General features: G+C 71.4%; 28 protein-coding genes and 1 pseudogene. 16 read left to right on the plus strand and 13 right to left on the minus strand.

All coding sequences use genetic code 11. The annotated features are described in order from the left end of the window. Positions 1-388: 388 nt before the first annotated feature. The 4 genes and pseudogenes from QSK30_RS32060 to QSK30_RS32075 all read left to right on the plus strand — a co-directional run. Positions 389-1,147: pseudogene (locus QSK30_RS32060) on the plus strand (dolichyl-phosphate beta-glucosyltransferase); the annotation flags it as partial. A gap of 63 nt (positions 1,148-1,210) precedes the next feature. After that, positions 1,211-3,274 (plus strand): glycosyltransferase family 39 protein, encoded by a 2,064-nt coding sequence (locus QSK30_RS32065; RefSeq protein WP_285508686.1) that lies wholly within the window; start codon positions 1,211-1,213, stop codon positions 3,272-3,274. Positions 3,275-3,559: 285 nt separating this feature from the next. Further along, positions 3,560-4,264, plus strand: a complete 705-nt coding sequence (locus tag QSK30_RS32070) for a Crp/Fnr family transcriptional regulator (RefSeq protein WP_285508688.1) — start codon at positions 3,560-3,562, stop codon at positions 4,262-4,264. A 593-nt stretch (positions 4,265-4,857) separates the two neighbouring features. Beyond that, positions 4,858-5,838, plus strand: a complete 981-nt coding sequence (locus tag QSK30_RS32075; RefSeq protein WP_285508689.1) for a hypothetical protein — start codon at positions 4,858-4,860, stop codon at positions 5,836-5,838. Between the two features lie 237 nt (positions 5,839-6,075). Here the strand turns inward: QSK30_RS32075 and QSK30_RS32080 are convergent, their stop codons facing one another. From QSK30_RS32080 to QSK30_RS32100, 5 genes are all read right to left on the minus strand, one after another. Further along, a complete protein-coding gene (locus tag QSK30_RS32080; RefSeq protein ID WP_285508690.1) occupies positions 6,076-7,194 on the minus strand; it encodes a glycosyltransferase in 1,119 nt (372 codons plus the stop codon). 187 nt (positions 7,195-7,381) lie between these two features. Then, positions 7,382-8,536, minus strand: coding sequence for a glycosyltransferase (locus tag QSK30_RS32085; RefSeq protein WP_285508692.1), 1,155 nt, complete (start codon positions 8,534-8,536; stop codon positions 7,382-7,384). An 82-nt stretch (positions 8,537-8,618) separates the two neighbouring features. Next, on the minus strand, positions 8,619-9,200 hold the full coding sequence (idi, locus tag QSK30_RS32090) for an isopentenyl-diphosphate Delta-isomerase (RefSeq protein WP_285508694.1): 582 nt from the start codon (positions 9,198-9,200) through the stop codon (positions 8,619-8,621). A gap of 58 nt (positions 9,201-9,258) precedes the next feature. Further along, entirely contained in the window at positions 9,259-10,995 is a 1,737-nt protein-coding gene (argS, locus tag QSK30_RS32095; protein WP_285508696.1) for an arginine--tRNA ligase, read from the minus strand. A gap of 57 nt (positions 10,996-11,052) precedes the next feature. After that, complete coding sequence (locus tag QSK30_RS32100; protein WP_285508698.1) at positions 11,053-12,270, minus strand: lipase family protein; 1,218 nt, start codon at positions 12,268-12,270, stop codon at positions 11,053-11,055. Positions 12,271-13,158: 888 nt separating this feature from the next. Between QSK30_RS32100 and QSK30_RS32105 the strand changes: the two genes are divergently transcribed. The 9 genes from QSK30_RS32105 to QSK30_RS32145 all read left to right on the plus strand — a co-directional run bounded on the left by QSK30_RS32105 (position 13,159) and on the right by QSK30_RS32145 (position 37,949). Continuing rightward, on the plus strand, positions 13,159-14,529 hold the full coding sequence (locus tag QSK30_RS32105; RefSeq protein WP_285508699.1) for a glutamine synthetase family protein: 1,371 nt from the start codon (positions 13,159-13,161) through the stop codon (positions 14,527-14,529). After that, positions 14,510-15,241, plus strand: a complete 732-nt coding sequence (locus tag QSK30_RS32110) for a gamma-glutamyl-gamma-aminobutyrate hydrolase family protein (RefSeq protein WP_285508701.1) — start codon at positions 14,510-14,512, stop codon at positions 15,239-15,241. Before QSK30_RS32105 ends, QSK30_RS32110 begins: the two co-directional genes overlap by 20 nt. Next, positions 15,238-16,599: an aldehyde dehydrogenase family protein gene (locus QSK30_RS32115; RefSeq protein WP_285508702.1), complete on the plus strand. Its 1,362-nt coding sequence runs from the start codon at positions 15,238-15,240 to the stop codon at positions 16,597-16,599. The genes QSK30_RS32110 and QSK30_RS32115 overlap by 4 nt, the downstream gene beginning before the upstream one ends. A 2-nt stretch (positions 16,600-16,601) precedes the next feature. After that, complete coding sequence (locus tag QSK30_RS32120; RefSeq protein ID WP_285508704.1) at positions 16,602-17,369, plus strand: 3-oxoacyl-ACP reductase; 768 nt, start codon at positions 16,602-16,604, stop codon at positions 17,367-17,369. Then, complete coding sequence (locus tag QSK30_RS32125; RefSeq protein ID WP_285508706.1) at positions 17,353-18,078, plus strand: FadR/GntR family transcriptional regulator; 726 nt, start codon at positions 17,353-17,355, stop codon at positions 18,076-18,078. The genes QSK30_RS32120 and QSK30_RS32125 overlap by 17 nt, the downstream gene beginning before the upstream one ends. Before the next feature lie 122 nt (positions 18,079-18,200). Next, a complete protein-coding gene (locus QSK30_RS32130) occupies positions 18,201-19,607 on the plus strand; it encodes a class E sortase (RefSeq protein ID WP_285508708.1) in 1,407 nt (468 codons plus the stop codon). Between the two features lie 150 nt (positions 19,608-19,757). Beyond that, positions 19,758-34,934 (plus strand): SdrD B-like domain-containing protein, encoded by a 15,177-nt coding sequence (locus QSK30_RS32135; RefSeq protein WP_285508709.1) that lies wholly within the window; start codon positions 19,758-19,760, stop codon positions 34,932-34,934. Between the two features lie 259 nt (positions 34,935-35,193). Continuing rightward, positions 35,194-35,907, plus strand: a complete 714-nt coding sequence (locus QSK30_RS32140; RefSeq protein ID WP_285508711.1) for a class I SAM-dependent methyltransferase — start codon at positions 35,194-35,196, stop codon at positions 35,905-35,907. A gap of 1,391 nt (positions 35,908-37,298) precedes the next feature. Next, positions 37,299-37,949, plus strand: coding sequence for a 4'-phosphopantetheinyl transferase family protein (locus QSK30_RS32145; RefSeq protein WP_285508712.1), 651 nt, complete (start codon positions 37,299-37,301; stop codon positions 37,947-37,949). Positions 37,950-38,475: 526 nt separating this feature from the next. Here QSK30_RS32145 and QSK30_RS32150 read toward each other — a convergent pair. From QSK30_RS32150 to QSK30_RS32165, 4 genes are all read right to left on the minus strand, one after another. Beyond that, on the minus strand, positions 38,476-39,015 hold the full coding sequence (locus tag QSK30_RS32150) for a methylated-DNA--[protein]-cysteine S-methyltransferase (RefSeq protein WP_285508713.1): 540 nt from the start codon (positions 39,013-39,015) through the stop codon (positions 38,476-38,478). 345 nt (positions 39,016-39,360) lie between these two features. Continuing rightward, positions 39,361-40,041 (minus strand): hypothetical protein, encoded by a 681-nt coding sequence (locus tag QSK30_RS32155; RefSeq protein WP_285508716.1) that lies wholly within the window; start codon positions 40,039-40,041, stop codon positions 39,361-39,363. A 44-nt stretch (positions 40,042-40,085) separates the two neighbouring features. After that, positions 40,086-40,727: a hypothetical protein gene (locus tag QSK30_RS32160; protein ID WP_285508717.1), complete on the minus strand. Its 642-nt coding sequence runs from the start codon at positions 40,725-40,727 to the stop codon at positions 40,086-40,088. Between the two features lie 147 nt (positions 40,728-40,874). Further along, positions 40,875-41,336 (minus strand): rhodanese-like domain-containing protein, encoded by a 462-nt coding sequence (locus QSK30_RS32165; RefSeq protein WP_285508718.1) that lies wholly within the window; start codon positions 41,334-41,336, stop codon positions 40,875-40,877. A gap of 70 nt (positions 41,337-41,406) precedes the next feature. Here QSK30_RS32165 and QSK30_RS32170 point away from each other — a divergent pair, with 70 nt between their 5' ends. After that, entirely contained in the window at positions 41,407-42,363 is a 957-nt protein-coding gene (locus QSK30_RS32170; RefSeq protein ID WP_502871920.1) for a helix-turn-helix domain-containing protein, read from the plus strand. Here the strand turns inward: QSK30_RS32170 and QSK30_RS32175 are convergent. The 4 genes from QSK30_RS32175 to QSK30_RS32190 all read right to left on the minus strand — a co-directional run bounded on the left by QSK30_RS32175 (position 42,353) and on the right by QSK30_RS32190 (position 46,990). Next, on the minus strand, positions 42,353-42,904 hold the full coding sequence (locus tag QSK30_RS32175; RefSeq protein ID WP_285508723.1) for a winged helix-turn-helix domain-containing protein: 552 nt from the start codon (positions 42,902-42,904) through the stop codon (positions 42,353-42,355). The genes QSK30_RS32170 and QSK30_RS32175 overlap by 11 nt on opposite strands. An 85-nt stretch (positions 42,905-42,989) precedes the next feature. Next, entirely contained in the window at positions 42,990-44,033 is a 1,044-nt protein-coding gene (locus tag QSK30_RS32180) for a hypothetical protein (protein WP_285508724.1), read from the minus strand. Positions 44,034-44,060: 27 nt separating this feature from the next. Continuing rightward, positions 44,061-45,680 carry an alkaline phosphatase D family protein gene (locus tag QSK30_RS32185; protein ID WP_285508725.1) on the minus strand — a complete coding sequence of 540 codons (1,620 nt, stop codon included), beginning with the start codon at positions 45,678-45,680 and terminating at the stop codon, positions 44,061-44,063. Between the two features lie 41 nt (positions 45,681-45,721). Next, positions 45,722-46,990, minus strand: coding sequence for a DUF2252 domain-containing protein (locus QSK30_RS32190; protein ID WP_285508731.1), 1,269 nt, complete (start codon positions 46,988-46,990; stop codon positions 45,722-45,724). A gap of 595 nt (positions 46,991-47,585) precedes the next feature. On the opposite strand from QSK30_RS32190, the gene QSK30_RS32195 reads away from it, so the two are divergent. Further along, complete coding sequence (locus tag QSK30_RS32195) at positions 47,586-48,347, plus strand: bestrophin-like domain (RefSeq protein WP_285508727.1); 762 nt, start codon at positions 47,586-47,588, stop codon at positions 48,345-48,347. Next, positions 48,344-49,618 carry a DUF6923 family protein gene (locus tag QSK30_RS32200; protein WP_285508729.1) on the plus strand — a complete coding sequence of 425 codons (1,275 nt, stop codon included), beginning with the start codon at positions 48,344-48,346 and terminating at the stop codon, positions 49,616-49,618. Before QSK30_RS32195 ends, QSK30_RS32200 begins: the two co-directional genes overlap by 4 nt. The last annotated feature ends 297 nt before the right edge of the window (positions 49,619-49,915 follow it).

Raw genomic sequence — 49,915 nt, forward strand, 5'->3', positions numbered from 1 at the left:
GCTTCGTGTGGGGCCCCTAGAGCACCGCGGTGGAGAGAAAAGGGCAGGTAAGGGCATCCCCACCCACGGCAAGTTTAGCGGCACTCTCCCCCCACACGAAGCGAGTCCACCAGATCGAGCATCCGTAATGGGACTTGCGTACCAGCGAGGTCGGCCTATCCGCTGCGGCTGGTGGTGGCGGGAGGAAGAGAAGGGAAGAGGGAAAGGGAGGGGTGTGAAAGGGAGGGAGGGAAGGGCGGAGGGAGGGGGCAGGGGAGGAGGGCGAGTTCTGGTTCTTGCCTCATGTCGTTCTGCGTGTCCCGTAGGTCACATCACGGGTCGCTGACGCACAGCCGCTGCAAAGGGAAGGCACAACGGGCGCTCAGCGCCGAGGCCGACTGTTGTGCCCATGACAGCGACACTGCTCACGACGGACCGGCCCGTGGCCGGTGCGGTCGATCTCGGGTCGGGCGAGGTGCTGCTCGACGTGGTTGTTCCCGTGTACAACGAGGAAGACGATCTGGAGACCTGCGTTCGGACGCTGCGCGCGTACCTCGCGGTCTCGGTTCCCTACCGGTTCCGGATCACCGTGGCTGACAACGCCTCCACCGACGCCACCCCGCAGATCGCTCGGCGGTTGGCCGCCGAGTTGCCCGAGGTCGAGGTGGTGCGGTTGGCCGAGAAAGGCCGTGGTCGGGCCCTCAAGACCGTGTGGTTGGCCTCGGATGCCGCCGTGTTGGCCTACATGGATGTCGACTTGTCCACCGATCTCTCCGCGCTGGACGTGCTCGTTGCGCCGCTGTTGTCCGGGCACTCGGACCTGGCCATCGGTTCGCGGCTGGCTCGGGGGGCGCGGGTTGTGCGTGGGGCCAAGCGCGGGTTCATCTCCCGCTGCTACAACCTGATCCTCCGCACTGTCCTCAAAGCGCGGTTCTCGGACGCGCAGTGCGGGTTCAAGGCGATTCGGGCTGATGCGGCGCAGGCGTTGTTGCCGCTGGTCGAGGACACGGCCTGGTTCTTCGACACCGAACTGCTCGTGCTGGCCCAGCGGTGCGGGCTGCGCACCTACGAGGTCCCGGTCGACTGGATCGATGACCCTGATTCCTCTGTGGACATCGTGGCCACGGCGATCGCCGATCTGCGTGGTGTCGCTCGGATGCGTCGCTCCGCCTCCCGCAAGGCGGCCGTTCGGCCGCGTTCCCTGCCCGTTGCCGCCTGAGGAGAGACCGCTATGACCACCCTGCTTTCCGCTCCGCCCAAGCATTCCGCCGACCAGCCGATGGCGACGCCGCCCGTTGGCCGTGTTCGCAGGCTGGTGCGTGGTCCGCTTGACCAGCCCGCGTTCGTCCGGCCTGCCGCGATGGCGTTGCTCGTCGCGACTGCGGTGCTCTACCTGTGGGATCTCACCGCTTCCGGCTTCGGCAACGGTTTCTACGCCGCCGCCGTGCAGGCCGGGACGCAGAGTTGGAAGGCGTGGCTCTTCGGTTCGCTCGACGCGGGTAACGCGATAACGGTGGACAAACCACCAGGCGCGCTGTGGGTGGCGACGGCGTTCGCGCGGGTGTTCGGGTTCTCCAGTTTCACCGTGTTGGCACCGCAGGCGTTGATGGGGGTGGCCTCGGTCGGACTCCTGTACGCGACCGTCAAGCGCACCAACGGGCCGGTGGCCGGGTTGATCGCCGGGGCGGCGCTCGCACTGACACCGGTGGCGGTGCTCATGTTCCGCTTCAACAACCCGGACGCCTTGCTGGTGTTGCTCTTGGTCGCCGCCGCGTACTGCGTGGTGCGAGCACTGGACAAGCCGAAGTGGCTGATGCTGGCCGGTGCGCTGATCGGGTTCGCGTTCCTGACCAAGATGATGCAGGCGTTCCTGGTGCTGCCCGCGTTCGCGCTGGTCTACCTGGTCGCCGGTCCGACCGGCGTGGGCAAGCGCGTGCTGCACCTGCTCGGCGCGCTGGCGACGATGGTCGTCTCCGCCGGGTGGTACGTGGCGCTGGTCGAGCTGTGGCCCGCCGACAGCAGGCCGTACATCGGCGGCTCGACGAACAACAGCCTGCTGGAGCTGGCCCTGGGCTACAACGGCCTGGGCCGCGTCCTCGGCGGTGACGGCAACGGCGGCGGCGGGGACGGGTCCACCGGTTTCGGTGGCTCGACCGGGATCACCCGCATGTTCAACTCCGCGTTCGGCGGTGAGATCTCCTGGTTGTTGCCCGCCGCGTTGATCGCCCTGGTCGCCGGGCTGTGGTTCACCCGTCGGGCGCCGCGCACTGACCGGACCCGTGCGTCGCTGCTGCTCTGGGGCGGCTGGCTGCTGGTGACCGGCCTGGTCTTCAGCTACATGGGCGGTACGACCCACCCGTACTACGCGGTGGCCATGGCGCCCGCGCTCGCCGCGCTGGTGGCCATCGGCGGGCGGGAGCTGTGGCGGGGCCGCGCGCTGTTCGCGCCCCGGGCGGCCCTGGCGACGATGGTGGCGGCGACCGCGACCTGGGACTACGTCCTGCTCGCCCGCTCCGCGGACTTCCTGCCCTGGCTGAAGTTCGTCATCGGTGCCCTCGGCATCGGCGTGACGACGGTGCTGCTGGTCGGCGCGCCGCAGGCCCGCAAGGCCTTGGCGGTCCTGGTGGCGGCGGCCGTGTTGGCCCTGGGCCTTGGCGGCACGGCGTGGGCGGTGAGCACGGCGGGCCAGGCCCACACCGGCTCGATCCCCACCTCCGGCCCCACGTCCAGCGCCATGGGCGGCGGCGGCCAACGCGGCGGCACCCCGCCGGCCGGCACCGGTGGTCCCGGCGGCACCCAGCCCGGCACCGGCACCGGCAGCGGAACTGACACCGGCACCGGCGCGACCGGCACCGATCCGACCAGCACCGGCGCCCCGGGCTCGGCGGACACCGGCTCGACCGGCACCGGCTCCACGGACACCGGCACCACCACCCGATCGGGTGGCATGGACGGTGGTTCGGCCAACAGCGAGTTGACCGCGCTGCTCTCCGGCAGCACCACCAAGTGGGCCGCCGCTGTCTCCGGCGCCCAGACCGCGGCGAGCCTGGAGTTGGCCACCGGCAAGGCCGTCATCGCCATCGGCGGCTGGAGCGGCACCGACGACGCGCCCACCCTGGCCCAGTTCCAGGCGGCCGTGGCCAACGGCGAGATCAGCTACTTCATCAGCGGCGGCGGCCAGGGCGGCGGCCCCGGTGGCGGGGGTTCCTCGACCACCGAGATCGCCACCTGGGTGCAGGCCAACTACACCGCCACCACCGTCGGCGGCTCCACGGTCTACGACCTGACCGGCTGAGCCACCCCCAGATCCCGCCCGGCGGCCCGCGCCTCCCCAGCGCGCCGCCGGGCGGTTTCGCGCGTGTGGACAGAAGGTGGTCAACCCGCCCGTGGGCACGGCACCGCGCGCGCGGACGGCTTACCGTCGGTGACGGCCGACCGCCGGTCGTCACCGAGGAAAAGGAGTTCCACCATGGAAACCGAACTACCCGGGCCGCCCGGGCGGCCGTGACCACCTGCCCCGGTGGCGTGCCGCCGTCGACCGGGCGATGATCATGCTCAGTCGACGGCGAGAGGGGTGGCCATGCGACTTCCGAGTGAGCTGGTGGCCGAGTCCCTGATGGCCTACCTGACCGAGGAAGACCGCGCGCACGTGGTCGGTCTGGGACCGCTGCGCACGTTCGCGCCCGGTGAGGTGCTGCTGCGCCAGGGGGACCCGACCGACCACGTGCTGCTCCTGCTGCACGGCTGGGTCCGGGTGTCGGCGACCGGCGCCGACGGGCAGGTCGTGCTGCTGGCCTTCCGGGGCCCCGGCGACGTCCTGGGCGACCTGGCCGCGCTGCACGACGGCTGGGTGCGGATGGCCAACGTGGACTCCCTCGACGAGGTGTCCGCGGTGTGGCTGCGCGCCGAGCAGTTCGGCAGGCTGATCGCGCAGCGCCCGGGGGTGGCGCTGGCGATGATCAAGCAGTTGGCCGCGCGGCTGCAGGAGGCCCAGCACGCCCGCGCCGACGTGGCCATGATGGACGTGACCAAGCGGGTGGCGGCCTACCTGCTCTGGCTCTCCAGCACCTACGGCTCCCGCACCGAGGCCGGTGTCGTGCTGAGCATGCCGTTCACCCAGCAGGACGTGGCGAACCGGGTCGGTGCCTCGCTGCGCGCGGTCGCCCGCGCCTTCGCCGTGCTGCGCGACCGCGGGATCGTGGTGAACACCCGCCGCCAGACCGTCATCGCCCGGCCCGCGGTGCTCCGCGCGTTCGTCGGCGACATGCCAAATGGCATGGTCTGAGCACGCCACACGTCATCGCCCCGGCCCGCTGGCCGGGGCATTCTTGTCTCGCGGGTCGGTGAATCTCCTGGAGGGGGGATCGAGATGAGAATGCTGATGACAGTGAGCTCGGTGGCGCGAATGGGATTCTGGCTCTTCGTCGCGGGCTTCGGTTCGGGCCTCGTGGTCGCCGGGCTGTAGCGAGCGGAATCCATTCTCGCTTGGCCGGTACCGCCACACGAAGGAAAAACCATCAGGCGCGGGGCTCGACCCTGCGCCGGAACAGGGAGGAGGTGGTCGCCGTGGAGAGTCACTCGATCATGGCCTGGGTGCTGAGCACCCTCGCGCTGCTGCTGGTCTGAGGGGTGGCGGACCCGGTGGGCGCCGGGTCCAGCCGATTACCTTCGCGGTCACCACATTACCCCGGTGGCCAACTGGAGAAAAATGTGGGGGTGTGACCGGTGGCCCGCGGGAGAATCCGCGGGCCACCCGTCGCCGCGCGCATTCACGGATCGGGTTGTCCACGATCTGTCCATTGATGCGCGGTCCGAACCGGCCTGTCCCTGGTAACGGGTGGGGCCGTTCTGCGATGCTGGGAATCGGAGGAGGAATCCATGACGAAGGTGGTGGGTGTGCAGATCGCCGACGTGGTCAGCGAGCTCAAGGAGATCCGGCGCGGTCGCGGGGTGCGCTCCGACGACCTGCACACCCGGGTCGGCGGCGCGCTGCGGATGGCCTGCGGGATCACCGGCATGGACGACCCGGCCCTGGTGCGGCGCAAGCTGGTGCTGCAGCTGACGCACCTGAGCGCCCGGCTGCCCACCGACCTGCAGACCGCCGCGCTGGCCGCGCTCGGGCTGCACAAGGAGGCCGACGGCGGCTTCCTCGACCAGCGCATCGACTGGCTGGCCACCCGCTTCGACCGCGACCCGCGCACCGCCCGCAGGCGGGTGGACAGCGCCTTCCAGCTGCTCGCCGAGCTGCTCTACGACGTGGGCATGCGCGACCGCAAGGCGGGCTCGTACTCCCCGGACGGCTGGTACGTCGAGTCGCTGCACGCCGCGCTGCGGCTGGACCTGGACACCCCGACGCTGACCGAGCAGCGCCAGATCGTGGCCGCGGTCGACGAGCTCGACGAGCTGGTGCTGTCCCTGAGCGCCCCGCGCGACCAGGCGATGCCCGAGGGCCAGGTGATCCGCGCGGAGATCGCCTACGGCGGCGAGATCGTCGAGGAGCAGCGGGTCTCCTCCAGCCACACCCGGTTCATCGTGCGGCTGCCCAGCCCGCTGAGCCTGGGGCAGCGGCACGACTACAGCATCAAGTTCACCTCGTACCCGCGGTCGTGGATGCGGCCGTACTACGTGTTCACCCCGCTGCGCCGGTGCGAGGACTTCTCGGTGCGGGTGCGCTTCGACCCGGCGAACCCGCCGACCCAGGTGTGGCGGATCAGCGGGCTGCCCGCCAAGGCGTTCGAGGACTTCGTCCCGGGCGAGGAGCAGCTGAAGATCGACCGGGTGGGTGACATCGCCCTGGAGTTCCACGACCTGCAGCAGGGCCTGAGCTACGGGTTGCAGTGGCGGGAACCGAACGGGTGATCCCGTCCGGGCCGGGCAGTCCCGCGTAGACGTCCACTGTGGACGATGAGTCGCCGCAGGACCGCCACCCAGGGCCGCGCGGTGTCGGCGGCGGGCGAGTCGGCACCGACCGGTGTCGCGCTGCCGGTGGACGTGCCGATCGCCGTGGCCGAGACCCAGGCCTCCGGTGACTTCGCGATCAAGGCCAGTGGCCAGTCCCCGGCCCCCACCGGCGACCGGTGGGGGCCGAACGGCGGTTCAGGCGAACTCGGGCAGCCGGGCGGCGACCGCCGCCGGGGCGGGCATCGCGGCGATCTCCTCGGCCAGGCCCCGCGCGGCGAGGGCGGTCGCCCGGTCGTCGAGCAGCGTGGCCGCCGCCCCGGTGATCGAACCGGCGGAGACCTCCTCGCGGGTCAGAGCCCGGCCCGCGCCGATCCCCACCACGGCGTCGGAGTTGGTGAACTGGTCGGCCCCCTGCGGCAGGAACAGCTGCGGCACACCGGCTGCCGCGGCGCCGAGCGTGGTGCCCGCGCCGCCGTGGTGGACCACCAGGTCGACCCGGGGGAGCAGGTCGGCCTGCGGCACCCACGACTGGACCGTGACCCGGTCCGGCAGCGGGCCCAGGCCCGCCGCGTCGACGGTCGGCCCGGTCGCGACCAGCACGTGCACGCCGGTGGCGGCCAGACCGTCGATGGCCGCGCGGAGCACGCCGGGGCTGCCGAAGGCCGTGCCCAGGGTCAGGTAGACCAGCGGTCTGCCGGTCAGCGGCAGCTCGCCCGGCTCGGAGAAGGCCACCGGGCGCAGCGGCAGCCGGTCGGCTGAACCGTCCAGGAAAGCCTTGTCCTGCAAGGAAGGCGGGAAGATGTCGAGGTAGACCTGCCCGGCGACGAGGCCGGGGGAGAACTCGTAGGGCGCGACGCCGTGCCGGGCCGCCACCTCGCTCAGGTCCGCGGGCCACCCCGCGCGGCCGAACCCGTGGCAGATCGACGGGATCCCGGCCGCCCGGGCGGCGATGTCGGCCCCGGCGTTGGCCGCGCCCCAGACGACCAGGTCCGGCCGGTGCCGGGCGAGCACCGGCGCCAGGTCGGTCGCGATGCCGTCGGGCAACCGGTCGCCGAACACGGCCGCGGCCAGCCGCCCGGCCTCCGCGCCGGTGAGCTCGGCGGGGTTGGGCCGGTGCCCGGCGGCCTCCACGAACGCCGTCCAGACCGGTGTCCCGGCCGACTCCGGCTCGAAGCCCAGGGTGGCTAGGGTGCGGTGGAAGCTCTCGTGCGTGGCGAAGACGACCTGGTGCCCGTGCGCCTTTGCCGCGATGGCGAGGGGGAGCATGGGGTAGGTGTGACCGTGCGCGGCGAGGGAGCTGAAGAGGATCTTCACAAGATCCACCCTACGGTCGCGCGGGGCGTTCGACCGGCCGTGCTCAGATGGTGGTGGCGACTACCCGGCGGTCACGTCGCCGGGCGCGGGGTCCCCGGGTGACACGGCCACGATCTCCCTGCGGGACAGGCAGAAGGACCCCGGGTGGCAGGCGGGTGGATCCGCCAACCGCCCGGGGCCGATCGGTCTAGGCGAACTCCGGCAGCCGCTTGGCGACGTCCTCCGGCGTGGGCATGGTGGCGATGTCCGCGGCCAGCGCCGCCACCGCCTCCGCGACGTCGGTGTCGGTGAGCAGTGCCGTGGCGTTCTCGGTGATCCGCTCCGCCGTGGTGTCCGCGGGCAGCAGCTGCCTGCCCGCGTTGAACCCGGTCACCGCCTCGGCGTTGGTGAACTGGTCGGCCCCCTGCGGCAGGAACAGCTGCGGGACGCCCGCGCCCGCCGCCCCCAGCGTGGTGCCCGCGCCGCCGTGGTGGACGACCAGGTCCACGTGCGGGAGCAGGTCGGCCTGCGGCACCCAGGACTCGATGGTCACGTTCGCGGGCGGCTCGCCCAGCGCGGCGACGTCGACCGTGGGCCCCGCGGCCACCAGCACCCGGGCGCCGGTCGCGGCGAGCGCGTGGATGGCGGTGCGCAGCACCTCGACGCTGCCGAAGGAGGTGCCCAGGGTCAGGTAGACGATCGGCTCGCCCGGCTCGGTGACCCAGCCGGGCAGCTCACCCGGGTCGGCGAAGGCGACCGGGCGCAGCGGCACCCGCCGCGGCGCCGCGGTGGCCGCCGGGTCCTGGATCGAGAGTGGGTAGATGTCCAGGAGCGCGTCACCGCGGCCGCGGCCGTGCTCGACGTCGTAGTCGACCCCGGCGGCCTCGGCCAGCGGGACGATGTCGGCCAGCAGGGCGCTGAGCTGCCCGGCGGGCACGCCGCGGCCGATGCCGTGGCAGACCGCCGGGATCCCGGCGGCCTTGGCCGCGATCCCGGCGCCCGGGCAGGCCGACTCGTAGACGACCAGGTCCGGCGCCCGTTCGGCGAGCACCGGGCGCAGGTCGGCGATGAAGCTGCTGGGCAGGACCACGCCGAACACCCGGGAGATGATGCGCCGCATCTCCTCGGGCGAGCGGCTCTGCATCTCGGCCGGGCTGACCGGGCCGCCCGCGACCTCGACGAACGCGCCGCCGATGTCGCGCCCGGCGGCGACGGTGTCGAACCCCAGCCGGGCCAGCGTGGGGTGGAAGTTCTCGCCCGTGGCGTAGGTGATGCTGTGCCCCTGGGCCTTCGCGGCGACCGCCAGGGGGAGCAGGGGGTAGGTGTGACCGTGTGCGGGGATGCTGCTGAACAAGATCTTCACGAAACCCACCGTAGAGAGAAACGGTGCGCCGCCGCGCCGGAAATCGCCCAGTTCGGTGGTTGGTCCGAAAATGATCTCCGGGTCAGCGCGCGTCCGGCGGCAGGTCGGCCGGGTCGCCCAGCGGCCAGACGAGCGGGTCCGGGCCCAGCGCGGTCAGCTCGCGCAGCTGCAGCACGCACCACGGCGACACGGTGCGCGCCCCGGAGAGCGCGGCCGCGGTGAACTCCGCCCACGGCAGCCACTCCACCGCGTCCACCTCGTCCGGGTTGGGCACCGGCTCGTCGTCGACCACGACCCGGTAGACCGGGCACATCTCGTTCTCCACCACGCCGTCCAACTCGGCCCGGTAGCGGAACCGCGGCAGGACCAGCTCCACCTTGTACGGTCCGGTCAGCCCCAGCTCGTCGGCGAGCCTGCGGGCCACGGCGTCCATCGGCGGCTCGCCGGGCGCGGGGTGCCCGCAGCACGAGTTCGTCCACACGCCGGGCCAGGTCTTCTTGTGCGCCGCGCGCCGGGTGAGCAGGAAGCGCCCGTCGCGGTCGAACACGTAGCTGGAGAACGCCAAGTGCAGCGGGGTGTCGGCGTGGTGGACGGTCGCCTTGTCGGCCAACCCGATGCCGTGGCCCGCCTCGTCCAGCAACCGCACCCGCTCGGAGATCGTCACCGGACCACTGTGCCGCCCGGCCCGCCCCGGGGCAAACCGGGGCGGGCCGGGCGGGCGGCTACAGCTCGTGCGGGGCGTCGATCCCGAGCAGGCCCAGCCCGAGGGTGAGCACGTCCGAGGTCACCCTGGTCAGCACCAGCCGCGAGGCGCGCACGGCCGGGTCGACGTCCGGCTTGAGGATCGGGCAGGTGTCGTAGAACGTGGTGAACACCGCGGCCAGCTCGTAGAGGTAGCCGCACAGCTTGTGCGGGGCGTAGGACTCGGTGGTCGCGGTCAGCGCCCCGGGCAGCTGCAGCAGCTTCAGCGCCAGCACGCGCTCGGCGGGCTCGGTGAACAGCACCTCGCCCGCGGGCTCCTGCTCGGCCTTGCGCAGCACCGAGTGCGCGCGCGCGTTGGCGTACTGCAGGTAGACCGACGTGTTGCCCTCGGTGGCCAGCATCCGCGCCCAGGTGAAGGTGTAGTCCTTCTCCCGGTCGTTGGACAGGTCGGCGTACTTCACCGCGCCGATGCCCACCGCCCGGGCCACCTCGGCCTGCTGCGCACTGTCCAAAGAGGACCGTTCGGCCACCGTCGCGGAGGCCTGCTCGACCGCCTCGGACAGCAGGTCGACCAGCTTCACCGAGGCGCCCGCCCGGGTGCGGATGGTCTTGCCGTCCTCGCCCAGGATGGTGCCGAACCCGATGTGCACGGCCGTCTGGTCCTCGGTCAGGTAGCCCGCCTGCCGGGACGCGGCGAAGACCATGTCGAAGTGCTGCGCCTGCGGGGTGCCGACCACGTAGAGCAGGTCGGTCATGCCGCGCTCGTCCACCCAGTAGCGGACGGTGGCCAGGTCGGTGCTCGCGTAGCCGTAGCCGCCGTCGGACTTGCGCACGATCAGCGGCAGCGGCTCGCCCTCGCGGTTGGTGAACCCGGGCGGGAACACGCACACCGCGCCGTCGCTGACCTGGGTGAGCCCCTTGCCCTCCAGGTCGGCGATGACCTCGTCGAGGTAGGGGTTGTAGAAGCTCTCGCCGTAGGTGTCCGCGGGGGTCAGCTCGACGCCGAGCAGCCCGTAGACCTTCTGGAAGTGCCGGGTGGACTCCTCGACCAGCACCCGCCACAGCGCCAGCGTCGGCTCGTCGCCGCCCTGCAGCGCCACCACCCGGGCCCTGGCCCGGTCGGCGAAGTCCGGGTCGGCGTCGAACTTCTTGCGGGCCTCCTGGTAGAAGCCGTTGAGGTCGTGGATCGAGTGCTCGCCCTCGGGGGTCCAGCCGTTGTCCAGCAGGTGCTCGATGAGCATGCCGAACGGGGTGCCCCAGTCGCCGAGGTGGTTGTGCGGGGTCACCTCGTGCCCGGCGAAGCGCAGCAGCCGCAGGATCGCGTCGCCGATGATCGACGAGCGCAGGTGCCCGATGTGCATCTCCTTGGCCACGTTCGGGCTGGAGTAGTCCAGCGCGAACCGGCGCGGGGCGCTCACCGCGGGCACGCCGAGCCGGTCGTCGCCGAGCAGCTCGGCCGCGCGCCCGCGCAGCCAGTCGTCGCGCAGCCGCAGGTTGATGAAGCCGGGCCCGGCGATCTCCGGGGTCTCCAGCATGTCCGCGGCGTCGAGGTTGGCCACAATGGCCTCGGCCACCTCGCGCGGCTTGCGCCCGAGCTTCTTGGCCAGGCTCATCGCCGCGTTGCACTGGTAGTCGGCACCCTCGCGGGTGGACGGTCGGATGACGGCCTCCGCCGGGGTGACCACCAGGTCCAGCCCGCGGCGCAGCGCCTCGGCCACCCGCGTGCCCAGTTCGAGTCCGACATCTCCGTGCGCCACCCTGGCACCTCCTCGTGTTGACGAGTCGAGTATTCCAGGGGGCGCACGGAGCGTGACTCAGCAGGTGGAGCGCTGGGCCCTCCCGGCGAACCGCGCCTCGAGGAAGGCGAACTCCTCGGGGAACGCCGCGACCGCGCCGCCGACGTGCGTCGGGGCCAGGTTCGTGGAGAACTTCACGTTCGCCCCCTTGGCGCACCAGCGCTGCACCAGCCCCTTGCCCACGCCGTAGGGGATCACGTCGTCGAGCAGCGAGTGGGTCACCAGGACCGGCGCGGTGGGCTTGGCGTTCCCGATGAGCTGTTCGGTCACGATCGTCCGGAACGGCTCCTGGCCGAGCAGCTGGTCGATCGGGCGACCGTCCGCGGTGAACGACCTCGTCTGGGCGAAGGCGAACCTGGGGATCGAGTCGAACAGGCACTGTCCCTTGACCTCGGCCAGGAACTGCTTGCCCTTGGCGTTGAGGTACGGGCCGACGTCGATGCCGTACGCGGCCTCCAGCCCGGCCACCGCGTACCCGACGAACGCCGCGTACAGACCACCGTCGAGGGACTTGCCCACCGCGGCCAGGTCGGCGGGCACCGCGCCCGCGGCCACCCCCGCCAGCTTCAGCTCGGGGGCGTAGGTCGGGGCCAGCTCGGCCGCCGCCGCGGCCGCCCCGCCGCCCTGGGAGTAGCCGGCCACCGCGACCGGGCCGTGGTCGGGCAGGTTCGCCGCGGGCAGCCGCTGGGCGGCCCGGATGCCGTCGAGCACGGCGGTGCCCTGCACGACCCGCGACATGTACGTGTGCACGCCCGGGGTGCCCAGGCCCTGGTAGTCGGTGAGCACGACGGCCCAGCCCCGGGTCAGCAGGCCCGCGACGAACAGGCCCTCGTACTCGGTGCCCGCCGCCAGCTGCCGCGAGGGCGCGCACTGGTCGCCCAGGCCCTGGGTGCCCACCGCGTAGCCGATCACCGGGCGCTCGCCCGACCCGGTCCACGCCTTGCGCGGGGTGATCACCGTGCCGGTCACCGCGATGGCGGCGCCGGTGCGGTCGGTGGAGCGGTACATGATCCGGTTGACCGTCCCGTCGGCCCGGACGAGCTTGGTCGGGTCGATGAAGAAGTCGGCGGGTTGGGACCGGACGACGTCGCCGTTGGCGGCGGGCAGGGTCGCGGGCGGGGTGTAGAAGTCGCCCTCCTGGGCGCCCGCGCTGGGCACCGCGACGACGGCCGCGGTCAGCGCCGCCGCGACACCCGCGACCACCGCTGCCGAGCGCCGCCTTCGGTTGACTGGCATGTGTTCTCCTCCGACCTGGTGCACCTGTGAACCGGCGTGGAGGGGTGAAGTTACCGATAAGTAGATTCACGGTGCCGGCGGTTACAACCAGGTTTGTCCGCGATGACAGTCCCGGTCGCCGCGCGGGTGGCTCGGGTCTCTTGGCCCGGACGAGCCGCGGAGGCCGTCACCGGGTGACGGCCTCCGCGGAATGGGAGCCACCTGCAGGGGTCGGGGCTCCGTCGGTCGAGTCCTGGGCGAGCGGGTCCTGGGCGAGCGGGATAGGCGCGGTGGTGGCGTCGCCGCCACCACCGTCGCCACGTCCCCGGCCCGCGGGCCGCGCGGGGGTCGGCCACACCGTGCAGGGTGCCCGGGCTCCAGCCCTCGTCGAAGTTGGCCGGACGGTCGGGTGGCGTTCCCCTCGCGTGGAACGATGTCAGTATTTGTTAACCACCGTGAACTTCACAAGACATCGGGGTGGTGGTGTTTTTCCCGTTCCCAGTTGCCCACCGCGGGCTCCCGATGCCGCGAACGCGGCGAAGTCCCTGGGGCGCTTGACCATTGGGCCGCCGAGCGGCTCGGGTGCCGAGACAATCCAGTGTATCCCGGCGTGGCGGGCCGCCGTCAAGCCGAACACCGGTGTGATGGTCCTGAGTGGACAGTCGGATCAGAGCGTCGGAACCGGGTATCCGCTCGTCAGCTCAATGGGACCACCCTGGTCCATTGGATTCACGTTTTGCCCGGTCCGGTCCGGCTCGTCGGACCGGTTCAATTCGCCGTATTCCGCGAGCGACCGTTACAGGCTGTTCCCCCGACAGCGGTTGCGCTGGTCGGGCCGCGCTGCCAGCATGCGAGGGCCACCGGTTCAATGGGGCAGACCTGGTCCTTTGCGGAGGGGAGCCGGAGTTCATGTCGGACACCGCGGCGCGGCCGCCGCTGTCGCTGGCCCGGCTCCGCGAGCTGGTCGGGGCCGGTCAGGTCGACACCGTCCTGGTCGCGATGACCGACATGCAGGGCAGGCTGCAGGGCAAGCGCTGCTCCGCCCGCTTCTTCCTCGACGAGGTCGTCGACCACGCCACCGAGGCCTGCGACTACCTGCTCGCGGTGGACGTGGAGATGAACACCGTCGCCGGGTACGCCTCCTCGTCCTGGGAGCGCGGCTACGGCGACTTCGTGCTGCGCCCCGACCTGGCCACCCTGCGGCTGCTGCCCTGGCACGAGGGCACCGCGCTGGTCCTGGCCGACGTCGAGCTCGTCGCGGGCGGGCCGGTCACCGTCTCCCCGCGCCAGGTCCTGCGCCGCCAGCTCGACCGCCTCGCCGAGCGCGGGCTCACCGCGCACGTCGGCACCGAGCTGGAGTTCCTGCTCTTCGACGACACCTACGAGCAGGCCTGGCGCGCCGGCTACCACGGGCTCACCCCGGCCAACCAGTACAACGTCGACTACTCGCTGCTGGGCACCGGCCGGGTCGAGCCGGTGCTGCGCGCGATCCGGCTGGGCATGGCGGGCGCGGGCCTCTACGTCGAGTCGGCCAAGGGCGAGTGCAACCCCGGTCAGCACGAGATCGCCTTCCGCTTCACCGAGGCCCTGGCCACCTGCGACAACCACGGGATCTACAAGACCGGGGCCAAGGAGATCGCCGCCGCGCACGGGCGCAGCCTCACCTTCATGGCCAAGTACGACCAGCGCGAGGGCAACTCCTGCCACATCCACCTCAGCCTGCGCGGTACCGGCGGCGAGCTGGTCATGGCGGGCGACGGCGAGCACGGGTTCTCCCCGCTGACCCGGCACTTCATCGCCGGACAGCAGGCCTGCCTGCGCGAGCTGACCTACTGGTTCGCGCCGAACGTCAACTCCTACAAGCGCTTCGCCGACGGCTCGTTCGCCCCGACCGCCATCGCGTGGGGCGTGGACAACCGCACCTGCGCGCTGCGCGTAGTCGGCCACGGGCCCTCGCTGCGGGTGGAGAACCGGGTCCCCGGCGGCGACGTCAACCCGTACCTGGCGGTCGCCGCGATGATCGCCGCGGGCCTGCACGGCATCGACAACGAGCTGCCGCTGGAGCCCGCGCACACCGGCAACGCCTACACCTCAGACAAACCGCGCGTCCCCAGCACCCTGCGGGAAGCGGCCGACCTGCTGGCCGGGAGCGCCGTCGCCCACGAGGCGTTCGGCACCGAGGTGGTCGAGCACTACCGCAACGCCGCGACCGTGGAGCAGCGCGCCTTCGACGCGGCCGTCACCGACTGGGAGCGCGTGCGTGGCTTCGAACGGCTCTGACCGCCCCCCGGTCATCGGGATCACCACCTACCTCGAACCGGCCACCTTCGGCATCTGGGAGACCGACGCCGCCGTGCTGCACCGGGTCTACCTGGACTGCGTGCGCGCCGCGGGCGGCAACCCGGTGCTGCTCGCCCCGATCGGCGACTGGCGGGCCGGGACCATCGACTGGCTCGACGGCCTGGTGCTCTCCGGCGGCCCCGACATCGACCCCCGGCACTACGGTGCCGCGCCGCACCCCACGACCGGGACCCCGCAGCCCGCCCGCGACGCCGCCGAGTTCGCCCTGCTGGACGCGGCCATCGCGATCGGGCTGCCGGTCCTGGCGGTCTGCCGGGGCATGCAGCTGCTCAACGTCGCCCTCGGCGGCACCCTGCACCAGCACACCCCCGAGGTGGTGGGTAGCACCGACCACCAGCCGCAGGTCGCCACCTTCGGCAAGACCCACCTCACCGTCGACCCGCGCTCGGCGCTGGGCGCCGTGCTCGGCGCGTCGGTGCCCGCGCTGTGCCACCACCACCAGTCCCTGGACAAGGTCGCCGACGGCCTGCGGGTCGTGGCCACCGCGGCCGACGGCACCGTCGAGGCGGTCGAGCTGGCCGGGGCCCGGTTCGTGCTGGGCGTGCAGTCGCACCCCGAGCAGAACGCCGACGACGTCCGCCTGTTCGCCGCGCTGGTGCGCGCCGCCTGCCAGAGGAGAGGAACCCGGTGACCGCCTTCGCCGTCGTCAACCCGGCCACCGAGGAGGTCGTCGAGCACGTCGAGCTCCTCGGCGTGGACCAGGCCGACGCCGCCATCGCCCGCGCGCACGCCGCGCTGCCCGCCTGGCGCGCGGTGGCCCCGGCCGACCGCGCCCGGCTGCTGCGCCGCTTCGCCGACGCCGTCGACGCCGACCTTGAGCACCTGGCCCGGCTGGAGGTGGCCAACGCCGGGCACACCATCGGCAACGCCCGCTGGGAGGCGGGCAACGTCCGCGACGTGCTGCACTACTACGCGGCCACCCCGGAGCGCCTGTTCGGCAGGCAGATCCCGGTGGCGGGCGGGGTGGACATCACCTTCGCCGAGCCGCTGGGCGTGGTCGGGGTGATCGTGCCGTGGAACTTCCCGATGCCGATCGCGGCCTGGGGCTTCGCGCCCGCGCTGGCCACCGGCAACACCGTGGTGCTCAAGCCCGCTGAGCTGACCCCGCTCACCGCGTTGCGGCTGGCCGAGCTGGCCCGTCAGGCGGGCGTCCCCGAGGACGTGTTCCAGGTCCTGCCGGGCGCCGGGGCGGTGGTGGGGGAGCGGTTCGTGACCCACCCGCTGGTGCGCAAGGTCGTGTTCACCGGGTCCACCGAGGTCGGCAAGCAGGTCATGGCGGGCTGCGCCGACCAGGTGAAGCGGGTGACCCTGGAGCTCGGCGGCAAGAACGCCAACATCGTCTTCGCCGACGCCGACCTGGCCAAGGCCGCGGCCACCGCGCCCTACGCGGTGTTCGACAACGCGGGCCAGGACTGCTGCGCCCGCTCCCGGATCCTGGTGCAGCGCACCGCCTACGACGAGTTCATGGCGCTGTTCGAGCAGGCCGTCAAGGGGGTGGTCGTCGGCGACCCCGGCGACGAGGCCACCGAGATGGGCCCGCTGGTCTCGGCCGCCCACCGCGACCGGGTCGCGTCCTATGTGGACGGAGCGCCGGTGGCCTGCCGCGGCCACGCCCCCGACGGCCCCGGCTTCTGGTTCCCGCCGACCGTGCTCGGGCCGGTCCCGGCCGACCACCGCGCGGTCACCGACGAGGTCTTCGGCCCGGTCGTGGCGGTGCTGCCGTTCGACGACGAGGCCGAGGCGGTGCGGATGGCCAACGACACCGAGTACGGCCTGGCAGGCTCCATCTGGACCCGCGACATCGGCCGCGCGCTGCGGGTGGCGCGCGGGGTGGAGGCGGGCAACCTCTCGGTCAACTCGCACTCCTCGGTCCGCCACTCGACCCCGTTCGGCGGTTTCAAGCAGTCCGGCCTCGGCCGCGAGCTGGGCCCGGACGCGGTCGCGGCGTTCACCGAGACCAAGAACGTCTTCATCGACACCCAGGAGTGAGCATGGTCCAGCGTCTGGACGGCCGGGTCGCGGTCGTCACCGGTGGTGCGAGCGGCATCGGGCTGGCCTCGGTGCGCAGGCTCGCCGCCGAGGGCGCCCGCGTGGTGGTGGCCGACCTCGACACCGCGGGCGGCACGGCGGCGGCGCAGGAGGTCGACGGCCTGTTCGTGCGCACCGACGTCACCGACGAACCCCAGGTCGAGGCCCTGTTCCAGACCGCGGTCGACACCTACGGCTCGCTGGACGTGGCGTTCAACAACGCGGGCATCTCCCCGCCCGAGGACGACTCGATCCTCACCACCGGACTCGACGCCTGGCAGCGCGTGCAGCAGGTCAACCTCACCTCGGTGTACCTGTGCAGCAAGCACGCCATCGGGCACATGCGCCGCCAGGGCAAGGGCTCGGTGATCAACACGGCCTCGTTCGTCGCGGTCATGGGCGCGGCCACCTCGCAGATCTCCTACACCGCCTCCAAGGGCGGCGTGCTGGCGATGAGCCGCGAGCTGGGCGTGCAGTTCGCCCGCGAGGGCGTGCGGGTCAACGCGCTGTGCCCCGGCCCGGTCAACACCCCGCTGCTGCGCGAGCTGTTCGCCAAGGACCCGGAGCGGGCCGCGCGCAGGCTGGTGCACATCCCGATCGGCCGCTTCGCCGAGCCCGAGGAGATCGCCGCCGCGGTCGCCTTCCTGGCCAGCGACGACTCCTCGTTCATGACCGCGTCCTCGTTCCTGGTCGACGGCGGCATCTCCGGCGCCTATGTCACTCCCGTCTGAGCCCGACTCGGTCCTGGCCGAGGCGCTGTTCCGCCCCGTCCGGGCGGGCAACGCCTTCGAGGAGACGATGGAGCGGATGCTGCAGGCCATCCGCTTGGGCGTCGTGCCGCCCGGCGGGCGGCTCCCGCCGGAACGGGAGCTCTCCGCGCGCCTGCGGGTCAGCCGGGTCACCCTGCGCGAGGCGCTGCGGGCGCTGCAGGAGTCCGGCCACGTGGAGTCCCGGCGCGGCCGCTACGGCGGCACCTTCGTCCGCCCACCGGCCGCCTACCGCCCCGCCGCCGCGGCCGAGCCCGTGCCCGGCGCGCTGGAGGACACCCTGACCCTGCGCTTTGCCCTGGAGACCGGGGCCGCCGAGGCCGCCGCCGCCCGGGCGCTGAGCCCGCAGGCGCGCAGGCACCTGCGGGCCCGGCTGGCCGACTGCGCGGACGCGCCCACCGCCGACTACCGCCGCACCGACTCCCGGCTGCACCTGGCGATCGCCGAGGCCACCGCCGCGCCGTCGCTGACCGGCGCGGTCGCCGACGTGCGCACCCGGCTCAACGCGCTGCTCGCGGCGATCCCGCTGATCCCGGCCAACGTCGAGCACTCCGACCAGCAGCACCGCGAGGTCGTCGACGCCATCCTCGACGGCGACCCGCCCGCCGCCCGCGCCGCGATGGCCGAGCACCTGGCGGGTACCGCGGCCCTGCTGCGCGGGTTCCTGGCCTGAGGTCCGGTTCGTCCGGTCGGGGGTTGTCGATTGGGCAGGTGTGTGGTCCACCCCCATTCACACCCCCCGAACACCCGGGTGACATATCGTCTTGGCAACGGAGCGACGCAGGGGGTGGACAGGTGGACGATCGCCGTCGGCCGCCGCCGTCCGACGAGCTGCCCTACCGCCAGCCGGTCCGGCCCCGGCCGCACCAGGTGCCCGCCACCGGCAGGCACGCGGAACCGGTCAAGCAGCCCACGGGCAACGGCCTCCCGCGGCACACCGGCCGCGGCCGGCCCCCGGCCAACGGCAACCAGCCCCCGAGCAACGGCGACCAGCCCCCGAGCAACGGCGACCAGCCGCAGGCCAATGGCCACCAGCCGCCGGGGCCGAGCGGTGGTCGCCGCCGCCGGGCCGAGCCGCACCCCGCCGCGGCCCAGCCGACCCGGCGGCGCCCGCACCCCGCCGAGGCGCACACCGAGGTGATCCAGCCGGTCCGCCCGGCGGGCGACGAGCCCACCGAGTGGATCCAGGTCCACCGCGGCGACCTGCGCGGCGCCTTCTACCAGGAGCCCGAGACCCAGGAGGTCATCGAGCCGGTCACCGAGACCAACGCCGAGCCGGTCGACGAGGCCGACCTGTTCGACGACGGTGATCCCGCGGACCCCCCGGACCCCGCCGACCCCGGGGCCCCCGACGGCACCGCCGACGCGCCCGCCCCCCGCCGCAAGGCCGGACTGGGCGCCACCGTGGTCAAGGCCGTCGGCGAGCTGATGGTCACCGCGGGCGTCCTGGTGCTGCTGTTCGTGGTCTACGAGGTGTGGATCACCGACCTGATGTCGGCCGAGAAGCAGCGCGACGTCACCTCCGCCCTCGACCAGCAGTGGCAGCACCCGCCCGCGACCGCCGACCCGGAGCGCAGCCAGCGCTTCGAGTTCGCCGACGGCGAGGGCATGGCCAAGCTCTACATCCCCGCTCTCGGCGAGGACTACCGGTTCACCGTCGTCGAGGGGACCACCGAGGCCGACCTCGAGGTCGGCCCCGGCCACTACAAGAACTCCGCCCTGCCCGGTCAGCCGGGCAACTTCAGCGTCGCGGGGCACCGGGTCGGCAAGGGCGCCCCGTTCAACGACCTGGACCTGCTCCAGTCCTGCGACGCGATCGTCGTGGAGACCGAGACGGGCTGGTTCGTCTACCGGCTGCTGCCCACCGTCGAGGACGCCAAGGACTGGGCCGCCAGGGGCGCCGACCCGCTGTGCGCCGCGCCCGGGTCGACCAGGGTCGAGCCGCTCACCGGCGCCTACGCCGCGGCCGTCGGCCGCCAGATCGTCACGCCCAAGCAGAGCGAGGTCGTCGCCCCGGTCCCGGGCAACGCCGCGGCCAAGGTCCCGGATGCCCAGCGGCGCAAGCTGATCACGCTCACCACCTGCCACCCCAAGTTCTCCAACCGGCAGCGGATGATCTTGCACGGCGAACTGGTGCGCGAGCAGCCGAAGAACCCGGCCGAGCCGACCGCGGTACCGGTGGAGCTGCGCGAGACCCGCTGACCACCAAGGTCCACTTCAGTCTGTCCACATCGAACTCGTTACACACATTTACACGACCCGGTGAACTGTCCGACCCCGGCAGGCGCAGATCTTTGCCAAAAGGCACATTCCGATCGTTGGGTGCTGCTTCGTGGGCAGGGGAGTCGTCACATGTTCAGAGGGACAGCGGTACGCCGTGCGCTGGCCGCGCTGCTGGCGGTGGTCACCGCCGCCGCGGGTGTGGTCGTGCTGGCGACGGCCCCGGCCGACGCGTCGATCGTGCGGCCGTTCACGCTGAACTACGACCAGGAGATCTACGGTGATTTCCTGCAGGCGGGCAACGGAAACTCGCGTTGCCCGACGCTGTCCGACCCGCAAGACCCGTTCGGCGAGATCCCCGCGGACTGCGTCGCCTCGCAGGCGCGCACCTACACCGCGCAGAGCGGGTTCAACGACTCGTTCTACATGCGCTGGGCCGATGTGGACGGTCTCTCGGCCACCTACAACTCCTCCACGGCCGCGATCACCATCCCCTCCGGCGCCACCGTCGACTTCGCCCGGCTGAACTGGTCGGGTGACACCGGCAACTTCCGCGACGACGACGGCTTCATCTCCTCGGAGTACGGCTGCAACTCCCGCCAGCTGCTCGCCGGGGCCGGGTTCGCCAACGCCCCCGCGGGCACCCCGGAGAGCCAGTCCGTCCGGCTCACCGTCGGCGGCGCCACCCCGGTGAACGTCGCCCCCGCGGTGATCACCCGGGACGCGATGTCCAGCGTCCCGGCCACCCAGGCGCAGTTCTACTCCGCCTACGCCAACGTCACCGCCCAGCTGGCCGCCGCGACGACCGGCGTCTCGCAGACCATCACCGTGGGCAACATCTGGACCCCCGAGGGCTTCGGCTGCTACGCGGGCTGGTCGCTGGTCGTGGTCTACAAGTACGCCTCCCCCAACACCAACGCCCCCGCCAAGCGCGAGGTCTTCGTCTACGACGGCCACGTCCGCCAGTCCTCGACCGACGCCACCACGACCACCACGATCAACGGCTTCCGGGTCGGCGCGGCGGGCACCCGGGTCGGCCTGACCGCCTTCGAGGGTGACTTCAGCATCACCGGCGACCAGTTCCTGATCAACGGCACCGCCGTGGTCGAGCCGTTGTCCGGGTCGAACACGACGAACTTCTTCGTCTCCAACGCGCAAAGAGACGTGAACCCGGCGCCGTTGAACAACATGAGCGTGGACTCGAAGGAGTTCACCACCTCGCTCATCCCGGTCGGCGCCACCTCGGCCAACCTGGCGTTCAGCACATCAGGCGATACGTACCTGGCCGCGAACCTGGTGCTGTCCGTCCCCGTCCCCTCGCTCAACATCACCAAGACTCTGGTCGGCACCGGTCCGTTCCGACCAGGTCAAACGGTGACCTACCAGATCACGGTGGTCTCGCCGGGTGGCTCCAACGCGGTGAACGTCGCCATCGGCGACCCGGCGGTGACCAACTGCAACCGCACGATCGGCAACCTCGCCGCGGACGTCCCGTTCACCTACACCTGCTCCGGACCAGCGCCAGCCGACGACTTCACCCAAACAGCGACAGCGACCGGGCAGAACGCGTTCGGTGACACGATGACCGACTCCGACAGCGTCAACGTCGTGGTCATCAGCCCGTCGATCGACATCACCAAGACCGCCAACGCCGCCAGCTACACCACCGGCCAGACGATCACCTTCACCATCACCGTGGCCAACACCGGCGACACCGCGCTGACCGGCGTGGTGGTCTCCGACGTGGTGTCCCCGAGCTGTGCCCGTGCGATCGGCACGCTCGCCATCGGCGGCACCACCACCTACACGTGCACGGCCACCGCGCCGGTCCTGGGCGACGCGAACACAGCGGTCGTGACGGCCACCGACCCGCTGCTGGCCACCGTCACCGACAGCGCGACCGTTCAGGTCCCGACCGTGGGCACGGTGTCCGGCCGGGTCTTCGCCGACCGCAACAACAACGGCGCCTTCGAGACCGGCAACGGCGACACCGGCATCCAGAACGTCACCGTCACCCTGGTGGGCACCACGGCGGCGGGCGCGGCGGTGAACCTCACCACGACCAGCGCGGCCAACGGCACCTACTCCTTCGCCGGGATCGCGGCGGGCGTCTACACGATCACCGAGACCCAACCCACCGCGTTCGACGACGGCATCGATACCCCAGGCACCAACGCGATCATCCTGGTCAACGACCGCTTCACCGTCACGCTGCCCTCGGGTGCCTCGAGCGTCAACAACAACTTCGCCGAGCAGAACACCTCCAGCCTGTCCGGCTCGGTCTACATCGACGCCAACAACAACGGCGTCCGCAACGTCGGCGAGCTGGGCATCGCCCTGGCCACCGTCGCGCTGACCGGCACCGACACCGCGGGCAACGCGGTCAGCCTGACCACCACGACCGCGCTCGACGGTTCCTACACCTTCGGCGCCCTGCGCCCCGGCACCTACGCGGTGGCCGAGACGCAGCCCGCGGGCTTCTCCGACGGCGCCGACGCGGTCGGCTCGGCGGGCGGCACACTGACCCCGCCGGACTCGATCACCGCGATCGCCCTGCCGGTGCGCACCAACGCCACCGGCTACACCTTCGGCGAGTTCGTCGGCGCTTCCCTCGCGGGCACGGTGGTCGACGACGCGGGCAACCCGATCCCCGGCGTGGTCATCACCCTGACCCGCCCGGTCGGCGGCACCTCGACCACCACCACCTCGGCCACCGGCGACTACTCGTTCACCGGCCTGCCACCAGGCACCTACTCCCTGTCCGAGGCCCAGCCAGCCGGCTATGGCGACGGCCCGGAGACCGCGGGCACCGCGGGCGGCAGCACCGCGGTCAACGACGTGATCAGCGGCATCACCCTGGCCTCGGGCGCCGCCGCCACCGGCTACGTCTTCGCTGAGGACCGCGGTTCGCTCTCCGGCCGTGTTTACGAGGACCTGAACAACAACGGCGTGTTCAACGTCGGTGAGCCCGGCATCGCGGGCGCGGCCGTCTCGCTCGCCGGCACCGACGCCGGGGGCAACGCGGTCAACCTGTCGTTGGTCTCCGCCGCCGACGGCACCTACACCTTCACCGGGCTGCGCGGCGGCACCTACGCGGTCAGCGAGGTCACCCCGGCCGGGTACAACGACGCGGCCGAGACCGTGGGCTCCTCGGGCGGCACGCTCACCCCGCCCAACTCGATCACCGCGATCACCCTCGGCGGCGGTGTCGACGCCACCGGCTACAACTTCGGCGAGCTGCGCGCGGCCTCGATCTCGGGCACCGTCCGCGACGACACCGGCGCGGGCATCGGCGGGGTCACCATCACCCTGACCGGCCCCAGCGGCCCGCAGGTGGCGACCACCGCCGCCAACGGCACCTACACCTTCACCAACCTGCTCCCGGGCAGCTACACGCTGACCGAGACCCAGCCCGTCGGGTTCGCCGACGGGCCGGAGACGGTCGGTTCGGCGGGCGGCAGCGCGGTCGTCAACGACACCATCAGCGGCATCCCCATCACCTCGGGCACCACGGCCACCGGCTACATCTTCGCCGAGGACCGCGGGTCGCTCAGCGGCACGGTCTACCAGGACACCAACAACAACGGCGTCCAGAACCCCGGTGAGCCGGGCCTCGGCGGGGTCACCGTCACCCTCACCGGCACCGACGCCGCCAACGTCGCGGTCAACCGCACGACGACCACCGCCGCGGACGGCACCTACACCTTCGCCGGGCTGCGCGGCGGCACCTACACCGTCACGGAGTCCCAGCCCGCCGGGTACACCGACGGCACCGACACGATCGGCTCCGCGGGCGGCACGCTGACCCCGCCGGACTCGGTCACCGCGATCACCCTCGGCGCCGGTGTCGACGCCACCGGGTACAACTTCGGCGAGTTCCAGTCGACCTCCATCGCGGGCCGGGTGGTCAACGACCTCGGCGGCGGCATCGGCGGCGTGACCATCACGCTGAACGGCCCCGGCGGCACCCGCACCACGACCACCGCGGCGAACGGCAACTACTCGTTCCCGAACCTCGCGCCCGGCACCTACTCGCTGGCCGAGACCCAGCCCGTCGGGTACGCCGACGGCCCGGACACCGCGGGCACCGCCGGTGGCACCGTGGCCAACGACGTGATCAGCGGTATCACCCTGGCCTCGGGCACCGCCGCCACCGGCTACGTCTTCGCCGAGGACCGCGGCTCGCTCGCGGGCGAGGTCTACGAGGACTCCAACGACAACGGCGCCCGCGACCCGGGCGAGGCGCCGATCCCGGGCACGCTGATCACGTTGACCGGGACCGACGCCACCGGCGCCGCGGTGTCGCGCACGACCACCGCGGCCGCGGACGGCTCCTACATCTTCACCGGCGTGCTCAGCGGCACCTACGCCCTCGCCGAGACCCAGCCGACCGGCTACAGCGACGGCAAGGACACCGTCGGCTCGGCGGGCGGCACGCTCACCCCGCCGGACTCGATCACCGCGATCGCCCTCGACCCGGGTCAGGACGGCACCGGCTACCTCTTCGGCGACTTCATCGTCAACTCCATCACCGGCCAGGTCGTCAACGACGCCGCCGAGGGCATCCCCGGCGTCACCATCACGCTGACCCGCCCGGGAGGCGGCACCAGCACGACCACCACCGGCGCCGACGGCCGCTACGTCTTCGCGAACCTGACCCCCGGCAGCTACAACATCGCCGAGACCCAGCCGATCGGCTACGCCGACGGCCCGGACACCGTCGGCGACGCGGGCGGCACGATCACCGCGAACGACGTGATCAGCGGGATCATCCTGGTCTCCGGTGAGTCGGCCAGCGGGTACGACTTCGCCGAGGACCGCGGCTCGCTGTCCGGCGTGGTCTACCGCGACCTCAACAACAACGGCCTGCAGGACCCGGGTGAGACGGGCATCGGCGGCGTGGCCGTCGCGCTCACCGGCACCGACGACGCCAACGGCGCCGTCAACCGCACGACCACCACCGCCGCGGACGGCACCTACACCTTCGCGGGGCTGCTCGGCGGCATCTACACCGTCACCGAGACCCAGCCCGCGGGCTTCCTCGACGGCAAGGACACCGCGGGTACCTCGGGTGGCACGCTCACCCCGCCGGACTCGATCAGCGCGATCGACGTCAACCCCGGCGTGGACGCCACCAACTACCGCTTCGGCGAGGTCACCGGCGCCTCGCTCGCCGGTCGGGTGGTCGACGACGCAGCCAACGGCATCCCGGGCGCGACCATCACCCTGACCGGCACCGACGACAACAACGCGCCGGTCTCGCTCACCACGACCACCGGCCCGACCGGCACCTACTCGTTCACGGGCCTGCGCCCGGGCACCTACACGGTGACCGAGACCCAGCCCGCCGGGTACGGCGACGGCCCGGACACCGCCGGGTCGGCGGGTGGCACGGTCGGCAACGACGTGATCAGCGGCATCGTGCTCGGTTCCGGCACCACCGCGACCGGCTACCAGTTCGCCGAGGACCGGGGCTCGCTCTCTGGCGTGGTCTACGTCGACACGAACAACAACGGCCTGCAGGACCCGGGTGAGGTGGGCATCTCGGGTGCCACGGTCACGCTGACCGGCACCGACGCGCTCAACAACCCGGTCTCGGTGGTCACCACCTCGGCCGCGAACGGCACCTACTCGTTCACCAACCTGGTCGGTGGCACCTACTCGGTCACCGAGACCCAGCCCGCCGGGTACACCGACGGTGCCGACCGCGCCGGTACCTCCGGTGGCACCCCCACCCCGCCGGACACGATCGCCTCCATCTCCCTGGCGGGCGGGGTCGACGCCACCGGCTACCTGTTCGGCGAGTTCGTGGCAGGCTCGATCGCGGGCCGCGTCGTCGACGACGGCGGCACCGGGATCGCGGGGGTGTCGGTCACCCTCACCGGCCCCGGCGGCCCGATCACCGCCATCAGCGCGGCGGACGGCTCCTACTCCTTCCCGAGCCTGGTGCCCGGCACCTACACGCTCACCGAGACCCAGCCCAACGGCTACGGCGACGGCCCCGAGACCGCGGGCACCGCGGGCGGCAACACCGCCGTCAACGACGTGATCAGCGGGATCGTCGTGGGCTCCGGCGTGGCGGCCACCGGGTACGTCTTCGCCGAGGACCGCGGCTCGCTCGCAGGCGTGGTCTTCGAGGACCGCAACAACAACGGCACCCAGGACCCGGCCGAGCCCGGCATCGGCGGCGTGGCCGTCGCCCTGACCGGCCAGGACGTCACCGGCGCCGCGGTCACCCGCAACGTGACCACCGCCGCGAACGGCACCTACACCTTCACCAACCTCATCGGCGGCACCTACGCGATCACCGAGACCCAGCCGGCCGGCTACACCGACGGTGCCGACCGCGCCGGTACCTCCGGTGGCACGCTCACCCCGCCCGACTCGATCACCGCGGTCACCCTCGCGGGCGGTGTCGACGCCACCGGCTACACCTTCGGCGAGTTCCGCGGCTCGAGCCTGGCGGGTCGGGTCGTCGACGACGGCGGCAACGGGATCGCGGGCGTGACCGTGGTCCTGACCGGTCCCGGCGGGCCGATCAACGCCCTGAGCGCGCCGGACGGGACGTACTCCTTCCCGAACCTGACCCCGGGCACCTACACGGTCACCGAGACCCAGCCCGCCGGCTACGGCGACGGTCCGGACACCGCGGGCACCGCGGGCGGCACCGTGGCCAACGACGTGATCAGCGGCATCGTGATCGCCTCGGGCACCACCGCCACCGGGTACGTCTTCGCCGAGGACCGCGGCTCCATCGCGGGCGTGGTGTTCGACGACTTCAACAACAACGGCCTGCAGGACCCGGGCGAGCTCGGCATCGGCGGCGTCGCGGTGTCGCTCTCGGGCACCGACGCGCAGAACAACCCGGTCAACACCGTGGTCGTCACCGCGGGCAACGGGTCGTACTCCTTCGTCGGCCTGGTCGGCGGCACCTACACCGTCACCGAGTCCCAGCCCGCGACCTACAGCGACGGCACCGACACCCCCGGTACCTCCGGCGGCACGCTCGTCCCACCGGACACGATCACCGCGATCGCGCTCGGCGGCGGCGTGGACGCCACCGGCTACACCTTCGCCGAGTACCGCGGCGCGACGATCTCCGGCCGCGTCGTCAACGACGACAACCTGGGCATCCCGGGCGTCACGGTGACCCTCACCGACGACAACGGCAACCAGATCGGCAGCCCGGCGATCACCGACAACTCCGGTGCCTTCGCCTTCGCCGGTCTGGCACCGGGCACCTACACGATCACCGAGACCCAGCCCGCCGGCTACGGCGACGGCCCCGACACCGCGGGCACCGCGGGCGGCGTCGTCACCAACGACCAGATCAGCGGCATCGCGGTGCTCTCCGGCACCCAGGCCACCGGGTACACCTTCAGCGAGGAGCACGGTTCGCTGGCTGGCGTGGTCTTCGAGGACCTGAACAACAACGGCGTGCGCGACCCGAGCGACCCCGGCATCCCGGGCGTGCTGGTCTCGCTCGCGGGTACCGACGCGCAGGGCGTGCCGGTCAACCGCGAGGCCATCACCGCGGCCAACGGCGGGTACGTCTTCGACCACCTGCTCGGCGGCACCTACGAGGTCACCGAGTCCCAGCCGGTCGGCTACGCCGACGGCGCCGAGACCATCGGCACCTCCGGCGGTGTGCTGGTGCCGCCGAACTCGGTCACCGCGATCGAGGTCGAGGGCGGCTTCGACGCCACCGGCTACAACTTCGGCGAGTTCCGCTCCTCCAGCCTCAGCGGCCGGGTCGTCGACGACGCGGGCAACGGCATCCCGAACGTCACGGTCACGCTGACCGGGCCCGGCGGCCCGGTCCCGGTGACCACGGCGGCGGACGGGTCGTACTCGTTCCCCGACCTGCCGCCGGGCACGTACACGATCACCGAGGCGCAGCCCGCCGGCTACGCCGACGGCCCGGACACCGTGGGCTCCGCGGGCGGCAACGGGTCCGTCAACGACGTGTTCAGCAACATCGTCATCGGCTCCGGCGCCAACGGCACCGGGTACGTCTTCGCCGAGGACCGCGGCTCGCTCGCCGGGGTCGTCTTCGAGGACACCAACGGCAACGGCACCCAGGACCCGGGCGAGCAGGGCATCGCGGGTGTGACCGTGATGCTGTCCGGCACGGACGACCAGGGCAACCCGGTCTCCACCACGGTGCTCACCGGCGCCAACGGCGGCTACCTGTTCGACGGCCTGGTCGGTGGTGACTACTCCGTCATCGAGACCCAGCCCGCGGGCTACGTCGACGGGATCGACACCGCCGGCAGTTCGGGTGGCACGCTCACCCCGCCGGACACGGTCGCCGCGATCATCCTCGACCCGGGGGTCAACGCGACCAGCTACACCTTCGCCGAGTTCCGGGCTTCCGGTCTCAGCGGTCGGGTGGTCGACGACGGTGGCAACGGGATCCCGGGTGTGACGATCACGCTCACCGGCCCCGGCGTGCCGATCACGGTGACTACCGGTCCTGATGGCAGCTACTCGTTCCCGAACCTGCCGCCGGGCACGTACTCGATCACCGAGACGCAGCCCGCGGGTTACGGCGATGGTCCGGACACCGCGGGTACCGCGGGCGGCACTGTCGGCCCGGACACCTTCACCGGCATCGTCGTCGGCTCGGGTACCACCGGCACGGGGTACCAGTTCGCCGAGGACCGGGGCTCGCTCGCGGGCGTGGTCTTCGACGACACGAACAACAACGGGGTGCAGGACTCGGGTGAGCCGGGTATCGGCGGGGTCAGCGTGACCCTGTCGGGCACCGACGCCCAGACCAACCCGGTCAACACCGTGGTGACCACGGCACCGAACGGCGCGTACTCCTTCGCCAACCTGGTCGGCGGGACGTACACGATCACCGAGACCCAGCCCGCGGGCTACGTCGACGGCATCGACACCGTCGGCACCGCGGGTGGCACGTTGGTGCCGCCGGACGCGATCGCCGTCGTGCTCGGTGGCGGTGTGGACGGCACCGGCTACACCTTCGGCGAGTTCCGGGCTTCCGGTCTCAGCGGTCGGGTGGTCGACGACGGTGGCAACGGGATCCCGGGTGTGACGATCACGCTCACCGGTCCTGGTGCCCCGATCACGGTGATCACCGGTCCGGACGGTTCGTACTCGTTCCCGAACTTGCCGCCGGGTACCTACACGATCACCGAGACCCAGCCCGCCGGTTACGGCGACGGTCCGGACACCCCGGGTGGTGCTGGTGGTGACGCGTCGGTCAACGACGTGATCAGCGGCATCGTCGTGGGCTCGGGTACCGATGGCACCGGCTATGAGTTCGCCGAGGACCGGGGCTCGCTCGTGGGCGTGGTCTTCGACGACACGAACAACAACGGCACGCAGGACCCGGGTGAGCCGGGTATCGGCGGGGTGAGCGTCACGCTGACGGGCACCGACGCACAGGGCACCCCGGTCAACACGACCGTGACCAGTGGTCCCAACGGCGCCTATACCTTCCCGAACCTGGTGGGTGGCACCTACACGGTCACCGAGGCGCAGCCCGCGGGTTACGCCGACGGCGTCGACACCCCGGGCACGTCGGGCGGCACCGCCACCCCGCCGGACTCGATCACCGCGATCGCCCTCGGCGGCGGTGTGGACGCGACCGGCTACACCTTCGCCGAATACCGGACCTCCGGTCTCAGCGGCCAGGTCGTGGACGACGGTGGCAACGGGATCCCGGGCGTGACGATCACGCTCACCGGCCCCGGCGCCCCGATCACGGTGACCACCGGTCCTGACGGCAGCTACTTGTTCCCGAACTTGCCGCCGGGTACCTACACGATCGCTGAGACGCAGCCCGCGGGCTACGGCGATGGTCCGGACACCGCGGGTACCGCGGGCGGCACTGTCGGCCCGGATGTCTTCACCGGCATCGTGATCGGCTCCGGTACCACCGGCACCGGGTACGAGTTCGCTGAGAACCGCGGGTCGCTGGCCGGTGTGGTCTTCGACGACACCAACGGCAACGGGTCCCAGGACCCGGGCGAGGCAGGCATCGGCGGCGTGAGCGTGACCCTGTTGGGCACCGACGCCCAGGGCAACGCGGTCAACACCACCGTGCTCAGCGGTCCGACCGGCGACTACACCTTCTCCGACCTGGTCGGCGGCACGTACGCGGTCACCGAGACCCAGCCCAACGGCTACGTCGACGGGATCGACACCCCGGGCAGCTCGGGTGGCACGCTCACCCCGCCCGACTCGATCACCGCGATCACCCTCGACGGTGGCGCGGACGCCACGGGCTACACCTTCGGCGAGTACCGCGCGGGTGGCCTGAGCGGCCGCGTGGTGGACGACGGCGGCAACGGGATCCCGGGCGTCACCATCGTCCTGACCGGCCCCGGCGCGCCGATCACCATCACCACGGGCCCCGATGGCAGCTACTCGTTCCCGAACCTGCCGCCGGGTACCTACACGATCACCGAGACCCAGCCGGCCGGTTATGGCGACGGTCCGGACACCGCTGGTACCGCCGGTGGTGACGTCGCGAACGACGTGTTCAGCAACATCGTGGTCGTCTCCGGCACCGACGGGACCGGCTACCAGTTCGCCGAGGACCGCGGGTCGTTGGCCGGTGTGGTCTTCGAGGACACCAACGGCAACGGGACGCAGGACCCGGGTGAGCCGGGTATCGGCGGGGTCAGCGTGACCCTGTCGGGCACCGACGCCCAGGGCGCCCCGGTCAACACCGTGGTGACCTCGGCGCCGAACGGGTCCTACTCGTTCGCCGGTCTCGTCGGCGGCACGTACTCGGTGACCGAGGCGCAGCCCGCGGGCTACGCGGACGGCATCGACACCGCAGGCAACTCGGGTGGCACGCTCACCCCGCCGGACTCGATCACCGCGATCACCCTCGGCGCGGGTGTGGACGCGACCGGGTACACCTTCGGCGAGTACCGGGCCTCCGGTCTCAGCGGTCGGGTCGTCGACGACGGCGGGAACGGGATCGCGAACGTGCTGGTGGTGCTGACCGGTCCTGGTGGTCCGATCTCGGCGCTGACCGGTCCGGATGGGACGTACTCGTTCCCGAACCTGCTGCCGGGCACCTACACGATCACCGAGACCCAGCCCGCCGGCTACGGGGATGGTCCGGACACCGCTGGCAGTGCTGGTGGTACCGCGGGCAATGACGTGTTCAGCAACATCGTCGTCAACTCGGGTACCGACGGAACTGGGTATCAGTTCGCTGAGGACCGCGGGTCGTTGGCGGGTGTGGTCTTCGATGACACCAACAACAACGGGACGCAGGATCCGGGTGAGCCGGGCATCGGCGGCGTGAGCGTCACGCTCTCGGGCACCGACGCCCAGGGCAACGCCGTGAACACGACGGTGACCTCGGCGCCCAATGGCGCCTACACCTTCCCGAACCTGGTCGGTGGGGTCTACACGGTCACCGAAACCCAGCCCGCCGGCTATGTCGACGGCACCGACACCGCTGGCAGCGCCGGTGGCACCGTCACTCCGCCGGACTCGATCACCGCGATCGACCTCGACGGCGGCGTCGACGCCACGGGCTACACCTTCGCCGAGTACCGGGCTTCCGGTCTCAGTGGACGCGTGGTCGACGATGGCGGCAACGGGATCCCGGGTGTGACGATCACGCTCACCGGCCCCGGTGCTCCGATCACCGTGACCACCGGCCCGGACGGGACGTACTCCTTCCCGAACCTGCCGCCGGGTACCTACACGATCACCGAGACCCAGCCCGCCGGGTACGGCGACGGGCCGGACACCCCCGGCAGTGCCGGTGGTACCCCGGGCAATGACGTGTTCAGCAACATCGTGGTCGGCTCCGGCACGGACGGCACGGGCTACCAGTTCGCCGAGGACCGCGGGTCGCTCGCGGGCGTGGTCTTCGACGACACCAACAACAACGGCACGCAGGACGTGGGTGAGCCGGGCATCGGCGGGGTCAGCGTGACCCTGTCGGGTGCCGACGTCACCGGCGCCCCGGTGAACGTCACGGTCACCTCCGCGCCCAACGGGTCGTACTCGTTCCCGAACCTGGTCGGGGGCACGTACTCGATCACCGAGACCCAGCCCGCGGGCTACGTCGACGGGATCGACACGGCTGGTTCCGTTGGTGGCACGCCGGTTCCGCCGGACTCCATCACCGCGATCACGCTCGGCGGTGGTGCGGACGGCACCGGCTACACCTTCGGCGAGTACCGGGCGTCCGTCCTGAGTGGACGCGTCGTCGACGACGGCGGCAACGGCATCCCGGGTGTGACCCTGGTCCTGACCGGCCCCGGTGGGCCGATCACCATCACCACCGGCCCGGACGGGTCCTACTCCTTCCCGAACCTGCCGCCGGGCACCTACACGATCACCGAGACCCAGCCCGCCGGTTACGGCGACGGTCCGGACACCCCGGGTGGTGCTGGTGGTGACGCGTCGGTCAACGACGTGATCAGCGGCATCGTCATCGGCTCCGGCACCACCGGCACCGGCTACGAGTTCGCCGAGGACCGCGGCTCGCTGACCGGGGCGGTGTTCCAGGACCTCGACAACGACGGCACCCGCGACGCCGGCGAACCCGGCATCCCCGGCGCCACGGTCACCTTGACCGGCACCGACGCCACCGGCGCACCGGTCACCCGCGTGGTCACCACCGCCGCCGACGGCGGCTACGCCTTCACCGACCTGATCGGTGGGGTCTACACGATCACCGAGACCCAACCGGCCGGGTTCCTCGACGGCACCGACGCCGCGGGCACCGCGGGCGGCACCGTCACCCCGCCCGACTCGGTCACCGCCATCACCCTCGACGGCGGCGTCGACGGTGCCGGCTACACCTTCGGCGAACTCCCCGGCTCCTCGCTCTCGGGTCGGGTGGTCGACGACGGCGGCAACCCCATCGGCGGAGTGACCCTGGTGTTGACCGGCACCGACGACAACGGCAACCCCGTGTCGGTCACGGTCACCACCAACCCGGACGGGACCTACACGTTCCCGGGTCTGCGACCGGGCACCTACACGATCACCGAGACCCAGCCCGCCGGCTACGGCGACGGACCCGACACCCCGGGCAGCGCGGGCGGCAACGCCACGGTCAACGACGTGATCAGCGGCATCGTGATCACCCCCGGCACCACGGGGACCGACTACGGCTTCGCGGAAACCCGCGGCTCACTCGCCGGTGTGGTCTTCGACGACACCAACAACAACGGCACCCAAGACCCGGGCGAGCCCGGGATCGGCGGGGTCACCGTCACGCTCTCCGGCACCGACGCCCAGGGCAACACGGTCAACACCGTGGTCACCTCGGCGGCCAACGGCACCTACACGTTCAGCAACCTGGTCGGCGGCACCTACACGATCACCGAGACGCAGCCTGCGGGCTACGTCGACGGGATCGACGCCGCCGGTACCGCGGGCGGCACGCTCACCCCGCCGGACTCGGTCACCGCGATCGCCCTCGGCGGTGGCGTGGCCGCGACCGGCTACACCTTCGGTGAGTTCCGCGGCGGCACGGTCAGCGGTCGGGTGGTCGACGACGGTGGCAACGGGATCCCGGGTGTGACGGTCACGCTCACCGGTCCCGGTGGGCCGGTCACGGTGACCACGGGTCCGGACGGGTCCTACTCGTTCCCGAACCTGACCCCGGGCACCTACACGGTCACCGAGACCCAGCCCGCGGGCTACGGCGACGGACCCGACGAGGCCGGTGACCCGCCGGGTATCGCGGGCAACGACGTGATCAGCGAGATCCCGGTCACCTCGGGCAGCTCGGGCGGCGGCTACAACTTCACCGAGACCCGCGGTTCGCTGGCAGGCGTGGTGTTCCAGGACCTCGACGGTGACGGCACCCAGGACATCGGGGAGCCGGGCATCGCGGGGGTGACGGTGAACCTCGCCGGCACCGACGCGCTCGGCAGGCCGGTCACCGCCACGGTGACCAGCGCGGCCAACGGCTCGTACACGTTCGCCGACCTGGTCGGCGGCACGTACACCGTCACCGAGGTCCAGCCGGCCGGCTACGCCGACGGCGCCGACACCGCGGGTAGCGCGGGCGGCACGGTGACCCCGCCGGACTCGATCACCGCGATCGCCCTCGGCGCGGGCGCTGAGGCGACCGGCTACACCTTCGCCGAGCTGACCGGGGCGATCACCGGCACCGTCTTCATCGACCTGGACGGTGACGGGGTCATCGACCCGGTCGAGCCGGGCAGGCTCGCGGGCGTCACGGTGATCCTCCGCGACGGCGCGGGCAACCAGCTGGCCACCACTGTGACCGACGCGAACGGTGCCTACGTCTTCATCGGCAGGCCCGCGGGCAACTACATCGTGGAAGAGCTGCAGCCGGACGGCTACGGCTCCACCACGCCGAACTCGGTGCCGGTCACCCTCAACTCGAGTGAGGGCGCCAACGTCAACTTCGGCGAGCAGCTCGGCTCGATCGGCGACCTGGTCTTCGAGGACGCGAACTTCAACGGTGTTCAGGACCCGGGTGAGCTCGGGGTCGGCGGGGTCGTGGTGATCCTCTACGACGCCGACGGTGTGGAGATCACCCGCACCACCACCGACACCAACGGCGGCTACCGGTTCACCGGCCTGGCGGCGGGCACCTACGTGATCGGCCTGGAGGTCCCCGACGGTGCGGCGTTGACCAAGCCCGGCCAAGGCACCGACCGGGCGGTGGACTCCGACGTGGACTGGCTCACCGGCCTCAGCGGCCCCGTCGTGATCACCCTGACCGGCGGGCGGATCAGCCAACGCACCGATGTGGACGCCGGTCTCGTCGACCGGGTGGTCGACCTGGGGATCACCCTCACCGTCGACAAACCACAGGCCACCATCGGCGACACCGTGGTGTTCACCGAGACCGTCACCAACACCGGCACCGTCCCGGTCAAGGGCGCCACCACCACCATCACCGTCCCGACCGGACTCGCCATCGGCACGGCCACCGGCGAGGGCTGGGAGTGCACCACGGCGGGGCAGGTCCTCACCTGCACCACCGACACCCTGACCCTGCCGGGCGAGTCGCTGCCGCCGATCACGGTGACCACCCACGCCACCCAGCAGGTCCCGACCACCGAGGTCGTGGCCACCGTGTCCCCAGTGGACGGCACACCGGACGACAACCCCGACAACGACCGCGCGGTCGTCACGGTCACCGTCACCCCGATCCCGGCGCCCCCGCGGCCGGTACCGCCCGCACCCCGACCCCCGCTGGCCTGGACCGGCTCCAACCTGCAACCCCTGCTCCTGGGCGGACTCCTCCTGCTGATGCTCGGCGGCGGATTCCTCCTCATCGGGCGCAAGCGCCGCAGGAGTGGTAACACCGACTGATCGAGACCGATTGGTCCCACGAGGACGGCGGACCCACCAGGCGACTGGCGGGTCCGCCGTCCTCGTCTATGTCCACTTGGGACAGAGAGGGCAACCGTCGGTGATCATCTGTCACCCATCGTCGCGAACAAGGGGCATTAGAGGGGCTGTTTCGTTATCTGATTTCACCTGAACAGCCCAAAAGTCGATCAAGGTCTTGTCGCCGCTCCCGACTGGTCGTAAACCATCACCCTAAAGAGTGATATCGGGTGGAGGAGAAATGGACCAATCGGTGAACGGCAACTGGCAGAGTTTCTGGACCGACCTGCCCAAGGAGCGGGGTCAGGCGGTCTGGGACAGCGAGCCGAGCGTCACCGCGACCGCACACCTGCCGCTGTTCGAGCAGCACTTCGCCGTCGACCTGCCGGTGCTCGACATCGGCTGCGGCAACGGCACCCAGTCGGCCGCCCTGGCCACGCTCTACCAGCGGGTGCTGGGCCTAGACTTCGCCCCGGCCGCCATCGAGCACGCGGCCGCACTGCAGGCCGAGTCCGGGGTCGAGTTCCGCACCTTCGACCTGACCGACACCGCCGCCGCCCGAGCCCTGCACGAGGAACTCGGCGACACGAACATCTACATGCGCGGCGTCCTGCACCAGATGCCAGACGAGCGAAGGGCCGACGCCGCAGCCTCACTGGCCGTCCTGCTGGGCACCACGGGCCACCTCTTCGCCGCCGAACTGTCCCCCACCGCGGGCGACACGATCAAGGACGCCATCAGCCAGAGCGCCGACGCCGTCCCGAAGATGCGGCAGGTCTTCAAGCACAACCTGACCCCGGCAGCCTGGCAGGAGGGCAAACTGGAGGCAGTACTCACCGCCGCGGACATCACCATCGTGCAGAGCGGCTCCCTGATCCTCCAGGGCACCGACACCCTCCCCAACGGCGACCGCCTGGACCTCCCGATGACCTGGGTGGTGGCGAACGCGAACTGAGCAGCGGGCCGCACTGGGGGCGGCCCCCGCTCACCGCTGATGGGAAAGTGGCGAACGACCAGGCACTGATGGTCACCAGCCAGCCAGCCGGCGGCGGCAGTCAGGCAGGCGGACCCAAGCCAGCGCCCGCCACCGACGGCCGGACCGACCGACCGACGGCTGGACGGACGGACCGACGGCTGGACGGACCAACTGACCGGACGGACGGACCAGCCGACTAGCCGACGGAACGACGACCGATAACCGAGGACTGGACCGACGGGCCGACTGACGGGTGGACAGAGGGACGGACGGCCGACGGACGGACCGGCACATGGATGGATGGACGGACCGACGGACCGGCTGGCGACGGACCGGCAGACGGATGGACCGACCAACCAACGGACCGACTGGCGGACGGACTGACCGGCGGAAGGACGGACCGGCCGACTGGCCGACAAACCGACGGATCCGCGAATCGACGGATCGGCTGCTGGCCGGCCGACGGACCGGCGGAAGGACGGACCGGCCGACTAACCGACGGACTCGCGAATCGACGGGCCGGCTGACTGGTCGGCCGACGGACCGACCGGACGGGCCAGCCGACTAACCTGCGGACCGACCGGCCGACGGACCGGCGGCTGGACCGGCGGACCGACCGGCCGCTGGACCGACGGACCAACGGACCAACGGACCAACGGACCAACGGATCGACCAACCAACGGACCCCCCGGTGGACGGACTGACCAGCCGACTAGCCGACAAACCGACGGACCCGCGAATCGCCGGACCGGCGGACTGGCCGGCCGACGGACCGACCAACCGACCGGCTAACCGACGGACCACCCACCTACGGACCGGCTAGTCGGCCAACTGGCGGACCGGCGGACTGCCAACGGACCAGCCGACCAACTAACGAACCGACCGTTCTGCTAGCCGGCATCTGGTGGTGGTGTTGCGGCAGGTTCTTGACCACGACCGGGCAGTCCAGAGTTCGCGCAGCGGAACCTCGCAGAACCACCCACCAAACCGCAGCGGTGAGGCCGACTTCGCTGGAACGCAACGCCCGCTACGGATGCTCGATCTAGTGGACTCGCTTCGTGTGGGGGAGGAGTGCCGCTAACCTGGCCCGTTGGTGGGGATGCCCTTCTCCCCACGCTTTTTCCCCACCGCGGTGCTCTAGGGGCCCCGCACGAAGTGAGTTCACTAGATCGAGCCCTGCTTGTAAGCCGGGCAACGCAGGGCTGCAACCCCACCAGACCGAGCCCACGCATGCGACCCCGGCCAACGAAGACGGCAACAAAGACGGCAGCGAACAGGCGTCAGCGAACAGGCGGCAGCGAGCGCGGCATGATCCAGGCCACGCCCACGTCCACCCCCAAAGCGGCTAGGGTCGAGACCGTGGTGGACCGGTGATCGAGAAAATCCTGCCCGCCGCCGTAGTGGCGGTGGAGGCCTTCGACGACCCGCCCGAGGCCGTCCTGCTGCCTGCGGAAGAGGCGGTGGTCGCCAAGGCCGTGGACAAGCGGCGCCGTGAGTTCACCACCGTCCGCCACTGCGCTCGCCAGGCCTTGGCCCGGCTCGGGCGCCCGCCTGCGGCGATCATCCCCGGTGAGCGCGGTGCTCCCCAGTGGCCCGACGGCGTCATCGGCAGCATGACCCACTGCGCCGGCTACCGTGCCGCCGTCTTGGCCGAGGCGACCGCGATCACCACCGTGGGCATCGACGCCGAGCCGCACGTGCCCCTGCCCGAGGGTGTCCTGGACGCGGTGTCCCTGCCCGATGAGCGCGCCCACTTGGCCGTTCTCGCGGTCGAGCACCCGGACGTGCACTGGGACAAGCTGCTCTTCGCGGCCAAGGAGAGCGTGTACAAGTCATGGTTCCCGTTGGCGCGCAAGTGGTTGGGCTTCTCCGAGGCCCGCATCCGCTTCAGCCCCGACGGTACCTTCACCGCTGAGCTCCTGGTCCCCGGACCGCACGTCGACGGCACCGAGATCACCGGCTTCGACGGCCGCTGGCTCACCGCCAACGGCCTCGCCGTCGCCGCCATCGCCCTGCACTGACCGATGGCTCTGCGCTGACCGATCACCGTGCGCTGACCGATCGCTTTGCACTGGCCGATCGCTCTGCGCTGGCCGACAGCCCTGCGCTGACCGATCGCTTTGCACTGGCCGACCACCGTGCGCTGGCCAGCCGCCCCGCGCTGACCGATCGCCCTGCGCTGACTGGTCACCGGAGGCCGACCCGCTGACCGAGGCGGCCTCAGCAGCGAGGAGAGCGCCCCCCTCGGGCAGGCCGACAACGACCTCCAATACCGCCAACGCCCGCAACGACTCCGGCCGCTCGGGCTGGGTACGCCCGGACTGCCAATTGCTTAGCGCGGTCTTGCTAGCAGCGGCATCCCGCTCCCGCAGCCGGTACTGGACCCGGGCCAGACTCAGCCCACTGGCCCGCAACACCAGCCGCAGCGCCAGGCTGAACGGGCCCGGCCGCCAGCGCCTCGGCCAACCGCCTGCGCTCAGTACTCGGCCGCTCGACGGGCATGCGCGTGTCCTCTCCGGTGTCCCCGGGGAAGACCATCGGCGCCGTTCAGTCGAAGAGGGAGGGCTGACCACCGGGTGCGGCCCCCTCGATCCCAAGCATCCGCAGCTTGGTGACCGCGCCATCGCCGGCCGAGAAGCCGCCGACCTTCCCGCCAGCCCCGAGCACCCGGTGACACGGGATGACGATCGGATACGGATTCCGCCCCAACGCCTGCCCCACCGCCTGTGCCGACCCAGGAAGCCCCAGCCGTGCGGCGACCTCTCCGTAGGTCAACGTCTCCCCAGGCGGAATAGCCCGAGCAACCGCGTAGACACGCTGATCGAACTCTGGGATCCCAGCCGGATCGACCTCGATATCCCCAAGATCGTCCCGTTCCCCAGCCAACAACCCGATGATCCGCCGAATCGCCGCCTGAACCACCTCCGGGGGCACACTCTCCTGCCCGTACCGCCGCAACCTCGCCACCGTCGCCCCCACACTGCGCTCCGGCAACTGCACCCCCACGATGCCCTGTTCCCCCCAAGCCACTCCGCACCGCCCAATAGCGGTGTCGAACAGCGCAAACCCACTCCCACCCGACCCCAAGTCGCCACCTACTCCCAGCCCCGAGCCCGCGCCCAACCCCGCCCCTGAACCCGACCCCACGCCCATTCCCACCCTCTCAGTAGAACCCTCACCCCCACCAACTCTCCCATGCCCCCACAGCGCTCGATGGGGTGGAGTGGCTTTGTTTGGGGAGAAAAGAGGCGCTAGCCTGGTCCCGGCGTGGGTGATCCCTTCCCCACCCGCTTCACCCCGGCGCCTCTTTTCTTAGGGGCCCCAAACAAAGCCACTCCACCCGATCGAGCACAACAACGCTAGTAAGCAAAAGGGCCGCACAGCAAAAATCCCGCGCCGGAAACTCCGACGCGGGATTTCAGCAAGGCTAACTCACGTGTGCAGCAGCTGGTTGAAGAACGACCGGTAACGCCGAAGCGCCTGCCGCAGGTCCTCCGTCTGCGCCTCGGTCCCGCTCTGCCACTGCTCCTCGAGCCCGCGCTTGTGCTCGGTGAACGTGGCCGCCAGCGCCTGCATCACCTCGGCCACCAGGTGGTCGGCCCCGCGCACGGCGTCCTGCGGGTCATCCACGAACGTCGTCTGGATGGCCTGCCACTGGCTCCGGAACCGCTCGACCTCGTCGTCAGCGAACAGCTGCGCCCCGGGCTCCTCGCCCTCGGTGGCCGCGGGCACCGCGGACTCCCGAACCTCCGACTGGGCCGGAACCTCGTCAGTGGCGTACCCAGGCGTGCTGTCCTGGTCCACGGCGGGCTCGGTCTCGTAGGCCGGCGTCCCGTCCCAGTCCTGGCGCTCGACGCCGTCGGCGTCGGTGACGGTGTGGTCCACGTCCGCGTCGGTGTCCGAGTGCGTGCGGTGCAGGTCGGTGCTGTCAGTGCTGTCCTGGCCGTCGAGGCGAGTCTCGTCGCCCTCACGCCCGAACTCGTGACCCGTCTCGTTGCCGGTCACGTGACCAGCGTCGTGGCCGGTCTCGTGGTCTGTCCCGCGATCGGTGTCGCGGTGGTCGCCGAGGAGGTCCTCGGTCTGCAGCTGGTCGTCGGACTGGTGCTGTCGCAAGGCGATCGCCTTCCGTATTAGTGGGGCCGGGGGAGAGGGCGGGGCTAGTTGCGGTGGCCGACCTGCTTGGCGGGCAGGCCGTCGGTGCGCACCGTGTGGCCGTCGCGCTGGGCGGCGGCGTCGGCCTCGTAGGTGTCGCCGTTGTCATCGGCGCCGTCGGCGATCAGGTCGCTGAACAGCTTGCGGTAGCGCACGATCGCCTCGCGCAGTTCCTCAGTGGACACATCGCCCGAGGCGTGCCGGGCGCGCACCTCGTGGGCGGTGCGGTAGTCCTCCACAGTGGACGCGTGGCGGACCGAGAGGTCGGCCGAGCGCTGCTCGTGGTCGCCGTCGGTGGGGTAGCCGCGGTCGGCCATCAGGGCCGTGACCAGGCTGTCCGCCTCCTCGACGGCCTCGCCGGGGCGGTCGACGAAGTGCTCCTGCACGGCCGCCCACTCGCGGGTGTAGCGCTCGCGCTCGGCCGCGCTGAGCGGCTTGATGTCGAGCTGGGCGTGCCGCTTCTCCCGCTCGGCGAGCTCGCGCTCGGCCTCTTTCTTCTTGGGGTGCTCGCTCAGCGCGCGGTCGTACTCGCCGCCGAAGCGCTCCTTGAGGTGCTTGCTCCGCATGCTCGACTTGGCCACCAACGCGACCAGGGCGAGCACGATGACGACCGCGACGATGATGCCGATGATCGCGCCTGTGGACATCAGTTTCTCCTTCCGGACAAAGGGAAAGGTGCTCATCCGGTTGCCCTGGGGATACCCGTGCGCCGCGAGCGTGAAACGGTTTCGGGCCGACGTTGGGCCATTAGGCCCACTACTCGCCGGTAATCGACGCCTCAGTCCTCAGTGGACTCAGCAGCCGCAGTCCTCGACGATGGTGGTCAGCGGGTCGGCGACCCGGGTGCCTAGCGTTCCCTCGACGGTGAAACCTTCCCTGGACCAGTACTCGAAGCCGCCGAGCATCTCCCGCACCCGGTAGCCGAGTCGGGCGAACTCGAGCGCCGCGCGAGTCGCGCCGTTGCACCCCGGGCCCCAGCAGTAGGTGATGACGTCGGTGCCCGGCGGCACGAGCGCGGGCGCGCGTTCGGCGATCTCGCGAGTGGGCAGGTGCAGCGCGCCCGGCAGGTGCCCCTGCGCCCAGGCCGCGGCCGAGCGGGAGTCGACGACGACCAGGCCGGGCGTCCGCGCGCCGAGGGCGGCGCGGACATCGCTGACGTCGGTCTCGTAGGCGAGTCGGGCGCTGAAGTGGGCGACGCGGTCGGCGACCTCGGCCGCGGTGGACTCGGGGGTGAACTGGGCTGCGTCTGTGGTCATGCGGCAATCCTGTGCGGCGCGCCCCCGGAACGACAGTGGCGCGAACGACGCTCTGCGCTAATATCTCGCCATCAACAGGGTGAGCGTCCTGGCCTACGACGGCATGTCGGCCTTCGAACTCGGCATCGTGACCGAGGTCTTCGGCCTGCCCCGACCGGAGCTGGACGTCGACTGGTACCGGCTCACCATCTGCGCCGAGGGTCCGGTCCGAGTGGTTGGCGGCGCGACCCTGGCCGCCGACGCGGGCCTGGAAGGCTTGGCGCACGCGGATACCGTGATCGTCCCGGGCATGTCGAACGTGCGCGGCGACGTGTCGCCTGCCCTCGTTGACGCGCTAGGCGCGGCCCACGCCCGCGGGGCCCGGCTGGTGTCGATCTGCTCGGGTTCCTTCGCCCTGGCGGCGACCGGTCTGCTCGACGGCAGGCGCGCCGCGACGCACTGGCGGTACGCGGCGCTGCTGGCCGCGCGCTACCCAGCGGTGCACGTGGACGCCGACGTCCTCTACGTCGACGACGGCGACATCCTCACCAGCGCGGGCAGCGCCGCGGGCATCGACCTGTGCGTGCACCTGGTCCGCCGCGACCACGGCGCCACCGTCGCCAACGCGGTGGCCCGCCGCCTGGTCGTGCCGCCGCACCGCGAGGGCGGGCAGGCCCAGTTCATCGAGGTCCCGGTGCCCGGCCGCGGCGAGGTGACCGCGATCTCGGAGTCGATGGCCTGGGCGCTGGCGAACCTGCGCGAGCCGATCACCGTCGACCTGCTGGCCCGCCGCGCGCACCTGTCGACCCGCACCTACCTGCGCCGCTTCAAGCAGACCACCGGCACCAGCCCGATCCGGTGGCTGCTCATCCAGCGGGTCCAGGCGAGCCTGCCGCTGCTGGAGTCCGGCGAGCGCTCGATGCCCGAGATCGCCGCCGCGGTCGGGTTCGACACCCCGGTGACCTTCCGGCACCACTTCACCCGGGCCATGCGGACCTCGCCCTCGGCCTACCGCCGGGCCTTCCAGGACCGCGCGGTCACTCGATAGCGACCAGGCCCGGGTCGCCGAACTGGTAGCCGACCCCGCGCACCGTGCGGATCAACTGCGCGTTCGGGTCGATCTTGCCGCGCAGCCGCCGGACGTGGACGTCCACGGTCCGCTCGCTGACGTAGGTCGTCTTCCACACCTCGGTCATCAGCGCGCGCCTGCGGAACACCCGGTTGGCGTTGGTGGCCAGGAACAGCAGCAGGTCGAACTCCAGCCGGGTCAGCGCCACTTCGCGCCCGCGCCAGAGCACCCGTCTGGCCTGCGGGTCCAGCCGCAGCGGGGCGCCCTTGCGGGGCAGCGGGACCACCACGCCCGGCCGGGTGGCCTCCTCGGTGACCGTGACGGCGAGTCGGTCGTCACCGTCACCGAGGGCGTGCAGCGCGCGCACCAGCCCGGCGGTGAGCTCGGGCATCCGGTCGACCTCGGTGGTCACGTGCACGGTGAGTGACAGGCGGGTGGTGTGGGTCTGGGTCAGCGGCGTGGCCATGCGGGTCCCCTCGGGTGTGGGCGGGCGGATGCGGGAGCGGGTCAGCTCCGACATCGACCACCGGTGACCAGATCGGGACGCACGGGCACAAGTCGACCAGGCAGCGCGCTGGGGCGTCAACGCCGTCCGGAAGGTGGGACTACTCCGCGTAGTGCTCGGTGGCCAGGTACGGGTGCAGCACGTCGGTGCCGCGCGGCAGGAACCACTCGTCGAAGTCCAGGCCCGGGGTGCCCAGCAGGTCGATCTCGTCCTCGCCGGAGTCCTCGTCGAGGTCGTAGACCCGCTCGTGGTCGAGGTCGGCGAACACCCGCTCGTCGAACGCGGCGAAGATCTCCTTGAGCGGCAGCTCGTCGAGCAGGCCGGCCAGGTCGAGCTGGACAGCGGTCTCGGCCTTGAGCACGTGCAGCGCCAGCGCCTCGGCGGTGCACAGCGGCGGGGTCCAGTCCGGCTGGGCGAGCCGGTAGCCCAGGATCGCGGTGACGACCAGGAACTGCTTGGCGAAGAGCGCGCCGTAGTGCTCGGCGTAGCGCGCGGGCAGCTGGTTGAGCACGCTGAGCGCCTCGACCTCGTTGGCCGAGCTCTCCGCGTCCTCGAGCTCTTGGACGTCGGCGAACAGCTCGTCGGTGAGGATCTCCATCGCCTGCACCATGGCACCGGCGACCAGCCGCGCGGCGTCCTCGGACACCGGCCCGTCCTGGTCCTCGACGTAGCCGAAGGCGTCCAGGCCGAACGCGCGCAGCGACAGCGAGGAGGTGCGCAGCTCCTCGCGGAGCGCGGCGACCTCCTCCTCGGTCAGCTCGGGCTCGTCGTCCTCGTCCTCCTCGACCTCGCCCGCGCCCAGCGCGGCGGCCAGGTCGTCGTCGGTGGCGATGACCTCGCACCGGCCGACGGTCCAGGTCGAGATCAGGTCGGTCTGGGCGAGCAGCTCGGTGAGCACGTGCCGCGCGGCCTCCTCGGCGAAGGCGAGCGCGGGCGCGTCGAGCAGCCAGGTGATCACCGCGCCGCCGGGGTGCACGGCGACCCGGTGGTCCAGCGGCTCCACCTCGACCCCGTCCGGGCCCTCGATGCCCGCCAGCAGGTCGAGTTGCTCGTCGAGCAGGGCGGCTACCCCGTGCCGCTGCAGCGGGTCGAGATCCGGGGTGTCGGCGGCCGGGGAGACGTCGGCGGTGAGCTGGTATTCCACGTCCGGCAGTCTAAGAGCGGGCCGCCGTCAGCCGGTGAGCGGGACCGTCGGCAGCGGTCGCAGCCGCGGGCCGTCCGGGCCGCTGTCGGCGCGCTCGATCACCATCTCGGCGTCGCGCCCGCGGACCCGCAGGGTGGCGACCGCGTTGCCGAAGTACGGGCCCGCGACCTTCTGCCAGTCGACCGGCAGCGGCGTGATCTCCGGTGAGCGGTACATCCACCAGCGCAGCACCTTGGCCAGCGGCTGCCACCAGGCCACCCGGAACAGCGGCCGCATGAACCGCTCGACCGCGTTGTGCATCGGCGAGCAGGTGAGCTGGTAGACCCGGGCGTTGACCGGCCGGTCGAAGGTGGCCTCGGCGGCGTAGACGTGGTGGACGTCGCCGGAGAGCACGCAGACGGTGGCCGCGCTGCCCTCGGCGATGCGCCTGATCAGCTTGGTCAGCCGGTCCGAGGACGCCCGGAAAGACGGCCAGTGCTCCAGGTCGGCGCCCTGGCGCAGCTTCTCGGCCAGCCGCCCGCGCCAGTCGGTGCGCCGGGCGGAGACCTCGTTCATCGACTGCACGTGGCTGATCACGTGCGGCATCAGCCAGGGCAGCGACGAGCCGATCAGCAGGTGGTCGTAGTCGCCCTCGGCGTTGGCCTCGACCCACTCGAACTCGCCGTCGCCGACCATCGAGCGGTGGCCGTCCTTGAGGATCCGGCCGGAGCGGGTGTCGACCACCAGCAGCCGCACGTTGCCGAAGTCGCGCCGGTAGCTCCAGCGGACGCCCTTGCGGCCGTTGAACTCCTGGGTGGCCACGTCGGCGAAGTCGCTGAGCACCGGCGCGGCGTCGCCCGCGGCGGAGATCACCTTCTGGAAGGTCTCGTCCTCGGCCAACTCGTCCGGCGAGAGGTTGCCGATGTGCTGGTAGATCCAGTAGGTCACCAGGGCGCCGCGCTCGCGGTCGGCCCACCAGGTGGTCTTCTCGATCGCGTTGCGCCAGTCCTGGGAGGTGTTCCAGTCGTCGCGCACGTCGTGGTCGTCGAAGATCATCGAGGTCGGGACGGTGGAGAGCAGCCAGCGGATCAGCGGGGTGGACCAGGACTCGTGGTAGAGCCGGACGTACTCGGTGAAGTCGGCCACCTCGATCCCCGGCGGCTGGTCGGTGTCGCGCCGGGTCTTGATCCACTCCTGGGTGGCCTTGCTGGTCTCGTCGGCGTAGACCTGATCGCCGAGCAGCATCAGCGCGTCCGGCCAGTCGTGCTCGCCCTGCCCGGCCATCCGGGTCGCGTAGGCGGCCAGCGCGTCGGTGCCCCACAGCTTGTGCTCGGTGGGGTCCTCGCTCTCCGGCTTGCGGCACGAGCCGAACATCATCAGGAAGTCGGTGTCGCCGCCCTCGGGCAGCGTGCGGATCCGGCTGGGCGGCAGGTCGGTGTCGGGCAGCGGCCACGCCACGGTGCCGTCCAGCGCGACGGTGTACTCGGTGACCGTCGCAGGCGCCAGGTCGGTCAGCACGACCAGCGCGTAGTGGTGGCCGTGCACCTCGAAGGTGGCCGCCGACTGGCCCGCGACGGTGACCTCGCAGGCCGAGTCGGTCTCCACCCACACCGTCGCCGAGCGGTCGTCGACGTGCCGGAGCGCGGGACCGAGCAGCAGTTCAGGCATGAAACCCCCTCATCTACGCCCGCCCGGCAAGGTACCCCGATTCAGCGGGTCGAACCGGATTCCACCGACTCCACGCCGCGGATCTCACCGCCGCGGAAGGCGTCGACGAACAGCGCGTGGTCGGTCCGGGTCTGCCGGGCGTAGCGGTCGGCGAACTCCACCACGTCGGCGACGAACTCGTCCTCCCGGTCGCCGATCGCCGCCGCGATGGCCTCCTCGACCTGGAAGTCCACCAGGGTCTGCTCGGAGTCGGAGTCGGACACGCAGTGCGCCTTGGCGGTGGCCCGGCCCAGGAACTCCAGCACCGGGAGCATGTCGGCGGGCTCGGTGAGGTCGGACCAGTCCAGGTCGGCGACGTACGGTGAGAGCTCGGCCACCACGAACCCGGTGCCGCGCAGCTCGGTGTGGCCCAGCCACGGGTCGGCGTGCGCCTGCAGCGCCCGCTGGGACACCGCGGTGCGGTGGCCGTGGTGCTGGAAGTAGGCGCGGATCTTCTCGTCGTCGACGATCCGGCTGGGCGCGGCCACGTTGGCCTGCTTCATGGAGAGCACCACGTCGTTCTCCAGCGCCTGCGACCGGCCCTCGACCAGCACGTTGTAGGCGGGCAGCCCGGCCGAGCCGATGCCGAACCCGCTGCGGCCGACCACGTCCTTGACCCGGTAGGTCAGGCTGGAGCTGGACCGCTTGCCGCTGGGGATGGTGTCCAGGTACTTCTCGAACGCGGCCTCCACCTCGGCCCGCTCGTCGGCCTCGAGCTCGCGCACGCCCGGGCCGATCCGGAAGACGCGGTCGAAGTCGCGGATGCTGGTGACCTCGGTGAGCAGCCCGACCCGGGTGGCCAGCCGGGCCTTGAGCAGGACCTGGTGCAGCACGCCGTCGGTGCTGTCCAGGCGCAGGCTGAACATCTCGTCGTCGGGGTTCTCGGCGAAGGTGCGGACCTGCTGGGCGTAGGCGCGCGCGTAGCTGCCGACCAGCTCCTCGATGGCCTCGTCCGGCAGCGCCTTGCGCCAGCCGAGCAGCGCCATGCTGGCGGCGAAGCGGCGCACGTCCCAGGTGAAGGCGCCCAGGTAGGCCTCGTCGAAGTCGTTGACGTCGAAGACCAGGGTGCCCTCGCCGTCCATGTAGGTGCCGAAGTTCTCCGCGTGCAGGTCGCCCTGGATCCACACCCGGCTGGTCCGCTCGTCGGCCCACCGGTCGGGTTCCTCGGTCATGTCGGCGTAGAACAGGCAGGCGCTGCCGCGGTAGAAGGCGAACGGCTCGGCGGCCATCTTGCGGAACTTCGCGCGGAACGCGACCGGGTCGGCGCTCATCAGGTCGGCGAAGGCGGAGTGCAGGACCGACACGATGCGTTCGCGGCGCTCGTCGGACACGGGGGTCTCCTTGCGGCGGGGAGGGGCTGGCCGCGGGCACGATCTCACGGTGGGCACCCGCGTCCATCCACAATGGAACGATGTTCGCCCGGTCGGGCGCACACGGATGGTCACTCTGGCACAGCCCGACCTCACCCTGTCAGCCGATGGACACCGTCGGTGCTGCCGGGGCGGGTGCCACCGGAGTGGTCGTGCGCGCCCGGGAAAGCGGCTATTCGGATTCGCCGGGCGGCTGAATGAGCGCATTACCGACACGTGCTTGTCACCGGATCGCGTTCTCACTACCTTTTGGTATTGGCGCGGGACGGAAATGCGCGGACTATTCATGTCTACCTGCCGGTCGGGCAGCGGGAGGTGGTGTTGGCCCCGTTTTGGTACCTCTGCGTGGCGACCGTCATCGCCCGATCATGTTGATAGCTAACCCGATCGAGTAAATCGGTCACTCTCGACGCGCGTTACCCGCCGCACTTCCGCCAGAGTTGACCCGGTCGCGGTCGCATTCGGGGTGAGCGGGCCGGGAAAGGGAATACTGCAGATGAACATCTACGTCTCCGGGCTGATCTGGGTCGTGGGCGCCGCCCTGGCCACCGCCATCGTCGCCTACCTCATCCGCCGCTTCGGGGCCACCGAGGGCACGGTCGAGAACAACGAGGCCGCCGGTCAGGTGTTCACCATCGTCGGCGGGCTGCACGCGGTGCTGCTGGCGTTCGTGCTGATCTCGCTGTTCGACGCCACCAGCGCCACCGAGGAACAGGTCTACCGCGAGGCGGACAGCCTGGTCGCGGCGAACTGGGCGGCGGACTCGCTGGGCGAGCCGACCTCCTCGGAGATCCGGGACCTGTCGGCGACCTACGTCAGCACGGTCGTCGACAAGGAGTGGCCCGACCTCGAAGAGGGCAAGGACGAGGTCGCGGGCGACGGCTGGGCCACGCTGGACAAGATGCGCAAGGTCATCAGCCAGGCCCAGACCGACGGCGACTGGCAGAACGACCAGAAGACCGAGGCGGCCAACAAGCTCTGGGACGTCTACGAGGCCCGGCAGGAGCGGCTCAACGCGGCGGGCAACGGGGTCAGCGACGTCGTCTGGTTCGCGCTGGTCGCGGGCAGCATCATGTCGATCTCGCTGCCGCTGCTCTTCGGCGGCCCGCGCCCGGTCACCCACATCATCATCGTCTCGATCCTGGCGGGCACCCTGTCGCTGCTGCTCTTCGCCACCCACCAGCTGCAGAACCCGTTCAGCGGCGGCGCCAAGATCGACCCCGCCGCCTTCGAGAGCGTCCAGGCGCGCCTGCTGTGAACCGCCGCACGGCCCTGGCAGGCGTCTCCGCCGCCTGCGTCGCCCTGGCGGGCGGCGCGCTGCTGTCCGGCGGCGAGGGCCAGGCGGCCCCGATACGCGCGGCGGACTGCGTCTTCTACCGGGTGCACAGCACCGACCGCGGCCTCTCGACCCTCAGCCGCGTCCAAGCGGCCGACGGCACGGTCGTCCGCATCGGCGGCCTGGGCCACCGGGTCAACGCGGTCGGCTACTCGGTCCGGTCCAACACGATCTGGGGCCTGAGCACGCGCTCGACAGGTGGGTCGTTCGACAACGGGGCCCACGTGGTCAGCATCGCCGGCAACGGCGCGGTCGTGGACTACGGGCAGGTGCACCGGATCAACGGCCTCCCCTTCCCTGCGGGCAGGCTCGCCGAGGCGACCGCCGGGACGGTGGTCGGCGACCTGTTGGTGGTCCGCGACCGCCGGGCGTTGTTCAGCATCGACGTGAACCCGGCCAGCAACACCTTCCTGGGATTGGTGGCGGTCACCCCGCTGTGGCCGTCGGACGCCGTGCGGGACGTCGACGACTTCGACTTCCGGGCCACCGACCGCCGGTTCTACGGCGTCACGACGGACGACCGGCGCTCGGCCGCCGTCCTGCGCATCGATCCCGACACCGGCCGAGTGTCCACTGTGGATGGTGTGCGACTGCCGGGCGCGGGGGCGTACGGAGCGGTCGTCGTCGGCCCGGACAACTCGCTGTACGCCACGGTCAACGACTCACACGACCGGAGCAGGCTGTTCCGAGTGGGCCTGGCAGGCGGACAGGTCGACGAAGTGGCGGCCTGGGCGGCGGTCTCCTCCTCGGACGCGACCGGCTGTTTGCCCAGCGCGGCACCGCCAGTGATCCCGCCCAGCCCCAGCCCGACGTCGCCCGCGCCGCAACTGCCCGAACCACCGAACGAGCCCCCACCGGTCGCGGCCCCGCCCGCGCCACTGCCCGTGCCTGTGCCGGTTCCGGCTCCGCGCACGACCGTGGCCACGACGTCGCCGGCGGCTGAGGTCCCTGTTTTGCCGCCTCCTGTTGTTGTGCCGGAACCCGTTCGCACGCAGCCGGCGCTCTCGCCGACACCGATCCCGGTGGTACCGCCTGCTCGCGCCACCAACCGCCAGTCGCCCACGACGACCGTTGTGGCGACCTCGGACCGGACACACCGGAAAACGGAGAAGAAGCGCCGCTGGGGACTGACAGTGCTGATCCTGGTGATCGGAGCCGGGGCTGCCGCCGCCTCCTCACGTAGGCGCCACTGACCGAGCCCGCTGGGGGCAACAGGATCCCGACCCCGCTGGTACGTAAGAGAATCCGGCCCCCCAGCAAACCGCTGCGGATAGGCCGACCCCGCTGGTACGCAAGAGAATCCGGCCCCCCAGCAAACCGCTGCGGATAGGCCGACCCCGCTGGTACGCAAGAGAATCCCGACCCCGCTGGTACGCAACGCCCGTTACGTTTGTGCTCGATTGGGTGGACTGCCTTCGTGTGGGGGGAGGCGACCGCTAAACTTGACCTGTGGTGGGGATGCCCTTCTCCCCACGCTTTTTCCCCACGCG

The organism is Actinokineospora sp. NBRC 105648 (assembly GCF_030269645.1).
Taxonomy (GTDB): domain Bacteria; phylum Actinomycetota; class Actinomycetes; order Mycobacteriales; family Pseudonocardiaceae; genus Actinokineospora.

What these genes read in the sequence shown, in the direction of transcription:
- QSK30_RS32175 (WP_285508723.1), bottom strand. Translation starts at nt 42,904, where the DNA reads ATGTCGGAGCTGACCCGCTCCCGCATCCGCCCGCCCACACCCGAGGGG.
- QSK30_RS32125 (WP_285508706.1), top strand. Translation starts at nt 17,353, where the DNA reads ATGTCACTCCCGTCTGAGCCCGACTCGGTCCTGGCCGAGGCGCTGTTC.
- QSK30_RS32105 (WP_285508699.1), top strand. Translation starts at nt 13,159, where the DNA reads ATGTCGGACACCGCGGCGCGGCCGCCGCTGTCGCTGGCCCGGCTCCGC.
- QSK30_RS32195 (WP_285508727.1), top strand. Translation starts at nt 47,586, where the DNA reads ATGAACATCTACGTCTCCGGGCTGATCTGGGTCGTGGGCGCCGCCCTG.
- QSK30_RS32120 (WP_285508704.1), top strand. Translation starts at nt 16,602, where the DNA reads ATGGTCCAGCGTCTGGACGGCCGGGTCGCGGTCGTCACCGGTGGTGCG.
- QSK30_RS32135 (WP_285508709.1), top strand. Translation starts at nt 19,758, where the DNA reads ATGTTCAGAGGGACAGCGGTACGCCGTGCGCTGGCCGCGCTGCTGGCG.
- QSK30_RS32065 (WP_285508686.1), top strand. Translation starts at nt 1,211, where the DNA reads ATGACCACCCTGCTTTCCGCTCCGCCCAAGCATTCCGCCGACCAGCCG.
- QSK30_RS32190 (WP_285508731.1), bottom strand. Translation starts at nt 46,990, where the DNA reads ATGAGCGCCGACCCGGTCGCGTTCCGCGCGAAGTTCCGCAAGATGGCC.
- QSK30_RS32140 (WP_285508711.1), top strand. Translation starts at nt 35,194, where the DNA reads ATGGACCAATCGGTGAACGGCAACTGGCAGAGTTTCTGGACCGACCTG.
- QSK30_RS32185 (WP_285508725.1), bottom strand. Translation starts at nt 45,680, where the DNA reads ATGCCTGAACTGCTGCTCGGTCCCGCGCTCCGGCACGTCGACGACCGC.
- QSK30_RS32075 (WP_285508689.1), top strand. Translation starts at nt 4,858, where the DNA reads ATGACGAAGGTGGTGGGTGTGCAGATCGCCGACGTGGTCAGCGAGCTC.
- QSK30_RS32165 (WP_285508718.1), bottom strand. Translation starts at nt 41,336, where the DNA reads ATGACCACAGACGCAGCCCAGTTCACCCCCGAGTCCACCGCGGCCGAG.
- QSK30_RS32070 (WP_285508688.1), top strand. Translation starts at nt 3,560, where the DNA reads ATGCGACTTCCGAGTGAGCTGGTGGCCGAGTCCCTGATGGCCTACCTG.
- QSK30_RS32160 (WP_285508717.1), bottom strand. Translation starts at nt 40,727, where the DNA reads ATGTCCACAGGCGCGATCATCGGCATCATCGTCGCGGTCGTCATCGTG.
- QSK30_RS32100 (WP_285508698.1), bottom strand. Translation starts at nt 12,270, where the DNA reads ATGCCAGTCAACCGAAGGCGGCGCTCGGCAGCGGTGGTCGCGGGTGTC.